The organism is Streptomyces blattellae (assembly GCF_009709555.1).
Lineage (GTDB): Bacteria > Actinomycetota > Actinomycetes > Streptomycetales > Streptomycetaceae > Streptomyces > Streptomyces blattellae.
In genome coordinates this window covers 1-42,447 of sequence record NZ_WJBG01000010.1, presented here as the reverse complement: position 1 = coordinate 42,447, position 42,447 = coordinate 1, and the positions used below count along the sequence as shown (strand labels likewise).

Sequence of the window (42,447 nt, the reverse complement as noted above, 5' to 3'; positions counted from 1 at the left end):
TCGCTCCCCCAAGTTCTCGGCTTCGCTCGAACCCGGGGGGACCCCCATCGCGGCGGAGCCGCACATCGATACAGCCCCGCGCCCCTTCGGGGCGCTGCAGAACCGCAGTGGACATCGCCCGGCCCGCTCAGAGACTGTTCACCGGGATCCGGCGGAACTCGATCGTCTCGTAGGTGCTCCTCGTCCCCGTCTCGTACAGGATCCCGACCGTGTTGCGGTTCACCTGGACCAGGTCGGAGTAGGCGGCCCGGCGCCCGTCCAGGGTGCGGACCTTCCTGAAGGTCTTTCCGGCGTCGTCGCTGCGCCAGATCGCCATGGACCGGCGGGCGGTGGGCACGGAGGGTCCGGAGAACAGCAGCGGGCCCGACTGCGCCTGGAGGACGCTGGCCTCCACCACGGGTACGTCGCCCAGGGTGTGCTGCACCCCGTAGGGGCGGTCCAGCTTCCGTGCGCCGCTGCTCGAACGGCTGTCGAGCCGGTTGCCGGTGCTCGTGCCGTTCTGGTCACGGGAGTTGAAGTAGATGCGGCCGTCGGGGAGCTGGGCGGCGGTGGATTCGTTGGCGTTGTCGTAGCCGTTGTAGGTGGTGTCGACGAAGCCCAGGTTCCAGGTCTGGCCGCCGTTGTCGCTGTAGAGGGCGTGGCCGCCGTAGTACTTGGGCTCCTGGCCGGTGTCGGTGGAGCCGGTGGGCGGGGCCGTCGAGTGGTTGGCGGGGACCACCAGCCGTCCGGCGTACGGGCCGCGGGTGAGGGCGATGGCGTGGCCCGGTCCGGTGGCGTACCAGCGCCAGTTCTTCCGCTTCACGCGGGTGGTGATGTCGCGCGGCGCGGTGAAGCTGAGGCCGTCGTCCCAGCTGCGCTGCACGAACACCCGGCGGCTCTGGGCCGGCGTGACCTCGCCGCGCATGATCTGACTCTCCGTCACTTCACCGCTGTTGTAGGAGGTGAGCAGGACGACCGCCTCGGCGCGCGGGTCGTACACGGGCGCCGGGTTGCCCCGGGTGTGCCCGCCACCGGCCGCGACCACCTGGAGCGGTCCCCAGGTGCAGCCGCCGTCGGCGGAGCGGCGCAGGACGACATCGATGTTGCCGGTGTCGCCGGCGCCGTCTCTCCGGCCCTCGGCGAAGGCGAGGATCGTGCCCTGGCCGGTCCTGACGGTGGCGGGGATGCGGTAGGTGTCGTAGCCGCCCTTCCCGGAGACGTACGGCAGCGAGGCGGTGCAGGCGGCTGCCGAGGCGGTGGCCGTGGGGGCGGCCAGGGGACCGATGAGTGCGGCGGTGGCGAGGAGGGTGCGGATCAGGAGTGTCATCCCTCTCCCTGACGGATCGTCGGATGTGGTCCGTCACATGGTCCCCGGTGTGACCATCCCCGACTCGTACGCCACGATGACCAATTGCGCCCGGTCTCTCGCCCCGGGCTTCCCCATGATCCGGCTGACGTGGGTTTTCGCCGTCAGCGGGCTCCCGTTCGGACAGGCGTTCCGGCCCGTCCGCCGCCGGTGCGGCCGAAGTACTGCGCAGAAGTCGCTCGACCAGCCGTGCCGTCGGCCCCGGCGACAGCAGCGCGTCCCCGGCCGCCACCGTCCGGACGCCCGTCCAGCAGTTCGGCCGGACGGGTGTCCTTCAAGGGTCGTTCTCCAGGCTCCCGGCGGGAGAGGGGCGATTCGTCGCGCGTGAGGGGTACTACTCCCCGGGGAGTACGGGCTACGACGGTGTATGGGTTACGACGGTGTACGGGCTACGACGGTGTACGGGCCGCCGCCAGCAGCCGGCTCACATCGTCGCCGCGGATCGTGAGCGCCGCCCCCACCGTGCTGAGCACATCCCGCTCGGCCGGGGTGTACGGCCCGTCCGCGAGGGCGATCCGCGCGCCCTGGAGCAGGATCGCCTCCCGGCCCGACGCGGCGAGGTGCGGGGCGAGCGGGTCGAGGGCCTCGTGCAGCTCTATGGCCAGGCCCGCCCCGTACGGCTCTCCGTAGACCCGGCCGGTGTCCGCGGCCAGCGCGTCCACGAGAGCGCTCAGCTGATCCTCCGTGCAGTCGTCGAACCCGGCGGCGCGGACCTCGGTCGCGGCGGCCTCCAGGGACGTACGGCTACAGGTGCCGCCCGCGGCGAGGACCGCGAGGGCGACGGTGTGCACGGCGTCGCGGAGCATCGCGGAGAAACGGGTCGTCGTCGGGTGGTCGAGGACGTCCGTGCCGAAGTGGCGGTGGCAGGCCGCGCACTCCACGACCGGCCCGGACTCACCCCGCGGCAGCACGGGCACGCCGAGCACCGTGAACCGGCGGCGGCCGGTCAGCCGCTGGTAGTTGCGGTCTCCCCCGCACCCGGGACAGAAGAACTCGCCATCGCCGACGGCACTCCACGCGGTACGGGTGCCCAGGATGCGCGCACGCCTGGCAGCACGGCCGTTTCGTCCCCGTCCTGGCAGCACGTCGCACCTCCGTAACCCCACACGGCAACATCGCCGCGCTGGCGTGATGTTAGCCACTTTGTCCAGGCGGAGTCAGCCCTCCGGACGAGACCTACCCGTGACCTGCACAGGGATTGGCCGGAAAGCGACGGACCCCGCCCACCTGACTCGGCGGACGGGGCCTCTGAACACCGGGCGCGGCAGTGCCGTCAAGGGGCGCGGGGAACTGCGCGATCAGCCACGACGGCACCGCAGCCGCTCGACAACCCCTCGCACCACCCGCGGAGCGAACCGTCAGCGAGTCGCCCGATTGACCGCCGACACGACCGCCTTCAGCGACGCCCGCGTCGTGTTCGCGTCGATGCCGATCCCCCACAGGACCTTGTCCTCGATGGCGACCTCGATGTACGACGCGGCCTGCGCGGACGCGCCCTCGCTCATCGTGTGCTCCTGGTAGTCCAGCAGCCGGGCGTCGATGCCGATGCCCTGGAGCGCGTGGAAGAAGGCCGAGATCGGACCGTTGCCGGTGCCGACCAGGGTGGTCTCTTCGCCGTCCACCTCGGCCTCGACGTGCAGCGTGTCCACGCCGTCCTTGTCGGTGGTCGACTGGTTGTTCCTGACCTGGATACGGCCCCACGGGTTCGCGGCGTTCGGCAGGTACTCGTCCTGGAAGGCCGCCCAGATGTCCTTCGGCGTGACCTCGCCACCCTCGGCGTCCGTCTTCGCCTGGATGAGCTTCGAGAACTCGATCTGCATCCGGCGCGGCAGGTCCAGCTTGTGGTCGTTCTTCAGGACGTACGCGATACCGCCCTTGCCGGACTGCGAGTTGACGCGGATGACCGCCTCGTAGGAGCGGCCGACGTCCTTCGGGTCGATCGGCAGGTACGGCACGGCCCACTCGATGTCGTCGACGGTGACCCCGCGAGCCGCCGCGTCGGCCTCCATCGCGTCGAAGCCCTTCTTGATGGCGTCCTGGTGGGAGCCGGAGAAGGACGTGTAGACCAGGTCGCCCACGTAGGGGTGGCGCGGGTGGACCTGCATCTGGTTGCAGTACTCCCACGTACGGCGGATCTCGTCGATGTCGGAGAAGTCGATCTGCGGGTCCACGCCCTGGGAGAACAGGTTCATGCCCAGGGTGACCAGGTCGACGTTGCCGGTGCGCTCGCCCTGCCCGAACAGGCAGCCCTCGACCCGGTCGGCGCCGGCCATCAGCGCCAGCTCGGCCGCCGCCACCGCCGTACCGCGGTCGTTGTGCGGGTGGATCGACAGGCAGACGTGCTCACGGCGGGAGAGGTTGCGGCCCATCCACTCGAAACGGTCCGCGTGCGTGGACGGCGTCGAGCGCTCCACGGTCGCCGGCAGGTTGAGGATGATCTCGCGCCCCGGACCGGGCTGCCACACGTCCATCACCGCCTCGCAGACCTCCAGCGCGAAGTCCAGCTCGGTGTCGGTGAAGATCTCCGGGCTGTACTGGTATCCGAACTCGGTCTCCGGGCCCAGCAGCTTCTCCGCGTACTCCATCACCAGCCGCGTGCCGTCGACGGCGATCTGCTTGATGTCGTCCTTGGAGCCGCGGAAGACGACCCGGCGGAAGACCGGCGCGGTGGCGTTGTAGAGGTGCACGGTGGCGCGCTTGGCGCCCTTCAGGGACTCCACCGTCCGCTCGATCAGGTCCTCGCGGGCCTGGGTCAGTACGGAGATGGTGACGTCGTCGGGGATCGCGCCCTCTTCCTCGATGATGGAGCGCACGAAGTCGAAGTCGGTCTGGCCGGAGGCCGGGAAGCCGACCTCGATCTCCTTGTAGCCCATCTTGACCAGCAGGTCGAACATCGCGCGCTTGCGCACGGGCGACATGGGGTCGATCAGGGCCTGGTTGCCGTCGCGCAGGTCGGTGGAGAGCCAGCGGGGGGCGGTGGTGATCCGGTTCTGCGGCCAGGTGCGGTCGGGGATGTCGACCTGCTCGTACCGGCCGTACTTGTGAATCGGCAGAGAACTGGGCTGCTGGCGGTTCGCCATGATGCGGGGGCTCCTCAGGGTGTCCGGAAGGACGGCCGACGACGCAACACCAAGCTCCGCGGGGAGGGAGTCGACCTGAACTACAGGCCCTCGCCGCGGCAGCTAAGGAGAAGCAGCCCGAAACGCATGATGCCCAGCATGCTAGCGGAGCCCCGACCGGATGCGGCGCTCCGTATCAATATGCGGGACCGATCACGCCCCGACAGGGGCGCGGGCCGTGTCGATATGCGGCTCCGCCGCGTGGGCGTGCCAAGCCACACACAACCCGCGGCCAATAACACAGCGCAACCATTTATGACGCAAACACGCCCCAATTCCACCAATCAAGGTCGCCGATAGTGACAGTCGGCTAACGCAGTGCCATCGTGCGGGGCATGACGACAAACGGGGGCTTCACGCCCGTCTTCTGCACCGTCGTGCCACCCCACATCCTCGACAAGCTGGCCCAGGCCGAGGACCCCATTCTCGCCGGCCCCGCTCGCAGGACCCTCGAACGCGACGCCTACCAGCGCACCCACCGCCGCATGACGACCGTCCTCGGCGCACCCACCGCCGCCCCGCCCGCCGAAGCCGCCGCGGGCAAACCGCACCGCACGATCCACGACGCCGAGCACAAGACCGAACTGCCCGGCAAGAAGGTCCGCGGCGAAGGCGACGAACCCGGCAAGGACGCCACCGTCAACCGCGCCTACGCGGGCCTGGGCGCCACCTTCGAGCTGTTCCTGAAGGCGTACCAGCGGGACTCGATCGACGGCGGCGGACTGCCGCTCGACGCGACCGTGCACTACGACGAGGACTACGGCAACGCCTTCTGGAACGGCGAGCAGATGGTGTTCGGGGACGGCGACGGCGAGATCTTCCTCGACTTCACCATCCCGATCGACGTCATCGGCCATGAGCTGACCCACGGCGTCACCCAGTACACCGCCAACCTCACCTACTTCGGCCAGCCGGGCGCCCTGAACGAGTCGATGTCCGACGTCTTCGGCTCGCTGATCAAGCAGTACACCCTCGGCCAGACCGCCGCCGAGGCCGACTGGCTGATCGGCGCCGGCCTGCTCGCCCCGCGCGTGACCGGCAAGGCGCTGCGCTCCATGAAGGAGCCGGGCACGGCGTACGACGACGACGTCCTCGGCAAGGACCCGCAGCCCGCGACGATGGACGACTACGTCCGCACCGGCCGCGACAACGGCGGCGTGCACATCAACTCCGGCATCCCCAACCACGCCTTTTACCTCGCCGCGACCACGCTCGGCGGCCACGCCTGGGAGCGGGCCGGGCAGATCTGGTACGACGTGCTGACCGGGGGCGAACTGAAGGAACAGGCCCTCTTCGCCGACTTCGCCACGCTGACGGTCGCTGCCGCGAAGGCACGGTACGGCGACGGCGGCGAGGAGCTGCAGGCCGTACTCAAGGCCTGGGAACAGGTCGGGGTGCGCACCCTCTAGATCCGTACTAGACATGACCCATGCGTATTCAGGTGCGGCGCACGGGCGGATTCGCGGGCATCGAGCGGCACGCCGAGGTGGAGACCTCGGGGCGGCCCGATGCCCAGGAGTGGCACTCCCTGGCCGAGAGCGCGGTCGCGGCCGGCCGGGGCGTGCCCCCCGTCGGGGTTCCGGACGGCTTCAGCTACCAGATCACCGTGGACGGCAACACGGTGTACTGCTCGGATCCCCGGCTCACGCAGGAGCAGCGGAAACTGATCTCCAGGGTGCTCAAGGAGGGCGCGTAACGGGGCGCGTAACCGGTTGCCGGCGACTGCCCGTTGACTTCCGTTACCGGTGGTACGGATGATCCGGCGCATGGCGAACGACCCGATACCCCAGTTCCCGCCCGGCTTCCTGTGGGGCGTCTCGACGTCCGCCCATCAGATCGAAGGCGCGGCCGACGAACGCGAACCCTCCGTCTGGGACGCCTTCACGGCCGAGCCCGGACGGGTGAAGGACGGCTCCACGGCGGCGGTGGCCTGCGACCACTACCACCGCTACCGCGAGGACGTGGCACTCCTGGCCGGGCTGGGGGTCGACGCGTACCGCTTCTCGATCTCCTGGCCGCGGGTCCGGTCCGAAGGCGGCCTGGACTTCTACGACCGTCTGGTGGACGAGCTGTGCGCGGCGGGCGTACGTCCCGTCGCGACCCTCTTCCACTGGGACCTCCCGGTGTCCCTCGACTGGCTGGAGCGGGACACGGCCCGGCGGTTCGCGGAGTACGTGTCGACGGTGGCCGGCCGCCTGGGCGACCGCGTCACACGGTGGATCACCATCAACGAGCCCGCCGAGCACACCCTGTTCGGCCACGCGCTCGGCGCCCACGCGCCCGGCAGGCGGCTGATGTTCGACGCGCTGCCGGCCGCCCACCACCAGCTCCTGGCCCACGGCCTGGCCGTACAGGCGCTGCGCGCGTCCGGCGCCCACCGCATCGGCATCGCCAACTCGCACGGCCCGACCTGGCCGGCCTCCGGCGAACAGGCGGACGTGGAGGCCGCCGACTTCTACGACCTGCTGCTCAACCGCCTCTTCGCCGACCCGGTCCTGCGCGGTGAATACCCGGAAGGAATCGGCGAGTTGATGCCCGGGGACGTGCCGGCCGACCTGAAGGTCATCGGTGAGCCGCTGGACTTCTACGGCGTCAACTACTACGCGCCGACCCGGGTGGGCGCCCCGCAGGGCACCGACATCGAGTTCGGCGGACTCACGATCCCCGCCGAACTCCCCTTCTCCGTCCGGGAGATCGAGGGCGTCCCGGTGACCGACTTCGGCTGGCCGGTGGTCCCGGAGGCCCTCACCGAACTGCTCACCACCTTCCACGAGCGCTACGGCGACCGGCTCCCGCCCGTCGTGATCACCGAGAACGGCTGCTCGTACGAGGGCGTCGACGACCAGGCCCGGATCGCCTACCTGGACGGCCACATCCGCGCGCTGCACCGGGCGGTGGCGGCGGGCGTGGACGTGCGCGGCTACTTCGTCTGGTCGCTGCTGGACAACTTCGAGTGGGCAGAGGGATACGCGCGGCGGTTCGGGCTGGTCCACGTGGATCACCAGACCCTCACCAGGACCCCGAAGGCGTCGTACGCCTGGTTCCGGGATGTGCTGCGGGCCCAGGGATGACGACGGATGCCCGCCCTTGCCTCACAGCGCTCCCGCGTCCCGGGCGGACCAGACACTCGGGAAAACGGGCCGGAAACCCAGCTCCCGGCGGATCCGCCGAGTCGACATGATCCCGAACCACGGGTCGGGGTCCGTACGCGTGTGGGCCTCCGCGGGCACCTCGACACCGTTGAGCCGATGCAGCTCCACCGTCGTGACGGGGGCGTCGTCGGCGATGTTGTAGACACGGCCGCCGACCCCGGGCGCGTACAGCAGCCGCAGCAGGCCCTGTGCGACATCCACGTGGTGGGCCATCTGCAAGCGCTGCGCCGCCGCCCAGTGCGTGGCCCACCTCAGCGACTGGGCGAGGTGCGGATCGCCGTCGCCGTAGACGAAGGGGAGCCGGCCGACGCGTACGTCCATGCCGTCCAGGGCGAGCAGCTCCCGCTCGGCCGCGATCTTGGACTCGGCGTAGGCGCCCCACATCGCACCGCCGGGCCGGGGCTCGTCGTCCTCGGTCAGCGGGCGGCCACGTCCGACGCCGTACACGTTCCCCGTGCTGACCTGTACGAAGCGCCGCACCCCGGAGGCCAGCGCGGCGCGGCCCAGCGCCACGGCCGCGTCCCGGTTGACCGCCCACGCCTCCTCGTCCGGCACCCCGCGGAAGGACGCGGCGACGTTCACGACCGCGTCCACGCCGGCCACCGCCTTCCCCAGCGCCTCCTCGTCCCGCAGGTCCCCGACCACGACCTCGGCGCCCAGTTCCGCCAGCCGTTCCGCGCGCGCCGCGTCACGCACCAGCACTCGCATCTTCTCCGCCGCCGCGGCCTGTGCCAGCAGCCTCGGCGCGAACCGCTTGCCGACCTGCCCCGTCGTCCCCGTCACCAGTGTCAACATGATCTGCTCCCTCACGAACCGACTGCTCCGGACGCGCTTCCGCCACCACCCTCGGACGGTGCGGCGCCGGCCGGGAGAGACCCGTCGATCAGGGGATCGGCAGTCCCTGGATAAGGCGGGCGGAGTACCGCACGCTGGAGGCGTGGACCGAGCCGAACTCGCGGACTTCCTGCGCCGGGGCCGCGCCCGCCTGACCCCGTCGGACGTGGGCCTGACGCCGGGCGCCCGGCGCCGCACGGCCGGCCTGCGGCGCGAGGAGGTGGCGCAGCTCGCGGGCATGTCGGTGGACTACTACACACGCCTGGAGCAGTCCCGGGGGCCGCGCCCGTCCCGGCAGATGCTGGCGGCCCTGGCCCGCGCCCTGCGCCTGACCGCCGACGAGCGCGACCACCTGTTCCACCTGGCCGACGAGGAGCCGCCGCGCCGCGAGACGGCGTCGACGCATGTCCCACCCGGCCTGATGCTGATCCTGGACCGGCTGCACGACACCCCGGCGCAGATGGTGACCGACTGCGGCGAGGTACTGGCCCAGAACACGATGGCCAGGGCCCTGACCCTCGATGTGATGTCCCGCCCCCCGGGCGAGCGCAACCTCCTGCGTCTCTACTTCCTGGACCCGAAGGCGCGCATCCTGTTCCCGGAGGAGGACCGGCACGAGCACGCGCGCGCTCACGTCGCCAATCTGCGCGCCGTGGCCGCCGCCCGCCCCGACGACCCGGAACCGGCCGCGCTGGTCGCCGAACTCCGGTCATCGAGCGAGGAGTTCGCCCGCCTCTGGGAGAAGCACGAGGTGTCCCTGCGCCACCGTGCGACCAAACGCTTCCAGCACCCCCTGGTCGGCCTGCTCGACCTCGACTGCGAGGTCATGCTCAGCCACGAGCACCACCAGCTCCTGGTGATCCACACGGCCCGTCCGGGCACGGAGTCCCACGAACGCCTCCAGCTGCTGCGCGTGGTGGGCCTGCAGGACATGTCGGTCGGGCAGCCCTGACCGCACGGGTGGTCACGGAGGGTAAGGATTATGGGCTGGGTAGATGAAAAGTCCTACGGCGATGTCAGTCTCCCGGCGTACTCTTGAAATCGCCAGGCCGCCCATGAGGCAGGCGAGTCGTACGGAGGAGGACGTCCAGGCCTACAGAGCCGGCCCATGACTCAGACACCCACAGCTCACACCCCTGCGCAGGGGCAGGCACGAGCACAGTTCACCGTCCCCGCCCAGCACCCCATGGTCACCGTCCTGGGGTCCGGCGACTCCCTTCTGCGCGTGATCGAGAAGGCCTTCCCGGCGGCCGACATCCACGTCCGGGGCAATGAGATCAGCGCGGTCGGCGACACCGCTGAAGTCGCCCTCATCCAGCGCCTGTTCGACGAGATGATGCTGGTGCTCCGCACCGGACAGCCGATGACGGAGGACGCAGTGGAACGCTCGATCGCCATGCTCAGGGCGAGTGAGAACGGGGAGAGCGACGGCGAGGAGACCCCCGCCGAGGTCCTCACCCAGAACATCCTCTCCTCCCGCGGCCGCACGATCCGCCCCAAGACGCTCAACCAGAAGCGGTACGTCGACGCGATCGACAAGCACACGATCGTCTTCGGCATCGGCCCCGCCGGTACCGGCAAGACCTATCTCGCCATGGCCAAGGCGGTGCAGGCCCTGCAGTCCAAGCAGGTCAACCGCATCATCCTGACCCGGCCCGCGGTCGAGGCCGGCGAGCGGCTGGGCTTCCTGCCGGGCACACTGTACGAGAAGATCGACCCGTATCTGCGCCCGCTGTACGACGCGCTGCACGACATGCTCGACCCGGACTCGATTCCGCGGCTGATGGCGGCGGGGACGATCGAGGTGGCACCGCTGGCGTATATGCGGGGAAGAAGCCAACCTCGCTTCACGAACGTCCTGACACCGGACGGCTGGCGTCCCATTGGCGACCTCCAGGTCGGTGACCTGGTGATTGGTTCGAACGGTGAGCCGACGCCGGTACTCGGGGTCTATCCGCAGGGCGAGCGGGACATCTACCGCGTCACGGCCCAGGACGGTTCCTGGACCCTGTGCTGCGGTGAGCACCTGTGGACGGTCCGTACGGCCTCGGACAAGCGCCGCGACAAGCCGTGGCGGGTCCTGGAGACCCAGGAGATGATCGGCAACCTGCGAGCTGCGCACGCCCGCCGGTATGAGCTGCCGCTGCTCACCGCGCCGGTATGTTTCCCTGAGCGTGAGGTCCCTATGGACCCGTACGCGCTGGGACTGTTGCTGGGCGACGGTTGCCTCACGGGTTCCACCACGCCATCCTTCGCCACGGAGGATCCGGAACTGGCGGCTTCACTGGAGGCTGCGCTGCCCGGTGTCACGGTGCGGCACAAGAGCGGACCCGACTACGTTCTCAACCGGGTCAAGTCCCCAGGCGACGTGATGACCTTGGAAAACCCGGTCACACGGGTTCTGCGAGAACTGGACCTGCTCCGCACCCGGTCGCACACCAAATTCATCCCGGACGACTACCGGTACAACTCCGCCGAGGTCCGGCTGGCCGTCCTTCAGGGTCTGCTGGACTCCGACGGCGGGCCGGTCACCCAGGCCGACCGCACGTGCCGGATCCAGTACACGACGACGTCGATCCTGTTGCGGGACGACGTGATCTCGCTCGTACAGTCACTGGGCGGCGTCGCGTACACCCGTCGCAGGCCGGCGAAGGGCCGCAGGCCAGGTCTGGCAAGGGGCCGGGAGGTCGGGTACCGGTACGACGCTCACATCATCGACATCCGCATCCCCGAGGGCATAGAGCCCTTCCGCCTCGCCCGCAAGCGCGACAAGTACCACGCGGCCGGAGGCGGCGGACGCCCGATGCGGTTCATCGACAGCATCGAGCCCGCAGGCCGGGAGGAAACCGTATGCATCCAGGTGGCAGCCGAGGATTCGCTCTACGTCACCACGGACTACCTGCTGACGCACAACACCCTCAATGACGCCTTCATCATCCTGGACGAGGCCCAGAACACCAGCCCCGAGCAGATGAAGATGTTCCTCACCCGGCTCGGCTTCGACTCGAAGATCGTGATCACGGGTGATGTGACGCAGGTCGACCTCCCGGACGGCACCAAGTCCGGTCTGCGCCAGGTCCAGGACATCCTGGACGGCGTCCCGGACGTCCACTTCTCCCGGCTCTCGTCCCACGATGTCGTACGGCACAAGCTCGTCGGCCGTATCGTCGACGCGTACGAGGAGTACGACAACAAGCACGGCACCCAGAACGGCACCCGCAAGGGCGGCCGGGGCAGGCAGTCCGGGCACAAGGGACTGTGACATTTAAAACAGGAGACACAGCGGCACCATGTCGATCGACGTCAACAACGAGTCAGGAACCGAGGTCGACGAGCAGGCGATCCTCGACATCGCCCGCTACGCGCTCGCACGGATGCGCATCCACCCGCTCTCCGAGCTGTCGGTGATCGTCGTGGACGGCGACGCCATGGAGCAGTTGCACATCCAGTGGATGGACCTGCCCGGCCCGACGGATGTCATGTCCTTCCCGATGGACGAGCTGCGCCCGCCGACGAAGGACGAGGACGAGCCGCCGCAGGGCCTGCTCGGCGACATCGTGCTGTGCCCGGAGGTCGCCGAGAAGCAGGGCAAGGAAGCCGAGACGCAGCACTCCATGGACGAGGAGCTGCAGCTCCTGACCGTCCATGGAGTACTGCACCTGCTGGGCTACGACCACGAGGAGGCCGACGAGAAGGCCGAGATGTTCGGTCTCCAGGCGGCGATCGTGGACGGCTGGCGGGCCGAGAAGGGCATGACCGGCCCGTCTCCGGCGCCGACCGTGTCATGAGCCTCCCGCTGATCTCCGGCGCCGTCGCCCTGGTCGTCGTCGCCTGGCTCGCCGCCTGCGCGGAGGCCGGTCTGGCCCGCGTCTCCAGCTTCCGCGCCGAGGAAGCCGTCAGGTCCGGCCGCCGCGGCAGCGAGCGGCTCGCGCAGGTCGCCGCCGACCCGACCCGCTATCTCAATGTCGCGCTGCTCGTGCGCGTGGCCTGTGAGATGGCCGCCGCCGCACTGGTCACCTACGCCTGTCTGAACGAGATCGATGGCACCACCAAGGCTTTGCTCGCCGCGATCGGCGTCATGGTCCTGGTGTCGTATGTCGCCGTCGGCGTCTCCCCGCGCACCATCGGCCGCCAGCACCCGCTGAACACCGCGACGGCGGCGGCGTACGTCCTGCTGCCGCTGGCCCGGGTGATGGGCCCGATCCCGCCCCTGCTGATCCTCATCGGCAACGCGCTCACGCCCGGCAAGGGCTTCCGCCGTGGCCCGTTCGCCTCCGAGGCGGAGCTGCGCGCACTGGTCGACCTCGCCGAGAAGGAGTCGCTGATCGAGGACGAGGAGCGCCGTATGGTGCACTCCGTCTTCGAGCTGGGCGACACCCTCGTACGGGAGGTGATGGTCCCGCGCACCGACCTGGTCGTCATCGAGCGGTACAAGACCATCCGCCAGGCCCTGACGCTGGCGCTGCGCTCCGGTTTCTCGCGGATCCCGGTGACCGGCGAGAGCGAGGACGACGTCGTCGGGATCGTCTATCTGAAGGACCTGGCCCGCAAGACGCACATCAGCCGGGACGCCGAGTCCGAGCTGGTGTCCACGGCCATGCGGCCCGCCGCCTTCGTGCCCGACACCAAGAACGCCGGCGATCTGCTCCGCGAGATGCAGCAGGACCGAAACCACGTCGCCGTCGTCATCGACGAGTACGGCGGCACGGCCGGCATCGTCACCATCGAGGACATCCTTGAGGAGATCGTCGGCGAGATCACCGACGAGTACGACCGTGAGCTGCCGCCCGTCGAGGAACTGGGCGAGGACCGCTATCGCGTCACCGCCCGCCTGGACATCACCGACCTGGGCGACCTGTACGGCCTGGAGGCGTACGACGACGAGGACGTGGAGACCGTCGGCGGACTGCTGGCGAAGGCGCTGGGCCGCGTGCCGATCGCCGGGGCGTCGTCCGTCGTCGAACTCCCCGACAGCCGTGAGCTGCGGCTGACCGCGGAGGCCGCGGCCGGCCGCCGGAACAAGATCGTCACGGTGCTGGTGGAGCCGGTGGGTCCGGCCGGGTCCAAGGAAGAACAGGGGGTATGACGGACGCCGTCGGTGAGGAGAGGGCCGTATGACCAGACCGATGACCAAGGTAAGGACCCCTGCGCAGCTGCGTGCCTTCTGTCTGTCCTTCGACGCGGCCGTGGAGGACTTCCCGTTCGGCCCGGAGGCCTCGGTCTTCAAGGTGCGGGGCAAGCTCTTCGCGCTGTCCCGCCTGGACCTGCGGCCGCTCACGGTCAACCTCAAGTGCGACCCCGAGGACGCGATCCGGCTGCGCGGTGAGTACGAGGGCCTGATCGTCCCCGGCTACCACATGAACAAGCGCCACTGGAACACGGTCACCGTGGACGGCGGGCTCCCGGACCAGCTGGTGCGCGAGCTCATCGAGGACTCGTACGACCTGGTGGTCGCCGGTCTGCCGCGCGCCGACCGTCTCCGGCTCGACCGGCCGTGACCGCGGGTCCGGGGACCGGGCCGCGCCGGGTTCCCCGTATGCCGGGGTCCGTATGCTCGGGGCATGACCGACAGCAGCGCGCTTGCCCCCGAGGACCGCAAGATCGTCACCCTGGCCCGTTCCGCGCGGGCCCGCAACGGAGTGCCCGAGGGGGCGGCCGTACGGGACGAGACCGGCCGTACGTATGTCGCCGGGACCGTTGCCCTCGACTCGCTGAAGCTGAGCGCGTTGCGGACGGCGGTGGCGATGGCGGTGGCGTCCGGGGCGAAGTCGCTGGAGGCGGCGGCCGTGGTCACTCAGGCCGAGTCGGCGTCGGCCGAGGACCGGGCGGCGGTCGCGGACCTGGGCGGGCCGGGGACGCCGGTGCTGGTGGCCGGGCCCGACGGCACGGTGCGGTCCACCGTGACCGCAGGCTGAAAATCGCCATTTTCAGAGTCGTCCTGAATTCAGCCTTGCCGACCCCCGTATCACGCGCATCAATGGGACCGGCAGTTCCGACGGGCCGTCAGATTCATCCCCCCAACCCCCCACCGAGCGCCCCGCACCGCGCGTGTCGACGGCCCCGCCGGACTCTCCCATCCATCCCCACATGGCAATTCCCACACAGGGAAGGGAGCCGGATTTCCCATGAAACGCATAGCAACGGGTGCGGCACTGACGGTCGGGGCCCTCGCGGTCGCCGGCCTGGCCTTCGCACCGGCCGCCCTCGCAGTCGCCCCCGGATCGGCGACGATCAACGCCGACTGCGGCAGCTTCGGCAGCGGCGAGGGCACGCTCACGGCCACGCAAGACGGCACCGCGGCGACCATCACCGTCACGTCCTCCATCGCCGCGCCGATCGCGTTGGGTGCGGACTCGATCCAGTCCACCCTCACCCTCGTGAAGGCGGGCGGCGGTACCACCACCTTCACCGCCACGGAGAACCCGGCCATGGATGCCGGCGACAGCGTCCAGGTCGGTCCGCTGCCCGGGACCGTGGCCTCCGGCGACAGCCTGGAGGCGTTCGGCGGATCGCTGCGGATCTCGGTCCTCGGCATCACCATCACCTGCACGGCGACGGCTCCGCAGTCACCGGGTCCGTTCGTGTTCGACTGATCGTGTTCGACTGACACGACAGTAGCTGGTGGGTCGTCAGTTCCCCTGGGACGTACAGGAACTGACGACCCATCAGTTCATTTCGCCGTCTCCATTGACTTTTCACGCGATCCCCACATCAATGCCCCCTGTGGGCGCGGGAGAAAGCCCGCCGCGCCCGCATCCTCAAGGCTCGCCCAGGAGGGGGCACCCATGGCTTCGACAGCACGAAGACGATGGTCCTCGCTGCTCGGGGCGACCGCGCTCGCGGTCGCCGCAGGTGGCGCGCTGGCCGGTCCGGCCGGCGCCGCGCCCACGAACGTGGACTTCGCCACGCACTGCATCCCGCCCGACATCGCGGGCATCCCGCCGATCGACGGCACCACCACGGCCAGTGTCGCGGTGGACAACGCCAGCCCCGAGGTCGGCGACACCGTCACCGTGACGTACACCGTCGTCAGACCCGCCGCCAACAACCCCACCGCCATCGCCCTGCCGGCCGACATCATGACGCCCACCGGCAAGGTCACCCTCGGCGGGGCGCAGACCGGGGACGTGACCGTCGCCGGACCGAGGAAGAACGACCCGGTACCGGGGAACGGCGCTTTCCCGTCGTTCTCCATGACCGGCACGTTCACCGTCACCGCGCCAGGGTCGATCACGCTCTCGCCCGGCGACTACAACATCCACACCAGCTACATCCTCGAACTGGACACCCCGTGCACGGTGATCACCCCGCCCGCGCCGGTCTCCGAGACCATCACCGCGACGGACGGCAACCCCACCAACAGCCGTGCCATCTCGCTGAGTTCGGCCTCCGGCGACCCGGGTGACAGCGTCACCGTCAGCGGCAGCGACTTCACACCGGGTGCGACGGTCACCCTGGCAGGGCGGTCCGGTGGCACCCAGACCGCGGACACGGCCACCGTCACCGCCGGTACGGACGGCTCCTTCAGCGGCTCCCTCGTCCTCAACGACAGGACCACGACCGGTGTGGTGGCGTACGAGGGAAGCGCCTGGAGCGCGGAGAAGGGCGCCGGGCCCGCCGCGTACGTGGTCAACGACGACACTCCCGTGCCCGACGGCAGTCAGAGGCTGACGACGACCGTGCGGGCGGGGACGCTGTCCATGACCCAGGCCGGAGACTCCGTACAGCTGTCCGCGGTCGACTTCGGCCAGGGCGGGGCGTCGACCGGCTCGCTGCAGACCGTCACCGTCGAGGACTTCCGGGGCGGGCCCGCAGGCTGGTCGCTCACCGGCAAGGTCACCGACTTCACCGGACCCGGCGCCAAGATCGACGCCGGCAAGCTGAAGTGGACCCCCGCCTGCGCCACCAAGGCGGGCAGCCCCAGCACCTGCCAGGCCGGTTCGTCCGGCACGGTCGGCAGTGCGGGCGCGACCCTGGCGTCCACCCCCAACGGCACGCTCACCGGCGGTGAGTTCACCGTCGACGCGGGGCTCTCCCTCGATGTACCGGCGTTCACGCCTCCGGGCTCGTACGCCGGCGTGCTGACCCTCACGCTCAGCTGACCGCACGGGCGTCCGCACCCGCCCGTTCACCTCATCCACGTGGGGGTCCGCACCCATGCGCAAGCTGTACGCCGTCCTGCTGGGCCTGTTCCTCACCTTCGTCACCGCCTTCGCCGCGCCCGCGACCGCGCACGCCGCCGACAACGGCAGCTGGTCCGTCTACCCGGCCTCCTCGGCGGTCGCCGCGCGCCCGTACTTCTACCTCTCCGCCGACCCCGGGACGACCATCGAGGACAAGGTCGTCGTCGCCAACAAGACGGGGCAGCCGCTGACCTTCCGGCTGTATGCCGCCGACGCCTACAACACCGCGCGCGACGGCGGGTTCGCCGTGCGGACGGTGCACGAGAAGCAGCGCGGGGTGGGGGCGTGGGCCAGGCCCGCCAGGTCCCGGGTGACCGTCCCGGCGCACGACGAGGTCACCGTCCCCTTCACGCTGCGCGTACCCGAGGGCGCCGAACCCGGCGACCACCCGGGCGGATTGGTCGCGCTCGACGAACGGGTCGACCCGGGCGACGGCTCACTCGCGCTCGGTGTGCAGCGGGCCGTGGCCGCCCGGATCTACCTCCGCGTCGGCGGTCCCACGCTCCCCGCGATCGCCGTGGAGGACGTCCACGTCACCCACCACCAGCCCCTCGTGCCGGGCCTCGGCGACAGCACGGCGACGATCTCCTACACGTTGCACAACACCGGCAACGTCACCCTGAACCCGAAGGTGGAACTGCGCGCGAAGGGCCTGTTCGGCCGTACGCTGCTGGCCCGCGAGCTGTCGCGCGTCCCCACGGAGCTGCTGCCCCGCCAGCGGGTCCGCCTCACCGAGCCCTGGCGCGGTGCGCCCCAACTCGACTGGGGCGACGTGACGTTGACGGCGAGCGCGCAGGACACGCGCGAGTCGGGGAGCGCGTCGTTCTTCGCGCTGCCGTGGCTGGTCGGCGCGGTGCTGCTGGTCGTGGTGGTCGTCGGGGTGGTGCTCGGGGTCAGAGCGCGTCGGGGCCGTGCTCGCCGGTCCGCACTCGTACCACCGTCTCCACGGGCAGCACCCACACCTTCCCGTCCCCGATCTTCCCCGTCTGCGCGGCCTTGACGATCGCGTCGACGACGTCGTCCGAGGCGTTGTCCTCGACGACGACCTCGATACGGACCTTCGGCACCAGGTCGACCTGGTACTCGGCACCGCGGTACACCTCGGTGTGGCCGCGCTGACGGCCGTAGCCGCTGGCCTCGCTGACGGTCAGACCGTGCACGCCGAGCTCCTGGAGCGCGGTCTTGATTTCGTCGAGACGGTACGGCTTGACGATCGCGGTGATGAGCTTCATGCCTGGACTTGACCTTCTGGACGGAGGCGAGGGGGACACGCCGACCGGGGCATGTGGGCATGTGCCACGGCCCGGGACGCCGTGATCGTATGCGGTCCCGGCGCGCGCCGTAAGGGAGGCGGCGTGCGCCGGTGCGGCGGAGGCTTGTGGATCAGGGAGAATGGGCGCCATGAGCGTGCGTATCCAGTCATCCGAGCCGTCCAGGGCCACTCATCGCGCCGGCTTCGCCTGCTTCGTGGGCCGCCCCAACGCGGGCAAGTCCACCCTTACGAACGCTCTGGTCGGCCAGAAGGTGGCGATCACCGCGAACCAGCCGCAGACCACGCGGCATACGGTGCGGGGCATCGTGCACCGTGCGGACGCCCAGCTGATCCTGGTCGACACCCCTGGGCTGCACAAGCCGCGCACGCTGCTGGGCCAGCGGCTCAACGACGTCGTACGCACCACCTGGGCCGAGGTCGACGTGATCGGCTTCTGTCTGCCGGCGAACGAGAAGATCGGCCCCGGTGACCGCTTCATCGCCAAGGAGCTGGCGGGGATCAAGAAGACCCCGAAGGTCGCCGTCGTCACGAAGACGGACCTCGTCGACTCCAAGACGCTGGCCGAGCAGTTGATCGCGATCGATCAGCTCGGGCAGGAACTCGGCTTCGAGTGGGCGGAGATCGTGCCGGTGTCCGCGGTCAAGGACAAGCAGGTGGACCTGCTGGCCGACCTGCTCGTCCCGCTGCTGCCGGAGGGCCCCGCCCTCTACCCCGAGGGTGACCTCACCGACGAACCCGAGCAGGTCATGATCGCGGAGCTGATCCGCGAGGCCGCGCTGGAGGGCGTCCGCGACGAGCTGCCCCACTCCATCGCGGTCGTCGTCGAGGAGATGCTCCCCCGAGAGGACCGCCCCGCCGACAAGCCCCTCCTCGACATCCACGCCTTCGTCTACATCGAGCGCCCCAGCCAGAAGGGCATCATCATCGGCCCCAAGGGCAAGCGCCTGAAGGAGGTCGGCATCAAAAGCCGCCAGCAGATCGAGGCGCTCCTCGGCACACCGGTCTTCCTGGACCTCCACGTCAAGGTCGCCAAGGACTGGCAGCGCGACCCCAAGCAGCTGCGGAAGCTCGGCTTCTGAATCAGGGCGGGCAAGAAAGGCGGCGGTGGCCGCCCGGACAAGCGCCCGAAGCGGCCGGGCGACAGGGCGGTGGCCGCCCGGACAGGCGGCTGAAGGGCGTAGGCATCACGGCGCGCGAGCAGACCAAGGCGTGCTTTCAGGCCGACCTTCGGAAGCCGATCGTCGGGACCGCGCGGCGTAGGGGCCAGGGGCGGGTCGGGGTTTTCGGGAGCAGGGGCTGGAGGAACGCGTAGCGGTGGAGAGCGGACTGGTCCTGGGTTTCCAGGGACTGGACCTCGTGCCACCACGTGGCGATCTCGGCCCAGCCGGGGGCCGAGAGGGAGCCGCCGAACTCCTGGACGGAGAGGGCTGCGGTGAGGCCGGCGAAGGCGAGGCGGTCGGCCAGGGGCCAGCCGGCCAGGGTGCCGGTGACGAAGCCGGCCACGAAGACGTCCCCGGCACCGGTCGGATCGAGGGCCTCCACGGCGATCGCCGGCACCTCCGCGGTCTCGCCGGTGCGCCGGTCCACGGCGTAGGCGCCCTCCTTGCCGAGGGTGACCACGGCGAGCGGCACATGTTCGGTGAGGGCGTGGGCGGCGGCGCGCGGACAGGTGGCGCCGGTGTAGCGCATGGCCTCCTCCGCGTTCGGCAGGAACGCCTCGCAGTACTTGAGGTCGGTCAGGCCGGCCAGGTCCCACACACCGGTGTCGTCCCAGCCCACGTCGGCGAAGATGAGGGCGCCCTTGCCCGCGGCCTGGGCGACCCAGTGGGCGGGTCTGCCGGGAGTGAGCGAGGCGATGGCGGCACGCGCGCGGGGCGGGCAGTCCGGCGCGGGCTCCTCCGGCGGCGGCTCGTGGCCGTGGGAGACCATCGTGCGCTCGCCCTCGTACGCCATGGAGACGGTGACCGGCGAGTGCCAGCCGGGCACGGTGCGGGCCAGGGCGAGGTCGATGCCCTCGCCGTGCGCGAGGGCGTCCCAGCAGTACTCGCCGTAGTGGTCGTCGCCGAAGGCCGCGGCGAGGGACGTCTTCAGGCCCAGCCGGGCCAGCGCGGTCGCCATGTTGGCGACGCCGCCGGGGCTGGAGCCCATCCCGCGGGCCCACGACTCGGTGCCCCGCACGGGCGCCGAGTCGAGGCCGGTGAAGATGATGTCGAGGAAGACGGTGCCGGTGAGGTACACGTCCCAGGGCGGGTCGTCGGACCTGCGCAGGGCGCCCAGGGGGTCGACCTGCGCCGGGCAGCGGTGTCCCTCTCCGTTGAACACGATCACGGTGCGCTCCCTGACATGGTGCGGATCAGGCCAGTGTGCCTCACACCACTGACAGCGCGCCGTCGCTCACCGGCGGACCGTCCCTCGTATCAGCCCATGCCCTCGTATCAGCCCGTGGCGGGTCCGGGCCGTGCGATGCGGGCCGCCCCCGGCGTCACCTCGGGTGCGGTGGCCGTGGGAGCCTTCGCCGGCCGGGTACGGACCCGGTCGTTGCGCCCGCCGCCCCGCACCAGCAGCACGCTCAGCGCGGCCATGAACCCGACGACGGTGAGCCCTACCAGGCCCCCCTTCGTCGACCCCGTCGCGTCCTCGATGATCCCGAAGGCGGTGGGGGCGACGAAGCCGCCGAGGTTGCCGATGGAGTTGATCAGCGCGATGCCGGGGGCGGCGGCCCGCGCGTCGAGGTAGCTCTGCGGGATCGTCCAGAAGATCGGCGACGCCGGCTTGAACCCCATCGCGGCGATGCACAGCGCGCCGAGTCCCACCCACGGCGACACGAACACCGCGAGCAGCGTGCCGCAGCCACCCAGCACCAGCAGCGTCATCAGAATGGGCCGCCGCTTGCCGATACGGTCCGACAGCCGCCCGCTGACGTACACCGCGGCGATCGCGCACAGCCAGGGCACGGACGTCAGCAGCCCCACCTCGAAGTCGCTCAGTCCGCCGATGTCGTCCACGATCGACGGCAGCCAGAACGTCACCGCGTACAGGGCGACGTTGATCGCGAAGTAGATCCAGAGGAAGAGCAGTATCTGCGGGTCGGCCAGCAGCTTCCACCGGGAGACCTTGGCGCGGGCGGTGTCCCGTCCGTCCTGCTCCGCGTCGATCACCGCGACCAGCCCGGTCTTCTCCTCCTCCGTCAGCCAACTCGCCGACTCGATACCGGAGTCGAGGAAGCGGTAGACGACGAAGCCGAGGACGACGGAGAAGATGCCCTCGATGAAGAACATCCACTGCCAGCCGGCGTGGCCCCAGACGCCGTGCATTTCGAGCAGCGCACCCGAGATCGGGCCGACGATCACCGTCGCCGTGCCGGAACCCATCAGGAAGATCGACGTGGCACGGCCCCGGTGGGAGTCGGGCAGCCAGCGGCTCAGGTAGTAGATGACGGCCGGGAAGAAGCCCGCCTCGGCCACTCCGAGCAGGAACCTCAGCGCGTAGAACATCTCCACGCTGGTGACGAAGGCCATCGCGGTGGCGACGATCCCCCAGCTGATCATGATCCGGGTGAGCCACACCTTGGCCCCGAACCGCTCCATCAGGATGTTGGAGGGGACTTCGAAGATGGCGTACGCGATGAAGAAGATCCCGGCGCCGAGTCCGAACGCGGCGGCCGACATGCCCACGTCCGCCCTCAGCTCGTCCTGTGCAAAGCCGAGGTTGACCCGGTCCATGTAGTTCGCGACAAACATGATGAAGAACAGGGGGACGACGCGGCGGAAGATCTTGCGGATGGCGGACTGAACGGCGGGCGGGTGCACTTCTTGGTCTACTGCAGACACGAGCGACTCCGGTCGTGGGCAGGGGGAGGGGAGAGTGAGTTACCAGCGGGGAGGGGAGAGTGAGTTACCAGCCAGGGGAAGCGGAGGGAGCTACCAGCGCGGCACGGCCGGGGTGACCCACCCCGGGTCGGCGACCCGCATCGCCGCCTCGTCGTCGCGCTCGCGCAGCGAACCGTCGTCGTCCAGCCACCTCTGGTGCAGGAACCGCAGCTTGTCGCGGTCGAGTTCGACGCCGAGGCCGGGTGCGTCGCAGACGGCGACCTTGCCGCCCTCGAAGGTCAGCCGCTCGGTCAGGACGTCCTCCGACTGCCAGGGATAGTGGGAGTCGCAGGCGTGGTGGAGGTCCGGGACGGTCGAGGCCACGTGGGTCATCGCGGCCAGGCTGATGCCCAGGTGGGTGTTGGAGTGCATGGACACCGCGACACCGAAGGTCCGGCAGATCGCGGCGAGCTGCCGGGTGTTGCGCAGTCCGCCCCAGTAGTGGTGATCGGAGAGGACGACCTGCACGGCATCCTTCGTGAACGCCTCCTTGATCTCGCCGAACGTCGTCACGCACATATTGGTGGCCAGCGGCACGCCCGCCCGTCGCCCACCACCACCCTTGTCCGAGGCGCTTCGCGCCGCCCCTTTCATCCTGGCGGAGACCTCGGCCATGGCGGGCGTGCCCAGCGCGGGGTCCTCCAGATATTCGAGGACGTTCCCCAGCTCCGCCGCCACCTTCAGCGAAGTCTCCACGGACCAGGCCCCGTTGGGGTCGAGCCGGAGCGGATGCCCGGGAAAGGCCTCCGCCAGCGCCCGTACGGCGGCGATCTCCTCGTCCGGCGGGAAGACGCCCCCCTTGAGCTTGAAGGACGTGAACCCGTACCGCTCCTTGAACAGCCGGGCCTGCTCGACGACCCCGGCCGGGTCGACGGCGGCACCCCAGTCGTCCTTCTCGCAGGCCACGCCCTCCGGATGATCGGCCCACTTGTAGAACAGGTACGCGCTGTATTCGACCGCGTCCCGCACCTTGCCGCCGAGCAGCGCGTGCACCGGCAGCCCGAGGGCCTTGCCGAGCGCGTCCAGGCAGGCCACCTCGAAGCCGGAGACGACGGACAGCCGCAGCTTGTCGGCGGTCTGGACGCCGCGCAGCCCGCCGACGTCGACCTGCCCGAAGACCCGTGACTGGTCGACGGCGACCTCGTCGGCGGTCGTGAACAGGCCGTTCAGATCGGAGACTTGACGGTCTATCAGTTTTTCGGCGAAGGGGCGGGCCAGCTCCAGGTACTTCGTGTCGCCGTATGTCTCGCCGACTCCCGTGATCCCGTCGGCGGTCACGACCTCGACGATCAGCCGGGGTGTGTACGGCTGGTGGACGCCCTGGGTGTTCAGCAGGGGCGGGTCGGCGACGAGGATCGGAGTGAGGCGCACGTCGGTGATGGTGAGGTTCACAGGGCGGCTCCTACGAGGTCGAGTCCGGTGGCGAGCAGGGTCTTGAGGTCGGCCAGGTCGCCGGCCGACGGGTCGGTGAGCGGCGCGCGTACGGGGCCGACGGGTCGGCCGCGCAGCCGGGCCGCGGCCTTCACCAGCGATACGGCGTACCCGGGCACGCGGTCGCGGAGCTGGACCAGCGGGACGTAGAAGTCGCGCAGCAGTTTGGCGACGGTGCTGTCGTCGCCGTCGCGCAGGGCCGCGAAGAAGGCGTCCGCGATCTCGGGGGCGAAGGCGTGGACGGCGGACGAGTAGGCGGGGACGCCGACGGCGGCGTAGGCGCGGGCCTGGATCTCGGCGGTGGCGGCACCGTTGAAGAACAGAAACCCCTCGGGTGCGGCGAGCGTGAGGCGCTGCAGCCGGTCGAGGTCGCTGCGCCCGTCCTTGAGGCCGATGACGCCGGGGATCCGCGTGATGCGCATGAAGGCGTCCACGCCGAAGTCGACCTGGCCCCGCTGGTAGGCGATGAGCGGCAGCCGGGTGCGGGCGGCGAGCTGTTCCAGCTGGGCGACCAGGCCGTCCTGCGGCGCGGCGACGAGGTAGTGCGGCAGCACCAGCAGGGCGTCGGCGCCGGCCTCCTCGGCGATCCGCGCGAACCGGGCGGCCTGCGCCCAGCCGTAGCCGGTCCCGGCGACGACGGGCACCCTCCCCCGCGCTCGAACACCCTTGCGCGGGGGGACCCCCTTGGCCGCCTCCTCGACCGCGATGGTCACGACCGTCCGGTACTCCTCCTCGTCCAGCGAGAAGAACTCGCCGGTGCCGCAGGCGGGGAAGACGGCGCCGGGGGCGGTGGCCAGCTGGGCGGCGACGTAGGCGCGGAAGCCGTCGGCGTCGAGGGAGCCGTCGGCGTGGAAGGAGGTCAGCGGGAAGGACAGCACGCCGCCCGCCATACCGTCGCGCAGTCGCCGGGTCACGACTTCCGTCTCCGGTGCGCCGCCCATCGCCATCATCTCCCCATGTAGACATCATCCACGTATGGAGACAGAGGTTAGGTACGCAAACAGGCATCGTCAATGGGTCCTGCATGCTTCCGCATACTTCGCCATGCTCCCGAGCGCCGCGGATTACCATCGGCCCATGTCAGAGACAGGGGGCGTGCGCGAGGTGAAGTCCGCGGCGCGGACGGTCGAGTTGCTGGAAGTCCTGGCCGCGCGCGGCGACCGCCCGGCCCGGTTGCAGGAGCTGGCGGACGAGCTGGAGGTGCCGCGCAGCTCCATGTACGCGCTCCTGCAGACCCTGATCTCCCGCGGCTGGGTCCGCACGGACCTCACCGGCTCCCTCTACGGCATCGGCATCCGCGCCCTGCTCACCGGCACGAGCTACCTCGACTCCGACCCGCGCGTGAGGGTCGTACGCCCCTGTCTGGACGAGGCGTCGGAGGCGCTCGGCGAGACGATCCACCTGGGCCGGCTGGACGGCCGGGACGTGGCGTACCTGGCCACGCGCGAGTCGCACGAATACCTGAGGACGATCAGCCGGGTCGGGCGGCGGCTGCCGGCGCACGTCGGCGCGCTCGGCAAGGCGCTCCTGGCCCAGCGGCCGGACGACGAGCTGCCCGACGGGCCGTACGAGGCCCGCACGCCCAACACGCACACCACCCGGGAGTCACTGACCGCCGACCTCGCCGAGATCCGCGCCCGCGGCTACGCGGTCGACCGCGAGGAGAGCGTGTCCGGCATCGTCGGCTTCGGCTTCGCGCTGCGCTACGACTCCCCCGCCCAGGACGCCATCAGCTGCTCGGTGCCGGTGGCCCGGCTGACGCCCGAGCACGAGGGGCAGATCGTCGCGGTGATGCGTGAGATCCGGGCGAAGATCGAGGCCACGGCGCCTGCGGCCGGCGGGGCCGTGCACTGGCGTTAGCGTCCGCCGCGTCGGCACCCGGCGCGGCGGACGGGCCTCTTCCTCAAACGCCGGAGGGACTGCGGGCGCCGACGGGTACCGGAGATCGTCGAGATCCCGGTCGATGTGCGGCTCGACCGGGCCCCGCCATCCCGTAGATAGCTGCCCCGTAGCGAACCACCCCGCAGCCAACCACCCCTCTCAGCCGAACTCGTACGCCTCCACCTCGGCCAGACAGCGCGCCCGCAGCTCCTCGTCGTGCTCCAGAAAGGACGCGAGGAACGAGTTGCGGGCCAGCTCCCGGAGCCGTTCCTCGCTCAGGCCCAGCGCCGAGCGCACCGCGTCGTAGTTGTCGCCGGCGTAGCCGCCGAAGTAGGCAGGGTCGTCGGAGTTGACCGTGCACAGCAACCCGGCGTCGAGCATGGCGGGCAGCGGGTGGTCGGCGAGGACGTCCACCGTGCGCAGCCGGACGTTGGAGAGCGGGCACAGGGTCAGCGGCACGCGCTCCCGCACCAGCCGCTCGACCAGGGCTTCGTCCTCCATGCACCGCAGCCCGTGGTCGATCCGCTCGACGCCCAGCACGTCCAGCGCCTCGGTGATGTACTCCGGCGGCCCCTCCTCCCCCGCGTGCGCGACGCGCCGCAGCCCCAGCCGCGCCGCCGCCTCGTACACCTCGCGGAACTTGGCCGGCGGATGCCCGACCTCGGCGGAGTCCAGCCCGATGCCGGTGATCCGGTCGAGATACGGCCGCGCGGCCTCCAGGGTCGCCATCGCCGACTCGGCGGGCTCGTCGCGCAGGAAGCACATGATCAGCTGCGTGGAGACGCCGTGCCTGTCCACGCTGCGGCCGAGCGCGCGGGACAGCCCCTCGACGACCGTCCCCATCGCGACCCCACGGGCGATATGCGCCTGCGGGTCGAAGAAGATCTCCGCATGCCGCACACCCTGCGCGGCGGCGCGGGCGAGATAGGCGTCGGCGAGGTCCTCGAAGTCCCGTTCGGTCCGCAGGACGGCCATCAGCTCGTAGTACAGGTTCAGGAACGACTGGAGATCGTCGAAGAGATACGCCTTGCGCAGCTCTTCGGTGTCGGCGTACCGGAGCTTGACGCCGTTGCGCGCGGCGAGCTCGAAGGCCAGCTCGGGCTCAAGCGTGCCTTCGATATGGAGGTGCAGTTCTGCTATGGGGAGGGGCATCGAAATATCGTACGGTCGTCCTACCGCCGTTTCGGAACCGGCACCCTGAGCAGGTCGTGCGCCACGGTCAGCTCCCCCTCGAAGCCGGCGGCCCGCGCCTGCCGCTCGAACTCCTCAGGGTCGGTGTACCGCTGGCTGAAGTGCGTGAGCACAAGATGCCGTACGCCCCCCTCCTTCGCCACCCGGGCGGCCTGACCGGCCGTCAGATGACCGTGTTCCACGGCGAGTTCCTCGTCCTCGTCGAGGAACGTGGACTCGATGACGAGCATGTCGCAGCCCTCGGCGAGGGCGTACGCCGCCTCGCACAGCCGGGTGTCCATGACGAACGCGAACCGCTGTCCGCGCCGGACCTCACTGACGTCCTCCAGCGTGACGCCGCCGAGGGCGCCCTCGCGCTGGATGCGGCCCACGTCCGGGCCCTTGATGCCGTGCGCGGCGAGCCGGTCGGGGAGCATACGGCGGCCGTCGGGTTCGACGAGGCGGTAGCCGTACGACTCGACGGAGTGGGAGAGCCTGCGGGCTTCCAGCGTGTAGGCGGGGGTCTGGGCGAGCACCCCGTCGGCGGCCACGGGAGCCTGGGTGAGCTGGACCGTCTCCCGATAGGCGGTGGCGTACCGCAGCCGGTCGAAGAAGCGCTGTCCGGACTGCGGGTAGTGAGCGGTGATCTCGTGCGGCACCTGGTCGAGGTTGATGCGCTGGATGACACCGGCGAGGCCCAGGCAGTGATCCCCGTGGAAGTGGGTGACGCAGATCCGGTTCAGGTCGTGGGCGGCGGCCCCGGCGCGCAGCATCTGACGCTGGGTGCCCTCGCCGGGGTCGAACAGGATGCCCTCGCCGTCCCAGCGCAGCAGATAGCCGTTGTGGTTGCGGTGCCGGGTCGGAACCTGGCTGGCCGTGCCGAGCACCACCACTTCACGTACGGACACGGATGGTTACCCGGGCGGCCACTGCATGCCGCGGCCGCCGAGGACATGGGCGTGGGCGTGGAAGACGGTCTGGCCCGCGCCGGGGCCGGTGTTGAAGACGATGCGGTAGCTCTCCAGCTTGTCCTCGTCGGCGACCGCCTTCGTCTCGCGCAGTATGTCCACGGCGAGTTCCGGGGCCTCGGTGGCGAGTTCGGCGGCGTTCGCGTAGTGGGCCTTGGGGATCACCAGGACGTGAACGGGTGCCTGGGGGTTGATGTCACGGAACGCGACGGTCGTCTCCGTCTCACGGACGATCGTCGCCGGGATGTGCCCTTCGACGATCTTGCAGAACAGACAGTCGTCCTGCGGTTCCCCTGCCATGGTCCCTCCGGGGTGCGTGGCGGTTTACGGGGGGCATCGTATCGTCGTCGGGTGCGGGTGCTCGGTGGCTGGTCGCGCCCACACGGCAGAGCCGCATGTCGATACGGCCCCGCGCACCTAGGACGTGCAAGCTGCGGGCATGCGTGCTGCCTGGGGCGGCACGGGTGGGCGCAGGCGGCAACCCGCAAGCGCCGGGCTGCGCGACCCACCCCCCACCCCGGCTCACGGCAGACTCGGCGGTGTCTTCGCCGGCGTCTCCTCCAGGGCTGCCAACGCCAGCCTCACCGCCTCGTCCAGCTGGACGTCCCTCCCGGCGGCGTAGTCCTGGGGCCGCTGCACGACCTCCACATCGGGATCCACCCCGTGGTTCTCCACGCCCCAGCCGTAGTTCTCCAGCCAGAACGCGTATTTGGGCTGGGTGACGAGCGTGCCGTCGACCAGTCGGTAGCGGTTGTCGATGCCGATGACGCCGCCCCAGGTGCGCGTGCCGACGACCGGCCCGATACCCAGCGCCTTGATCGCCGCGTTGACGATGTCCCCGTCGGAGCCGGAGAACTCGTTGGCGACGGCGACGACAGGGCCGCGGGGAGCGTCCTCGGGGTAGCTGTACGGCCGCATCCCCCGCGGCGACGCCCAGCCGACGATGCGCCGCGCCAGCTTCTCGACGACCAACTGGGACGTGTGGCCGCCCCGGTTCTCCCGGACGTCGACGACGAGCCCTTCCCTGGCGACTTCCACGCGGAGGTCGCGGTGGATCTGGGCCCAGCCCGGCGCCTGCATGTCGGGGACGTGGAGGTAGCCGAGGCGGCCTGCGGAGCGTTCGTGGACGTAGGCCCGCCGGTCGGCGACCCAGGCGTGGTAGCGCAGCGGTTCCTCGTCGGCGACCGGCACGACGACGGCGTGCCGTGGCTCGCCGCCGCCGGAAGGGGACACCGTGAGTTCGACCGGCCTGCCCGCCGTACCGACGAGGAGGGGTCCGGGACCGGTCACCGGGTCGACCGGGACGCCGTTCACCGCCACGATCGCGTCGCCCGCACGAACCGCCACGCCGGGCGCGGCGAGCGGTGCGCGGGCCTCCGGGTCGGAGGTCTCCGAGGGCAGGATCCGGTCGATGCGCCAGCTGCCGTCCGCGTGCCGGGAGATGTCCGCGCCGAGCAGGCCCTGCCGGTCCCCGCCGCCGTGGCCGCCGCGCGGCATGACGTACGCGTGCGAGGTGCCCAGCTCGCCGTGCACCTCCCACAGCAGGTCGACGAGGTCGTCGTGGGTGGCGACCCGGTCGAGGAGGGGGCGGTAGCGGTCGAGGATGCCGTTCCAGTCCGTGCCGCCGAGGTCGGGACGCCAGAAGTTGTCCCGCATGATGCGGCCGTTCTCCTCGTACATCTGCCGCCACTCGGCCGCCGGGTCGACGGTCTGGCGGATCCGGCCGAGGTCGACGGTGATGTTGGTGTCGCTGTCGTCGTCGCCCGAGGCCCGCCGGTCGCTGGGGACGACCTTGAGCCTGCCGTCGGTCCACAGCAGGACCCGCTTGCCGTCGCCGCTGACCCGGAAGTGGTCGGCGTCGTCCGCGAGATGCTCCACCCGCCGCTGGACGAGGTCGTACCGCTCCAGCTCGGACTTGGGGTCGGGGTCGTCCGGGTTGGCCCGGGTGGCGCCCAGCGCCCCGCGCACCGGGTGGCGCAGCCACAGCACGCCGTCCTTCGCGGCGCGCAGCCCGGAGTAGCGGGCGGCCTCGACCGGGAACGGCACGATCCGGTCGGCGAGCCCCTCCAGGTCGACGCGGGTGGTGGGGGCGCCCTCGCTGTCCGGGGTCTCGTCCTTGTCCGGCGCGTCGAAGGGGCGGCCGTGCCGCTGCGGGCCGAAGGGCGACGGGGTCGTCGCGGCCAGCGTGATCAGGTGCGGGCGGGAGCCGACGACGAAGGCCAGGTCGAAGACGTGCTCGTCGTAGACCGGGTCGAAGGCCCGCGTCGACAGGAAGGCGAGGTGCTTGCCGTCGAGGGTGAACGCGGGCGCGTAGTCCTGGAAGCGCAGCGGGGTCGCCTCGGTGACCGACAGGTCGGTGGTGTTGGCGAGCTTGAGCTGGCACAGCGGGCGCGGGCCGGGGTGCGACCAGGCCAGCCATGCCGAGTCCGGCGAGAAGACCAGCCCGGAGGCGTCGCCGTGCTCGCTGCGGTCGACCTCGCGCACCTCGCCGGTCTCCCGCTCGACCAGCAGCACGCGTCCGTCGTGCGAGGCCACGGCGGCCCGGCTGCCGTCGGGCGCCATCGCGAGGCCGAGCACCCGGCCGAGCTGCCCGGCGGCGAGCCGGCGCGGGGTCGCGCCCGGCGCGAGTCCGGTCGCCGGCGCGAACTCCAGGGCGTCGTCGCCCTCGGCGTCCGTGACCCACACCACCCACTCCTCGCCCTCCGCGCGGAACGTGCGCGGCAGCCGGGCCCGTACGCCGGGTTCCGCGGCGAGCGCGCGAGCCGGTCCTGAGCGGTGGGTGACCCAGTGCACGGCACCGCGCACGGCGACGGCGCTGCCGCGCGCGGTGTGGTCGGGGGACGCCGAACCGAACCAGCGGGACGCGTTCACCGGGTACGGCTGCCGGTCGGTGCGCTGCCCGCCGAGCCGGATGTCGAGCCTCCGCGGCTCGGCGCCGTCGAGGTCGTCCAGGACCCAGAGTTCACCGGCGGACGAGTAGACGACCCGGGTGCCGTCCCCCGAAGCGTGCCGGGCGTAGAAGCCGTCGACGGGAGTGTGCCGCCGTAGATCCGAACCGTCGGCGAGGGAGGAGTACAGCGCCCCGACCCCCTCGTGGTCGGACAGGAACGCGATCCTCTCGCCCGCCCACACCGGGTACTCGATGTTTCCGTCCAGCTCTTCATGCAGCCGTACGAACTCCCCGGCGCCTTCTTCACCTTCGGCCGCACGGTCGATCCACAGCTTGCCCGCCGTACCGCCCCGGTACCGCTTCCACCACGCCGCCTCCCGCCCCATCGGCGAGGACAGCAGCACGGCGCTCGGGCCGTAGGCGACATGGCCGACCCAGCCGTACGGCAGGACGGTCGAGGGTCCGCCGTCGAGCGGGACGGCGTGGGCCCAGCTGCGGCGGAGGTTGGCCTGGCCGTAGGTGGTGATGGCGAGGACCCGGCCGTCGGGGGTCCAGCCGCGCACCTGGGTGCGCGAACTGCCCCAGTGCGTCAGGCGCTTGGCGGGTCCGCCGTCGATGGGGGCGATGTGCACCTCGGGGGCGCCGTCACGGGTGGAGGTCCACGCCACCGTCGTACCGTCGGGCGAGATGCGCGGCAGGGTGACCGGCACATTGTCGGCACTGACCCGCCAGGCCCGGCCGCCGTCGAGAGGCGCGAGCCAGACGTCGTCCTCGGCGGTGAAGGCGACCAGGTCACCGTGGAGATGCGGGAAGCGGAGATACGCGGCGGATGCGGACTCTGTCACCCGATCACCCTATGCACGTGCGGGGCCGCTGGACAGGCCTTTGGATCACCTCACCATCAAGTGCCGGAGAACTGAAGCGCCCCGTAAGGGGCGCGGGGAACGGCGCGACCAGCCCCCACCGAGCCCGCGGAGAACTACGCGACCAGCACCGGGCCGCGCCTTCATCACCGCACCCCAGCGGAGCGGTCACGTGCGCAGCAGCAGCCACTCCTGGAGTTCCACCAGGTTGCCCTCCGGGTCCTTGAGGTGGGCGACCCGCATCCGGTCGGTCATATGGGCCGGGCCGTGCAGCAGCGTGGCGCCGCGGCCCGCGATCTGCTCGCAGTAGATGTCCAGGTCGTCGACGCGCAGAACGACCAGCGAGCGGTGGCCCATGGCCGCGTCCCCCAGCTCGCCGAACACCTCCGCCATCATCGCCCGGTCCTGGAGCGCGATGCCCGCCGAGCCGGTGGCGGGACTGAACTTCTCGTACGGTCCCTCGGCCGCCCCCGACTGCGGCTTGAGGCCGAGGATCTCGGAGTAGAAGCGGTAGCAGGCGGCGAAGTCGGTGACGAGCAGTCGTACTTGGGCGAGTTCCATGACCCACTCCCTGGTGTTCAGGACCACCGGCCGCTACGGCCGAGGAGCAGCACCGCCGCCGCGGTACCGGCGGTGGAGGTACGCAGCACACTGGGCCCGAGCCGGTACGCCTGCGCACCGGCCTGTGTGAACAGCGTCAGCTCCTCGGGAGAGACGCCCCCTTCGGGCCCGACGACCAGCACGATCTCGCCCTCGGCGGGCAGTTCGGCACCGGCGAGGTATTCCTCGCCGCTTTCATGCAGTACGGCCGCGAAGTCGGCCTTCGCGAGAAGTGCCGCGACCTGCTTGGAGGTTGCCGTGTCCGCGATGTCCGGGAAGCGCACCCGACGGGACTGCTTGCCCGCCTCGCGCGCCGTGGCCCGCCACTTGGCCAGCGCCTTCAGCCCGCGGTCGCCCTTCCACTGCGTGATGCAGCGGGAGGCGGCCCACGGCACGATCGCGTCCACGCCGACCTCGGTCATCGTCTCGACGGCGAGTTCGCCGCGGTCGCCCTTGGGGAGGGCCTGGACGACCGTGATGCGGGGCTCGTCCTGCGGTTCCTCGGACACCGAGTCCAGCTGGACGATCAGCCGGTCCTTGCCCTCGGTGTCCAGCACCACGCAGTCCGCCCAGCGCCCGGTCCCGTCGGTGAGCACCACGTCCTCACCGGGCCGCAGCCGCTTCACCGAGACCGCGTGCCGTCCCTCGGGGCCGTCGAGGACGTACCGCCCGCCGCCGCCCGCGTCGAAGTGCTCGACCACGAAGACAGGGGCGGTCATCAGGCCCCACCGCCCGAGGCCGGAGCCGCCGACAACTCTGTCCTCGCGGCCTCGATCTCCGCGGCGAGCACCTCCACCAGCTGCCCGGCAGGCAGTTCGCGGGCCATCCGGTGGCCCTGTCCCGCCCACAGCGCCATGCCCTGCGCGTCGCCCGCCTGGGCGGCGGCCTTGCGCAGCGGCGCGGTGAGGTGGTGGATCTCCGGGTAGGCGGCGGGCGCGTACGGGCCGTGCTCGCGCATGAAGCGGTTGACCAGGCCGCGGGCCGGACGGCCGGAGAACGCCCGCGTCAGCTCCGTACGGACGAACAGGGGGTTCGTCAGGGCCTGCTTGTGCAGGGCGTTGGCGCCGGACTCCGGCGTGGCGAGGAATGCCGTGCCGAGCTGGGCCGCACTGGCGCCCGCGGCGAGGGCAGCGACGATCTGGCTGCCCCGCATGATGCCGCCGGCCGCGATGAGCGGGACCGACACGGCCTCCCTGACCTGCGCGATCAGCGACATCAGACCGATACCGCCGCCGTCCGTCTCCGGGACGTCCCGGTGCGTGCCCTGATGGCCGCCCGCCTCGACGCCCTGCACGATCACCCCGTCGGCGCCGGCCCGCTGCACGGCGAGGGCCTCCTCGACGGTGGTCGCGGTGACCAGCGTGAAGGTGCCGACGCGGTGCAGCGCGTCCAGCGCGTCCCGGCTGGGCACGCCGAAGTGGAACGACACCACCGGCACCGGGTTGTCCAGCAGTACGGCGAGCTTGGCGTCGTAGCCGTCGTCACGGCCGCTGTCGGGGTCGCCCAGCTCGGCCTCGTACCAGGTGGCCTCACCGGCGAGCTGATGGGCGTAGACATCGATCGCCGCGGCCGAGGGGAGCGCGGCGCCGGCCGCACCGGCGGAGCCGGCGCTCGCACCGGGGTACTCCGGCTGCGGCATGAACAGGTTCACGCCGAAGGGGCAGCTCGTGATGGACCGCAGCTGCTTGATCTCCTGGTACATACCGTCGGCGGTCTTGTACCCGGCGGCCAGAAACCCGAGCCCGCCGGCCTCGGACACGGCGGCGGCGAGACGCGGCACGGAGACTCCGCCCGCCATGGGGGCCTGCACGATCGGATGACGGAAGAGATCGGTCAGTGCGGAGGACATGACGGCATGTTGCCACGTCCTCCGAACAAGTCCGAATCCGGCCTTCCCCCTGGCATAGGCCAACGGCATGCGAAAGGGCTACCGCCCGCTGAACGCATCCTCCAGCCGCGAGAACAAGCCCTTCCGCTCCCGCTGACTGTGCCCGCCCGAGGGACAGCCCCGCGGACCCCCGGCGAGCCTCCGGCCACCCACGCCAGCGGACAGCCAAGCCCCCGAAGGCAACGTCAACGCCCGTTGAAGGCGTCCTTCAGCCGCGAGAACAACCCCTGCTGCCCCGGCTGGAACTGTCCCTGCGGACGTTCCTCGCCGCGGAGCTTGGCGAGTTCGCGGAGGAGGCGTTCCTGCTCGGGGTCGAGCTTGGTCGGGGTGGTGACCTCGACGTGGACGACGAGGTCGCCGCGGCCGCCGCCGCGCAGGTGCGTGATGCCGCGGCCGTGCAGCGGGATCGACTGGCCGGACTGGGTGCCGGGCCGGATGTCGACCTCCTCCATGCCGTCCAGCGTCTCCAGCGGGACCTTCGTGCCGAGGGCCGCCGCGGTCATCGGGATGGTGACCGTGCAGTGCAGGTCGTCCCCGCGGCGCTGGAAGGTCGAATGCGGCAGCTCGTGGATCTCGACGTACAGATCACCGGCGGGACCGCCACCGGGACCGACCTCGCCCTCGCCCGCGAGCTGGATACGGGTGCCGTTGTCGACACCGGCCGGGATCTTGACCGTGAGGGTGCGACGGGAGCGGACCCGGCCGTCGCCCGCGCACTCCGGGCACGGCGTCGGGACGACCGTGCCGAAGCCCTGGCACTGCGGGCACGGCCGGGACGTCATGACCTGGCCCAGGAAGGACCGGGTGACCTGCGACACCTCACCGCGACCGCGGCACATGTCACACGTCTGGGCACTCGTCCCCGGGGCGGCGCCCTCGCCGTTGCAGGTCGAGCAGACGATCGCCGTGTCGACCTGGATGTCCTTCGTCGTGCCGAAGGCCGCCTCGTCCAGTTCGACGTCCAGCCGGATCATCGCGTCCTGGCCGCGCCGCGTACGCGACCGCGGGCCCCGCTGGGACGCCGTACCGAAGAACGCGTCCATGATGTCCGAGAAGTTCCCGAAGCCACCCGCGCCGAAGCCGCCCGCGCCACCGCCGCCGCCGGCCTGCGAGAGCGGGTCGCCGCCGAGGTCGTAGACCTGCTTCTTCTGCGGGTCCGACAGCACCTCGTAAGCGGCGTTGATCTCCTTGAACCGCTCCTGGGTCTTCGGATCCGGGTTGACGTCCGGGTGCAGCTCGCGTGCGAGCCGCCGGAAGGCCTTCTTGATCTCTTCCTGCGACGCGTCGCGGCGCACGCCGAGAACGGCGTAGTAGTCCGTGGCCACTTACGACTCCGCCAGGATCTGTCCGACGTACCGTGCCACTGCGCGTACCGCTCCCATCGTTCCCGGGTAATCCATGCGGGTCGGTCCGACCACGCCGAGCTTGGCGACTGCCTCGCCGCCCGAACCGTAGCCGACCGACACGACGGACGTGGAGTTGAGTCCCTCATAGGCGTTCTCATGACCGATGCGTACGGTCATGCCCGAATCCCCGGCCTCACCAAGCAACTTGAGGAGCACGACCTGCTCCTCCAGCGCTTCGAGCACCGGCCGGATCGTGAGGGGAAAGTCATGCCCGAAGCGGGTGAGATTGGCGGTGCCGCCGATCATCAGCCGCTCTTCGTTCTCCTCGACGAGGGTCTCCAGGAGGGTGGAGAGCACCGTCGAGACCGGGCCGCGGTCCTCAAGGTCGAAGGCCTCGGGCAGGTCCTCGACCAACAGCGGGACATCGGAGAACCGCCGTCCCGCGACCCGGCTGTTGAGCCGCGCGCGCAGATCGGCGAGAGAGGCCTCGCCGAACGGCACCGGACAGTCGACCATCCGCTGCTCGACCCGCCCGGTGTCCGTGATCAGCACGAGCATCACGCGCGCGGGAGCGAGCGAGAGCAGTTCCACATGCCGCACGGTGGAGCGGGTGAGCGAGGGGTACTGCACGACGGCCACCTGCCGGGTCAGCTGCGCGAGCAGCCGCACGGTACGGGCCACCACATCGTCAAGATCGACAGCCCCGTCAAGGAAGTTCTGAATCGCACGCCGCTCGGGCGCGCTCATCGGCTTGACGCCGGCCAGTTTGTCGACGAAGAGGCGGTAGCCCTTGTCGGTGGGGATGCGCCCGGCGCTGGTGTGCGGCTGGGCGATGAACCCCTCGTCCTCCAGGGCGGCCATGTCGTTGCGCACGGTCGCCGGGGAGACACCGAGGTTGTGCCGCTCGGTGAGCGCCTTGGAGCCGACCGGCTCCTCCGTGCCGACGTAGTCCTGGACGATGGCGCGCAGCACCTGAAGCCTGCGTTCGCTCAGCATCTCGCGCACACCTCCAGAAATCGTCCTCTCGGCGCCTCGCCTGGCACTCTTCGCTTCCGAGTGCCAGAGTTCCCCGGCCCAGTGTACGGCGGTCAGGTACTCGCAGGGCAAGGACGGGGTCGTACGGTTAGCGTCGCCGTATGAGCGTGACTTGGGAAGAGCTGGGCTGGGAGCGGCTGGCGGCCGGGGTCGGGCGGTGCCGGCTGCCGGTGTGGGACTGCACGGCGGGGCTGGTCGTCGGAGCGGACGCGGCCCTCGTGATCGACGCCGGATCGAGCCTCGCGGAGGGCGCCCGCGTACGTGCGGGGGCGCAGGAGCTCGCCGGCCGCCGTGTGACCCATCTCGCGCTCACGCACCCGCACTTCGACCATGTCTTCGGGGCGGCGGCGTTCGCGGGTGCGGAGCTGTACGGCGCCGTGGGCATCGACACGGCCTACACCCACGCCGGGCGCGAGGAGCTGCGCGCGGACGCGGTGCGGGGCGGTCTGGACGCCGGCCTGGCCGACGAGGCGGTGGCGGTCCTCGCCCCGCCCCGCCATCACGTCTCCGGCGAGTGGACCCTGGACCTGGGCGCCGGCCGCCAGGTGCTCCTCGCCAACGTGGGCCCTGGTCACACCGCGCACGACCTCGCGGTCCTGATCCCCGGCGACCCGGAGATCGTCTTCTGCGGCGACCTGGTCGAGGAGTCCGGCGAGCCGCAGGCGGGCCCCGACGCGGTACCCGCGCGCTGGCCCGCGGCGCTGGACCGCCTGCTGTCCCTCGGCGGCGAGGACGCACGGTACGTACCCGGTCACGGAGCGGTGGTGGACGCGCGGTTCGTACGGTCCCAACGGGACGCCCTCGCGCGGCGGTTCGGCGTGTCGTGACCACTCCCCGCCCGCTTCTCCTATCGTCATCCGAATGCGCCCACCCGTCTCCCGCCACCGCCCTTCCAACGAGGGCCCTCCGGGCCCGCGCCCCCGTTCGTACTCTCCGGACCTGACCCCGCCGTGGAAGAAGCACGGGCCGGCACCCGAGATCCCGGCCGATCCCGGCCTGGTCGTCGAGGAGCCCGGCACCGGCTTCTGCGGCGCGGTGATCCGCTGCGAGGCGGGCACGGTGACCCTGGAGGACCGGTTCGGCAAGCACCGGGTGTTTCCGCTTCAGCCACGCGGGTTCCTGCTGGAGGGCCGGGTCGTGACGCTCGTACGGCCTTCCGCTTCGGCTCCGGTACGTCCCACCCGTACCGCATCCGGCTCGGTCGCCGTCCCCGGCGCCCGCGCCCGCGTCGCCCGCGCCGGGCGCATCTACGTCGAGGGCCGGCACGACGCGGAACTCGTCGAGAAGGTCTGGGGCGACGACCTGCGCATCGAGGGCGTGGTCGTGGAGTACCTGGAAGGCGTGGACGACCTGCCGTCGATCGTGGCCGAATTCGCACCGGGTCCGGACGCCCGGCTGGGGGTGCTGGTGGACCACCTCGTACCGGGCACGAAGGAGTGGCGCATCGCTCAGGCGGTGACGAGCGAGCACGCCCTGGTCGTCGGCCACCCGTACATCGACATCTGGGAGGCCGTGAAGCCGTCGTCGCTGGGGATCGCGGGGTGGCCGCGGATTCCGCACGGCCAGGACTGGAAGACGGGGGTGTGCCGGGCGCTGGGGTGGCCTTCGGAGAACACCGGGGCGGTGTGGCAGGCGATCTTGAAGCGGGTGGGGTCCTACAAGGATCTGGAGCCGGAGTTGCTGGGGCGGGTGGAGGAGCTGATCGACTTTGTTACGGGTAGCGGTGGGGCCTGACCTTGTCGTAGGTCTCAAACTCGCTGGTGTCCAGTTCGATGCCGATGGGTTCCAGCGGCGTGATGTCGCCGAACTTGGTGATCCGCTGGCATCGGTAGTCCGCGTCCTCTCCCTCGCCCGTCGGCTCGGTGAGGAGAACGCATTGGGCCATGACAGGATCGATGATGAAGTAGGCGGGCACCTTTGCTGCCGCGTAGATCGAACGCTTGACGACGTAGTCGCGGTCCACGCTCGTCTTGGAGACGACCTCCACCAGCATGGTGATGACCTGTGACGGCATCAACCTGCCATGCCCGGGTCCGGCACCTCGCTCCACCACCACCAGATCCGGCTGCGGCTCGCTGGTCTCTTCCAAAATGGCGATGTCCTGAGTCTGAAGCCGCCGCCACCGCCGCCGCGGGATCTGGTCCTGGAGCGCCTCCACGATGTCGTTATGGGCAACGTCAGGCCCCGCCATCATCACGATTACCCCCCGGAGGAGCTCGACTTTGATCCCCTCGGGAACCTCAAGGTTCTCGAAGATCTTCACGATGTTGGTGGTCATCGGTCGGTCGTCCACAGCGGTCATCTCCGCGGCCCTCCGGTCTCCGCCACCGTTTCAGTACGGCGGCAGCCTACGAACCAGGTTAGGGAGCGAACCGACGTTCCGCACCGATTCACTCACCCGAGTGATCAATCCACCAGATCCCTGACCACCGCGTCCGCCAGCAACCGCCCCCGCAGCGTCAGCACGGCCCGCCCCCCGTCGTAGGGCCCGCCCTCCAGCAGCCCCTCCCCCAGCGCCCGCCGGGAAGCCGCCAGCCCCTCCTCCCGCAGCAGCTCCAGCGGCGCCCCCTCCCGCAACCGCAGCTCCAGCAGGATCCGCTCCACCCGCCGGTCCTCCTCGGACAGCACCTCACGCCCGGCCCCCGGCGACTTCCCCGCGGCCAGCGCCCCCGCATAGGCCCCCGGATGCTTCACGTTCCACCAGCGGACCCCGCCGACGTGGGAGTGGGCCCCGGGTCCCGCGCCCCACCAGTCCGCACCCCGCCAGTACAGCTCGTTGTGCAGGCAGCGGCCCGCCTCCGAGGTCGCCCAGTTCGACACCTCGTACCAGTCGAAGCCCGCCTCCGAGAGGACCGACTCGGCGATCAGGTAGCGGTCCGCGTGGACGTCGTCGTCGGTCATCGGAACCTCGCCCCGCCGGATGCGCCGCGCCAGCTGTGTGCCCTCCTCGACGATCAGGGCGTAGGCGGAGACATGGTCCGGCCCGGCGCCGATGGCCGACTCCAGGGACGCCCGCCAGTCGTCGTCCGACTCGCCCGGCGTGCCGTAGATCAGGTCGAGATTCACGTGCTCGAAGCCCGCCGCCCGTGCCTCCGCGACGCAGGCCTCCGGGCGTCCCGGGGTGTGTGTGCGGTCCAGCACGCGCAGTACATGCTGCCGCGCGCTCTGCATGCCGAAGGAGATCCGGTTGAAGCCGCCCTGCCGGAGCACCGCCAGATACGCCGGATCCACCGACTCCGGGTTCGCCTCCGTCGTGATCTCGGCATCGGGTGCCAGGCCGAACTCCTCACGGATCGCCCCCAGCATCCGTACGAGGTCGTCCGCGGCCAGCAGGGTCGGTGTACCGCCTCCGACGAAGACCGTGCGCACGGGGCGCGGATCGTCGCCCAGTACCTTCCTCGCCAGCCGGATCTCCTCGATCAGCGTCTCCGCGTAGTTGTCACGGGACGCCAGCACCCCGCCCGTGCCGCGCAGCTCGGTCGCGGTGTAGGTGTTGAAGTCGCAGTAGCCGCAGCGGGTGGCGCAGTACGGAACGTGCAGGTAGAAGCCGAGGGGGCGGTCGGCGGACCCGGCGAGCGCGGGTGCGGGGAGCGCGCCGTCGTCGGGGACGGGCTCGCCGTCGGGGAGTGCGGAGGGCATGCCTTCCATTGTCCAGCACCCGCACGGATCACTGCTCCGCCTGCAGCACCAGCAGCGCCAGGTCGTCCTCCGGCGGCCGTCCCCCGAACTCGTGCACCAGCCGCCGGATGCGCTCGGCGAGCAGTTCCGCGCTCAGCCCCGCGCATCCCGCCAGCGCCTGAGCCAGTCCGTCGCCGTCGTCGAACTGGCGGGAGCCGGAGCGCCGCTCGGTCACCCCGTCGGTCACGCACAGCAGCGTGTCGCCGGGGCGCAGCTCGAAGGTTTCGCTGGTGTACGTCTCGTCCTCGACGACGCCGAGGAGGGTCTGCGGGCGGGCGGCCGTGCGGACGCAGCCGTCCGGGCCGAGCAGGAGGGGCAGCGGGTGGCCGGCGGACGCGAGCGTGCAGCGTACGCCGCCCTCGAAGGGAGCCAGCTCGCCGTACAGGAGGGAGAGGAAGCGGGTCTGCGGGCCGTCGTCTGGCCGGCCGCCCGCCGCCACCAGCACGCGTGCCGCCGCGTCCGCGGCCTCGGTGGCGTCGTCGAGGAGGAGCTGGTTGAGGCGGTCGAGTACGTCGGCGACGCGGTAGCCCTCGCGGGCCAGCAGGCGCAGCCACGGGCGGGCGAGGCCGATCACCACGGCGGCCTCGGGGCCCTTGCCCTGTACGTCGCCGAGCGCGAAGCACCAGCGGCCGTCGCCGGCCGGGAAGAGGTCGTAGAAGTCGCCGCTGGGTCCGCCCTTGTCGCAGGGCTCGTAGACGAGGGCGCTGTGCACGCCGGGGATCTCGGCGACCGCGCCGGGCAGCAGCCCGCGCTGGAGTACGGCGCTGATGGTGGCCTGGCGGGCGTACTGGCGGGCCGCGCCGATGGCGAGCGCGACCCGGCGGCCGAGATCCTCGACGAGCCCGGTGATCTCGTCGGGGAAGCGGAGCACCCCGGACCGTCCGATGACGAGCGTGCCGAGCGGCCTGCCGCCCGCGATCAGCCGGTACGCCAGCGCCGAGCCGTGTTCCGCGCGCGGGCCGAGCGCGTCGCCGGGCCAGGGGTAGGGGACGGGGCCGGAACGGACCGGGTCGGGGGCGCTCGGCGGGTCCTTCTCCAGGGCCCGGCGCAGCTCCTCGATGCGGTTCTCGCTGCCGTGCCAGACCCGGGCGAGCCGGGGCCCGGTGCCGGCGACCCCCTCGGACCAGCCTCCCCCACCCTCGAACTCGCTTGAGCGGGGAGATCCCCATCGGCCCATGACCTCGTCCTCCAGCCACACCGCACACCACTCGGCGAGGCGCGGCACGATCAGCTGTCCGGTGAGCGCGGCGACCAGATCCTCGTCGAGTTGCCCGGCGAGCAGGTCGGAGGCCTCGGCGAGGAAGGACAGGGCACCGCGGCCCAGCCACTCCCGGTCCCGCTCGGCCTGCTGCGGTTCGGGGGCGAGGAAGTCGGCGACCAGGAGGCTGCACTCCCCGGCGCACGCGCCCGGCGCCTCGGCGGGCAGCCGCGCCCACACCGTCTTGGCGCCCCGGCGGTAGGTGACGCCCCAGTCCTCCGCGAGCGTGGCGACCAGCCGCAGGCCGCGGCCGTACTCCGGTGTCTCGTGAGGCGGTTCGGTGTCGCTGTCGCGCGGGGCGCGCGAGGGATGCTGGTCGATGACCTCGATGACCAGGTCGCCGGTCGGCGCCTCAAGCCGGCACACCAGCCCGACGTCGGTGCCCGCGTGCACGACGGCGTTGGTGACGAGTTCGCTGACGACCACCACGGCGTCGTCGGCGAGCCGCTCGGTGAGGTGTTCGGTGCCGGGCAGGCGCAGTTCGGTCCACTCGGCGAGGGCGGCGTGCACGAGTGCGCGGGCGGAGCCGGGCGCGAGGGGGCTTCCGCAGAGGGTCGTGCTCACCTCCGCGCGCTGGGGCGGGCGCTCCTGCGCAGGTGCATCAGAGACACGGGGATCAGTCTCCCGTTGCATCGGAATGGCCCCCATGTCCAGCTCCCCGAGCAGATCGGACGAATACGCCTCAGTCGATGCGGACAGAGTGACAGACTGGCCACGCCCATAAGCGCCGAGTTACCGAAGTGGGCCGCCATGAGTGAGAACAGTGCTACGCATGTGCTCGAAGACGGACAAATTCGAGCATCGGATTTGCGCCCTCTGCTCGCCGCGATGACCGCAGCCCGTGACGGGGACTTCTCCAAGCGGCCGGACTTCGGCCATGGATCAGGTCATGGATCGGGTCATGGATCAGGGGATGGATCAGGGCACGGCTTAGGGCATGGATCGGGGCATGGATCGGGTCATGGCTTAGGGCATGGATCGGGGCATGGCGGCGGCAACGGCCTGGTGGCCGAACTCACCGCCGTCTTCAACCAGATCATGGACCGCAGCAACCACTTCAACACGGAGGTGCAGCGCGTACGACGCGAGCTGGTCCGGCACGGCCGCCTCGACGAACGCCTCTCGGCCAGCCCCGGCCAGGGCGCCTGGACCTCCCGTGTCAACGAAGTGAACCAGCTGCTCGACGCCCTGGTCGCCCCGGCCGCGAACGCCACGCGCGTGCTCGATGCCGTGGCGGGCGGCGACCTGACCCAGCGGGTCGACCTGCACGACGGCAACCGGCAGCTGCGCGGTGACCTAAGACGTCTGGGCCGGGCCGTGAACAAGATGGTGGACCAGCTCTCCCTGTTCACCGGCGAGGTGACCCGGGTCGCCCGCGAGGTCGGCACGGAGGGGCGGCTCGGCGGACGGGCCAAAGTGACCGGCCTGTCGGGGAGTTGGCGGGACGTCACCGAGGCCGTCAACACGATGGCGTCCCGGCTCACCGCCCAGGTGCGTGACATCGCCCTGGTGACCACGGCGGTGGCCCGCGGCGACCTGACCCGCACGGTCACGGTCGAGGCGACCGGTGAGCTGCTGGAGCTGAAGCTCACCGTGAACACCATGGTCGACCAGCTCTCCGCGTTCGCCGACGAGGTCACCCGCGTGGCCCGCGAGGTCGGCAC

The 42,447-nt window shown here is 70.9% G+C and carries 38 protein-coding genes and 1 pseudogene; 17 read left to right on the top strand and 22 right to left on the bottom strand.

The genetic code is table 11. The features are described from left to right. Positions 1–127: 127 nt before the first annotated feature. From GFH49_RS00645 to leuA, 4 genes and pseudogenes are all read right to left on the bottom strand, one after another. Positions 128–1,306: a sialidase family protein gene (locus tag GFH49_RS00645; RefSeq protein ID WP_155053749.1), complete on the bottom strand. Its 1,179-nt coding sequence runs from the start codon at positions 1,304–1,306 to the stop codon at positions 128–130. 33 nt (positions 1,307–1,339) lie between these two features. After that, positions 1,340–1,623 (bottom strand): annotated as a pseudogene (locus GFH49_RS39655) (DNA-binding response regulator); the annotation flags it as partial. A 111-nt stretch (positions 1,624–1,734) separates the two neighbouring features. Then, positions 1,735–2,430 carry a TerB family tellurite resistance protein gene (locus GFH49_RS00635; RefSeq protein WP_155053748.1) on the bottom strand — a complete coding sequence of 232 codons (696 nt, stop codon included), beginning with the start codon at positions 2,428–2,430 and terminating at the stop codon, positions 1,735–1,737. A gap of 273 nt (positions 2,431–2,703) precedes the next feature. Next, entirely contained in the window at positions 2,704–4,425 is a 1,722-nt protein-coding gene (leuA, locus tag GFH49_RS00630) for a 2-isopropylmalate synthase (RefSeq protein ID WP_155053747.1), read from the bottom strand. Between the two features lie 374 nt (positions 4,426–4,799). Between leuA and GFH49_RS00620 the strand changes: the two genes are divergently transcribed. From GFH49_RS00620 to GFH49_RS00610, 3 genes are read left to right on the top strand one after another with little or no spacing between them, the layout of a single operon-like run. Beyond that, positions 4,800–5,873, top strand: coding sequence for a M4 family metallopeptidase (locus tag GFH49_RS00620; protein ID WP_155053745.1), 1,074 nt, complete (start codon positions 4,800–4,802; stop codon positions 5,871–5,873). A gap of 20 nt (positions 5,874–5,893) precedes the next feature. Further along, a complete protein-coding gene (locus GFH49_RS00615) occupies positions 5,894–6,160 on the top strand; it encodes a protealysin inhibitor emfourin (RefSeq protein ID WP_155053744.1) in 267 nt (88 codons plus the stop codon). A gap of 58 nt (positions 6,161–6,218) precedes the next feature. Continuing rightward, positions 6,219–7,535, top strand: a complete 1,317-nt coding sequence (locus GFH49_RS00610; RefSeq protein ID WP_155053743.1) for a GH1 family beta-glucosidase — start codon at positions 6,219–6,221, stop codon at positions 7,533–7,535. A gap of 21 nt (positions 7,536–7,556) precedes the next feature. Here the strand turns inward: GFH49_RS00610 and GFH49_RS00605 are convergent, their stop codons facing one another. Continuing rightward, positions 7,557–8,411: an NAD-dependent epimerase/dehydratase family protein gene (locus GFH49_RS00605; RefSeq protein WP_155053742.1), complete on the bottom strand. Its 855-nt coding sequence runs from the start codon at positions 8,409–8,411 to the stop codon at positions 7,557–7,559. Between the two features lie 142 nt (positions 8,412–8,553). Here GFH49_RS00605 and GFH49_RS00600 point away from each other — a divergent pair, with 142 nt between their 5' ends. From GFH49_RS00600 to GFH49_RS00560, 9 genes are all read left to right on the top strand, one after another. After that, complete coding sequence (locus GFH49_RS00600) at positions 8,554–9,402, top strand: helix-turn-helix transcriptional regulator (RefSeq protein ID WP_155053741.1); 849 nt, start codon at positions 8,554–8,556, stop codon at positions 9,400–9,402. Positions 9,403–9,558: 156 nt separating this feature from the next. Beyond that, positions 9,559–11,712, top strand: coding sequence for a PhoH family protein (locus GFH49_RS00595; RefSeq protein WP_155053740.1), 2,154 nt, complete (start codon positions 9,559–9,561; stop codon positions 11,710–11,712). Between the two features lie 28 nt (positions 11,713–11,740). Further along, positions 11,741–12,238 carry an rRNA maturation RNase YbeY gene (gene ybeY, locus GFH49_RS00590; RefSeq protein WP_155053739.1) on the top strand — a complete coding sequence of 166 codons (498 nt, stop codon included), beginning with the start codon at positions 11,741–11,743 and terminating at the stop codon, positions 12,236–12,238. Then, a complete protein-coding gene (locus tag GFH49_RS00585; protein ID WP_155053738.1) occupies positions 12,235–13,536 on the top strand; it encodes a hemolysin family protein in 1,302 nt (433 codons plus the stop codon). The genes ybeY and GFH49_RS00585 overlap by 4 nt, the downstream gene beginning before the upstream one ends. A 28-nt stretch (positions 13,537–13,564) precedes the next feature. Further along, positions 13,565–13,948, top strand: a complete 384-nt coding sequence (locus tag GFH49_RS00580; protein WP_230396084.1) for an MmcQ/YjbR family DNA-binding protein — start codon at positions 13,565–13,567, stop codon at positions 13,946–13,948. A 63-nt stretch (positions 13,949–14,011) separates the two neighbouring features. Then, positions 14,012–14,365: a cytidine deaminase-like protein gene (locus GFH49_RS00575; protein ID WP_155053737.1), complete on the top strand. Its 354-nt coding sequence runs from the start codon at positions 14,012–14,014 to the stop codon at positions 14,363–14,365. A gap of 210 nt (positions 14,366–14,575) precedes the next feature. Next, complete coding sequence (locus tag GFH49_RS00570; protein ID WP_155053736.1) at positions 14,576–15,043, top strand: hypothetical protein; 468 nt, start codon at positions 14,576–14,578, stop codon at positions 15,041–15,043. Between the two features lie 192 nt (positions 15,044–15,235). After that, positions 15,236–16,552, top strand: coding sequence for a beta-xylosidase (locus GFH49_RS00565; protein WP_155053735.1), 1,317 nt, complete (start codon positions 15,236–15,238; stop codon positions 16,550–16,552). A gap of 55 nt (positions 16,553–16,607) precedes the next feature. Further along, positions 16,608–17,633 carry a WxL protein peptidoglycan domain-containing protein gene (locus GFH49_RS00560; protein ID WP_155053734.1) on the top strand — a complete coding sequence of 342 codons (1,026 nt, stop codon included), beginning with the start codon at positions 16,608–16,610 and terminating at the stop codon, positions 17,631–17,633. Here GFH49_RS00560 and GFH49_RS00555 read toward each other — a convergent pair. Beyond that, a complete protein-coding gene (locus GFH49_RS00555; RefSeq protein WP_155053733.1) occupies positions 17,527–17,865 on the bottom strand; it encodes a P-II family nitrogen regulator in 339 nt (112 codons plus the stop codon). The two genes, GFH49_RS00560 and GFH49_RS00555, sit on opposite strands and share 107 nt — an antisense overlap. Before the next feature lie 169 nt (positions 17,866–18,034). On the opposite strand from GFH49_RS00555, the gene era reads away from it, so the two are divergent. Continuing rightward, positions 18,035–18,985 carry a GTPase Era gene (gene era / locus GFH49_RS00550; protein WP_155053732.1) on the top strand — a complete coding sequence of 317 codons (951 nt, stop codon included), beginning with the start codon at positions 18,035–18,037 and terminating at the stop codon, positions 18,983–18,985. Positions 18,986–19,121: 136 nt separating this feature from the next. Here era and GFH49_RS00545 read toward each other — a convergent pair whose 3' ends face one another. The 4 genes from GFH49_RS00545 to GFH49_RS00530 form a co-directional block, all read right to left on the bottom strand. Further along, positions 19,122–20,234 carry a carbohydrate kinase family protein gene (locus GFH49_RS00545; protein ID WP_155053731.1) on the bottom strand — a complete coding sequence of 371 codons (1,113 nt, stop codon included), beginning with the start codon at positions 20,232–20,234 and terminating at the stop codon, positions 19,122–19,124. Between the two features lie 107 nt (positions 20,235–20,341). Further along, the gene (locus tag GFH49_RS00540; RefSeq protein WP_155053751.1) at positions 20,342–21,715 is read right to left on the bottom strand and encodes an MFS transporter; all 1,374 of its coding nucleotides are present in this window, start codon (positions 21,713–21,715) and stop codon (positions 20,342–20,344) included. Positions 21,716–21,826: 111 nt separating this feature from the next. Then, a complete protein-coding gene (locus GFH49_RS00535; protein WP_155053730.1) occupies positions 21,827–23,167 on the bottom strand; it encodes a glucarate dehydratase family protein in 1,341 nt (446 codons plus the stop codon). Then, on the bottom strand, positions 23,164–24,147 hold the full coding sequence (locus tag GFH49_RS00530) for a 5-dehydro-4-deoxyglucarate dehydratase (protein ID WP_155053729.1): 984 nt from the start codon (positions 24,145–24,147) through the stop codon (positions 23,164–23,166). The genes GFH49_RS00535 and GFH49_RS00530 overlap by 4 nt, the downstream gene beginning before the upstream one ends. A gap of 136 nt (positions 24,148–24,283) precedes the next feature. Between GFH49_RS00530 and GFH49_RS00525 the strand changes: the two genes are divergently transcribed. Then, a complete protein-coding gene (locus GFH49_RS00525) occupies positions 24,284–25,066 on the top strand; it encodes an IclR family transcriptional regulator (protein ID WP_155053728.1) in 783 nt (260 codons plus the stop codon). 180 nt (positions 25,067–25,246) lie between these two features. On the opposite strand, the gene GFH49_RS00520 is transcribed toward GFH49_RS00525, so the two are convergent. From GFH49_RS00520 to hrcA, 9 genes are all read right to left on the bottom strand, one after another. Next, positions 25,247–26,239 carry an adenosine deaminase gene (locus tag GFH49_RS00520; RefSeq protein ID WP_155053727.1) on the bottom strand — a complete coding sequence of 331 codons (993 nt, stop codon included), beginning with the start codon at positions 26,237–26,239 and terminating at the stop codon, positions 25,247–25,249. A gap of 20 nt (positions 26,240–26,259) precedes the next feature. Next, entirely contained in the window at positions 26,260–27,165 is a 906-nt protein-coding gene (locus GFH49_RS00515) for a ribonuclease Z (RefSeq protein ID WP_155053726.1), read from the bottom strand. A gap of 6 nt (positions 27,166–27,171) precedes the next feature. Beyond that, positions 27,172–27,525 (bottom strand): histidine triad nucleotide-binding protein, encoded by a 354-nt coding sequence (locus GFH49_RS00510; protein ID WP_155053725.1) that lies wholly within the window; start codon positions 27,523–27,525, stop codon positions 27,172–27,174. Positions 27,526–27,747: 222 nt separating this feature from the next. Further along, on the bottom strand, positions 27,748–30,960 hold the full coding sequence (locus GFH49_RS00505) for a S41 family peptidase (RefSeq protein WP_155053724.1): 3,213 nt from the start codon (positions 30,958–30,960) through the stop codon (positions 27,748–27,750). Between the two features lie 186 nt (positions 30,961–31,146). Next, complete coding sequence (locus GFH49_RS00500) at positions 31,147–31,539, bottom strand: VOC family protein (RefSeq protein ID WP_155053723.1); 393 nt, start codon at positions 31,537–31,539, stop codon at positions 31,147–31,149. A 17-nt stretch (positions 31,540–31,556) separates the two neighbouring features. Further along, entirely contained in the window at positions 31,557–32,297 is a 741-nt protein-coding gene (locus GFH49_RS00495) for a 16S rRNA (uracil(1498)-N(3))-methyltransferase (protein WP_155053722.1), read from the bottom strand. Continuing rightward, entirely contained in the window at positions 32,297–33,427 is a 1,131-nt protein-coding gene (locus GFH49_RS00490; RefSeq protein ID WP_155053721.1) for a nitronate monooxygenase, read from the bottom strand. The genes GFH49_RS00495 and GFH49_RS00490 overlap by 1 nt, the downstream gene beginning before the upstream one ends. Positions 33,428–33,651: 224 nt before the next feature. Then, positions 33,652–34,791: a molecular chaperone DnaJ gene (gene dnaJ, locus GFH49_RS00485; RefSeq protein WP_155053720.1), complete on the bottom strand. Its 1,140-nt coding sequence runs from the start codon at positions 34,789–34,791 to the stop codon at positions 33,652–33,654. Continuing rightward, a complete protein-coding gene (gene hrcA / locus GFH49_RS00480) occupies positions 34,792–35,808 on the bottom strand; it encodes a heat-inducible transcriptional repressor HrcA (RefSeq protein WP_155053719.1) in 1,017 nt (338 codons plus the stop codon). It lies immediately after the preceding gene. A gap of 140 nt (positions 35,809–35,948) precedes the next feature. Here hrcA and GFH49_RS00475 point away from each other — a divergent pair, with 140 nt between their 5' ends. Together GFH49_RS00475 and GFH49_RS00470 are read left to right on the top strand one after the other, a co-directional pair. Then, complete coding sequence (locus GFH49_RS00475) at positions 35,949–36,674, top strand: MBL fold metallo-hydrolase (RefSeq protein WP_155053718.1); 726 nt, start codon at positions 35,949–35,951, stop codon at positions 36,672–36,674. Positions 36,675–36,708: 34 nt separating this feature from the next. Then, the gene (locus tag GFH49_RS00470; protein WP_230396083.1) at positions 36,709–37,581 is read left to right on the top strand and encodes a DUF3097 domain-containing protein; all 873 of its coding nucleotides are present in this window, start codon (positions 36,709–36,711) and stop codon (positions 37,579–37,581) included. On the opposite strand, the gene GFH49_RS00465 is transcribed toward GFH49_RS00470, so the two are convergent. From GFH49_RS00465 to GFH49_RS00455, 3 genes are all read right to left on the bottom strand, one after another. Then, positions 37,559–38,149, bottom strand: coding sequence for a Uma2 family endonuclease (locus GFH49_RS00465; RefSeq protein ID WP_155053717.1), 591 nt, complete (start codon positions 38,147–38,149; stop codon positions 37,559–37,561). The genes GFH49_RS00470 and GFH49_RS00465 overlap by 23 nt on opposite strands. A 104-nt stretch (positions 38,150–38,253) precedes the next feature. Next, positions 38,254–39,486, bottom strand: a complete 1,233-nt coding sequence (hemW, locus tag GFH49_RS00460) for a radical SAM family heme chaperone HemW (RefSeq protein ID WP_155053716.1) — start codon at positions 39,484–39,486, stop codon at positions 38,254–38,256. 28 nt (positions 39,487–39,514) lie between these two features. Then, a complete protein-coding gene (locus GFH49_RS00455; RefSeq protein ID WP_155053715.1) occupies positions 39,515–41,431 on the bottom strand; it encodes an ATP-binding SpoIIE family protein phosphatase in 1,917 nt (638 codons plus the stop codon). 354 nt (positions 41,432–41,785) lie between these two features. On the opposite strand from GFH49_RS00455, the gene GFH49_RS00450 reads away from it, so the two are divergent. Next, the coding region (locus GFH49_RS00450) for a HAMP domain-containing protein (protein WP_408055874.1) at positions 41,786–42,447 on the top strand (662 nt) is incomplete at its 3' end.

What these genes read in the sequence shown, in the direction of transcription:
- GFH49_RS00645 (WP_155053749.1), bottom strand. Translation starts at nt 1,306, where the DNA reads ATGACACTCCTGATCCGCACCCTCCTCGCCACCGCCGCACTCATCGGT.
- leuA (WP_155053747.1), bottom strand. Translation starts at nt 4,425, where the DNA reads ATGGCGAACCGCCAGCAGCCCAGTTCTCTGCCGATTCACAAGTACGGC.
- GFH49_RS00620 (WP_155053745.1), top strand. Translation starts at nt 4,800, where the DNA reads ATGACGACAAACGGGGGCTTCACGCCCGTCTTCTGCACCGTCGTGCCA.
- GFH49_RS00615 (WP_155053744.1), top strand. Translation starts at nt 5,894, where the DNA reads ATGCGTATTCAGGTGCGGCGCACGGGCGGATTCGCGGGCATCGAGCGG.
- GFH49_RS00610 (WP_155053743.1), top strand. Translation starts at nt 6,219, where the DNA reads ATGATCCGGCGCATGGCGAACGACCCGATACCCCAGTTCCCGCCCGGC.
- GFH49_RS00605 (WP_155053742.1), bottom strand. Translation starts at nt 8,411, where the DNA reads ATGTTGACACTGGTGACGGGGACGACGGGGCAGGTCGGCAAGCGGTTC.
- GFH49_RS00595 (WP_155053740.1), top strand. Translation starts at nt 9,559, where the DNA reads ATGACTCAGACACCCACAGCTCACACCCCTGCGCAGGGGCAGGCACGA.
- ybeY (WP_155053739.1), top strand. Translation starts at nt 11,741, where the DNA reads ATGTCGATCGACGTCAACAACGAGTCAGGAACCGAGGTCGACGAGCAG.
- GFH49_RS00585 (WP_155053738.1), top strand. Translation starts at nt 12,235, where the DNA reads ATGAGCCTCCCGCTGATCTCCGGCGCCGTCGCCCTGGTCGTCGTCGCC.
- GFH49_RS00580 (WP_230396084.1), top strand. Translation starts at nt 13,565, where the DNA reads ATGACCAGACCGATGACCAAGGTAAGGACCCCTGCGCAGCTGCGTGCC.
- GFH49_RS00575 (WP_155053737.1), top strand. Translation starts at nt 14,012, where the DNA reads ATGACCGACAGCAGCGCGCTTGCCCCCGAGGACCGCAAGATCGTCACC.
- GFH49_RS00570 (WP_155053736.1), top strand. Translation starts at nt 14,576, where the DNA reads ATGAAACGCATAGCAACGGGTGCGGCACTGACGGTCGGGGCCCTCGCG.
- GFH49_RS00565 (WP_155053735.1), top strand. Translation starts at nt 15,236, where the DNA reads ATGGCTTCGACAGCACGAAGACGATGGTCCTCGCTGCTCGGGGCGACC.
- GFH49_RS00560 (WP_155053734.1), top strand. Translation starts at nt 16,608, where the DNA reads ATGCGCAAGCTGTACGCCGTCCTGCTGGGCCTGTTCCTCACCTTCGTC.
- GFH49_RS00555 (WP_155053733.1), bottom strand. Translation starts at nt 17,865, where the DNA reads ATGAAGCTCATCACCGCGATCGTCAAGCCGTACCGTCTCGACGAAATC.
- era (WP_155053732.1), top strand. Translation starts at nt 18,035, where the DNA reads ATGAGCGTGCGTATCCAGTCATCCGAGCCGTCCAGGGCCACTCATCGC.
- GFH49_RS00530 (WP_155053729.1), bottom strand. Translation starts at nt 24,147, where the DNA reads ATGGGCGGCGCACCGGAGACGGAAGTCGTGACCCGGCGACTGCGCGAC.
- GFH49_RS00525 (WP_155053728.1), top strand. Translation starts at nt 24,284, where the DNA reads ATGTCAGAGACAGGGGGCGTGCGCGAGGTGAAGTCCGCGGCGCGGACG.
- GFH49_RS00520 (WP_155053727.1), bottom strand. Translation starts at nt 26,239, where the DNA reads ATGCCCCTCCCCATAGCAGAACTGCACCTCCATATCGAAGGCACGCTT.
- GFH49_RS00510 (WP_155053725.1), bottom strand. Translation starts at nt 27,525, where the DNA reads ATGGCAGGGGAACCGCAGGACGACTGTCTGTTCTGCAAGATCGTCGAA.
- GFH49_RS00500 (WP_155053723.1), bottom strand. Translation starts at nt 31,539, where the DNA reads ATGGAACTCGCCCAAGTACGACTGCTCGTCACCGACTTCGCCGCCTGC.
- GFH49_RS00495 (WP_155053722.1), bottom strand. Translation starts at nt 32,297, where the DNA reads ATGACCGCCCCTGTCTTCGTGGTCGAGCACTTCGACGCGGGCGGCGGC.
- GFH49_RS00490 (WP_155053721.1), bottom strand. Translation starts at nt 33,427, where the DNA reads ATGTCCTCCGCACTGACCGATCTCTTCCGTCATCCGATCGTGCAGGCC.
- hrcA (WP_155053719.1), bottom strand. Translation starts at nt 35,808, where the DNA reads ATGCTGAGCGAACGCAGGCTTCAGGTGCTGCGCGCCATCGTCCAGGAC.
- GFH49_RS00475 (WP_155053718.1), top strand. Translation starts at nt 35,949, where the DNA reads ATGAGCGTGACTTGGGAAGAGCTGGGCTGGGAGCGGCTGGCGGCCGGG.
- GFH49_RS00470 (WP_230396083.1), top strand. Translation starts at nt 36,709, where the DNA reads ATGCGCCCACCCGTCTCCCGCCACCGCCCTTCCAACGAGGGCCCTCCG.
- GFH49_RS00465 (WP_155053717.1), bottom strand. Translation starts at nt 38,149, where the DNA reads ATGACCGCTGTGGACGACCGACCGATGACCACCAACATCGTGAAGATC.
- hemW (WP_155053716.1), bottom strand. Translation starts at nt 39,486, where the DNA reads ATGCCCTCCGCACTCCCCGACGGCGAGCCCGTCCCCGACGACGGCGCG.
- GFH49_RS00455 (WP_155053715.1), bottom strand. Translation starts at nt 41,431, where the DNA reads ATGGGGGCCATTCCGATGCAACGGGAGACTGATCCCCGTGTCTCTGAT.